Source organism: Sandarakinorhabdus cyanobacteriorum (genome assembly GCF_002251755.1).
GTDB lineage: Bacteria > Pseudomonadota > Alphaproteobacteria > Sphingomonadales > Sphingomonadaceae > Sandarakinorhabdus > Sandarakinorhabdus cyanobacteriorum.
Map to the genome: position 1 here is coordinate 55,110 of NZ_NOXT01000123.1, position 55,018 is coordinate 110,127.

The window sequence follows — 55,018 nt, forward strand, 5'->3', positions numbered from 1 at the left end:
GATCAGGTCCAGCACGCCGTGGATATTGGTGGTTTCGTCGGCCGGCAGGCGGTGGCCGGCGTGGGCGATATCGGTGAGATATTGTTCCGACAGGGCAACGGCCATGCCAGTCTTGCGGGCCATTGCGGCTTCGGCGGCGGCAGTGGCGGCGAAATAGGCGCAGGTGTTGCGGTCGCCCTGGTTCCTTACCGGTCCGAACAGGGCAGAAATGTCGACCATCGGTGGCAACGGCGCTGCCGACAGGGCCGCGCTGGCCCGGCCGGCAGTGGCCAGCGAGAGGCCATTGGCAAGGAGCTGGCGGCGGGAGAGAGGCGCGATCAGGTGCAATTCCCTTGGACGAGACGGGCCAGCGTGGCAGCAGCGTGGCCGCTGTTCAAGCCTGGTCATTGCCTGTTCACATCGGGCAGGTAAGACATGGAAGCAAAGGAGAAACGCTGTTGCCGATCGTGACCTGCGCTGCTCTGGCCCTGGCCCTGGCCAGTCCGGCCACAAGCGGCAATTTCACCCTGACCGAGGATTGCGTGGCCGGCCGCAGCGCCTCTGGCGAGGCCCAGCCGGCGCTGCTGGTGTCGGCGCGTTTTGCCGAACCGGTGGTGGTGGAGGCAACCGGGCGGCGTGTGGAAGGGTTGGTGGTGGAAAATGCCGGCAACTTTACATGGATTGGCGGGCAGATCGTGGCGCCGGGAGGCCGGCCGGGCCGGGATGCCGCGGGGCGCCAATATTATGCGGTGCTGGTTGCCGGTTCCGACATGGTGACGCTGGACGGCGTGCACGTGACCGATGCCCGAAAGGCGGTGGCGGTGCGGCAATCCAGCGGCGTCACGCTGCGCAATTCGCGCTGTGACGGGCTGGTGGAAGATTGCATGATCGTTGCCAACAGCCAGCTGATCCGGTTTCTCGACAATCAGATCGGGCCGTTCAGCCGTTATCTGCCGCTGTGTGACCGCGCCGGGGTGACCAGCGAGGGCGTTGGCCGCAAGCTGTGCGAAGCCAATGCCGGTCGCTGGACCGATGGCTGGCACAGCGACGCCTTGCAACTGCGCAACGGCGTGATGGATGTGCTGGCCAGTGGCAATCGCATCAACTCCACCGGCCAGGGCCTTACCCAGATGGACGCGCCGGGTGATCGGCCGCTGGCCAATGTGCGGTTTGAAAACAATGTGATCGCCAGCGGCCGCAACGGCATCACCCTGACCGAATGTGATGGCTGCCGGATCAGCGGCAACCGGCTGACGTCGTCGGTGCCGGGTTGGAAAAGCGTGGTCAGGCCCGGCAAGGCGATGGCGTGCGGCAACGATGTGCCCGATGGCGGTCCGGGGCGGGACAAGTGCCCGGTTTGAGGCCATGGCTGCGCTGAACTGCGCCTTTGTGGAAGCGCGCTGGCCGCATAGGGTGGTGGCATGATTCGTCGCCATCTGCTCGCCGCCGCCCTGATGCTGGCCCTGCCTGTTGCTGCCCAGGAGGTGGCACCCGCCGCACCGCCGCCGGCCCCGGAAAAGCCGGCGCCGGCCACCGTGGCCATCGTGGTGACCACCGAACTGGGGCCGATCACCATCGCGCTGGAAACCGAACGCGCGCCGATCACGGCGAATTATATCCTTCGCCACGTTGACGAGGCGCGGCTGGATGGCGCGGCCTTTTACCGGGCGATGAAGCTGACGCCGGATGGCAATTATGGCCTGGTGCAGGGCGGCATCCAGGATGGCCGCAAGCTGTTGCCGCCGGTGGCACATGAACCGACGAGCGTGACCGGCCTGACCCACAATGAAGGCGCCGTGAGCCTGGCGCGCGGCGCACCGGGCACGGCGCAGGCGCAGTTCTTCATCATCCTGGGCGATCTTTCCAGCCTGGATGCCAAGCCGGGTGGACCCGGTGACAATCTTGGCTATGCCGTGTTCGGCCGGGTGACGGACGGCATGGACGTGGTGAAGAAAATCCAGAACGCGCCCGTCTCGGCCACCAAGGGCGAGGGCGCCATGAAGGGCCAGATGATCGAGACGCCGGTGAAGATCATCAGCGTGAAGCGGGTGATCCCGTTGCCGGTCAAGCCCAAGCCGGCGGTGCGCCCGGTCGCGAAGAAGCTGCTGCCGAAAAAGCGCTGATCAATTATAGGGTGGCGCGAACCAGCCCTTGGGGCTCTGCGTGAAGATCTCGCAGCCGGCCTCGTTANTCGGTGATCCCGATGCTGTGTTCGAACTGGGCCGACAGGCTGCGATCGCGCGTCACCGCCGTCCAGCCATCGTCCAGCACCTTCACGGCCGGGCCGCCGGCGTTGATCATCGGTTCGATGGTGAAGAACATCCCCGGCCGCAGCAGCACGCCGCGCCCCGGCTTGCCGATGTGCACCACGTTGGGGGCGGTGTGGAAATCCTGGCCCAGGCCATGGCCGCAGAAATCGCGCACCACGCTCATCCGGTTCTTTTCGGCATGGGTCTGGATGGCGTAGCCGACATCGCCCAGCGTGTTGCCCGGCTTGGCCTGTTCGATGCCCAGCATCAGGCATTCATAGGTGACATCCACCAGCCGCCGCGCCTTGATCGGCACATCGCCCACAAAGAACATGCGGCTGGTGTCGCCATACCAGCCATCCACCACCACGGTCACATCGATGTTGACGATATCGCCGGCCTTGAGCTTTTTCGGCCCCGGAATGCCGTGGCACACGACATGGTTCACCGAAATGCACAGCGAATGGGAAAAGCCGCGATAGAAGACGGTGGCCGAAGCAGCGCCAGCGGCGCGGACAAACTCCCACGCCATCGTGTCGAGATCGATGGTCGCAACCTCCGGCTGCACGAAGGGGGTGATGTGATCCAGCACCTCGGCCGCGAGCCGCCCGGCCTTGCGCATGCCTTCGAACGCAGCCGGCCCGTGCAGGCGCAACTGGCCTTCCTGCGGGTCCATCACGGTGGTGTAGAGCGCCTGTGTCATCATGATGCACATAGGCGTTCGGGGCCGCCAAGTCCATGCGGCTAACAATCTGGGCATGGCCAGCCACTTCATGCTGGGGTAAGACGGCGGCCATGAGCGACGAACGCATCTACACCGCCGCCCTGGTGATCATCGGGGATGAAATCCTGTCGGGCCGCACCCAGGATGCCAACCTGGCCTATCTGGCGAAATGGCTGGGCGTGCAGGGCATCCGCCTGAAGGAAGTGCGCGTGGTGTCGGATGATATGGACGCGATTGCCGACGCCGTGAACGCCCTGCGCGTTCGCCATGACTATCTGTTCACCACCGGCGGCATCGGCCCCACCCATGATGACATCACCGTGGATGCGATTGCCGCGGCGCTGGGGCGGGAAGTGATCGTGCACCCGGATGCGCGGGCAATATTGGCCGACCATTATGGTGACCAGTTGACCGACGCGCGGCTGCGCATGGCCCGCACCCCGGCCGGTGCCAGCCTGATCGAAAATCCGCGCACCAAGGCGCCGGGCATAAGGGTGGAGAATATCTTCATCATGGCCGGGGTGCCGATGATCACCCAGGGCATGCTGGCGGCGCTGGACGGCACGCTGGAAGGCGGCGCACCGGTGTTGAGCCGCACGGTCGCGGCCTGGACGCAGGAGAGCAAGGTCGCCGACGTGCTGAAGCGCACCGAGCGGGACAATCCCGGCGTGCAGATCGGGTCCTACCCCTTCTGGCGGGAGGGCAAGACCGGCGCCAACTTCGTGCTGCGCTCCACCAGCACCGCCCAATTGGCCGAGGTGGCGGAAAAGCTGATGGCAGGCCTCATGGAAATTGGTATCACGCCCGTAGACGGTGAGCTGTGAGGGTCAACATGGCGATCATCCGATATGCGCTGCTGGCGCTGATGGGGTTTGCATTTCTGCTGCTGGCGGTGTCGAACTGGACATTCGTGCCCTTCACCCTGCCCAATGGCGGGGTGGCGCGGGCGCCGTTGCCGCTGCTGCTGGCCGGGGCCTTTCTGGCCGGCATGATCCCGACCTGGTTGTGGATGGCCTTTGTGCGGCCGCTGGTGGAAGGCCGGCGGTTGCGGCCGAACACGGCCCGCACCGAGCGCGCCGAAGTGGCGCCGCCGCTGGCGCAAACGGGCATCTGACGTGACCGCCAATCGCGTGTTTGTGGCCATTGATGTGGCCGATGTGGTCGCGGCGCGCGCGCTGGTGGCCGCCGTCGCGCCGCATGTGGGCGGCATCAAGCTGGGGCTGGAATTTTTCTGTGCGCACGGGCCGGCCGGCATCGCCGCCGTGATGGCGGGGCAGGATCTGCCGCTGTTTCTTGATTTGAAGCTGCACGATATTCCCAACACCGTGGCCGGCGCCATTCACAGCCTGGCCCCGCTGGCGCCCAGCATCCTGACCGTGCATGCCGCCGGTGGCCATGCCATGCTGGCCGCCGCCCGCGCCGCCGCGCTGCCGCACACCCGGGTGGTGGCGGTGACGGTGTTGACCAGCCTGGATGATGGCGATCTGCTCGCCGCCGGTGTGGCCGATGGCACCGGGGCCCAGGCGCAGCGGCTGGCTGGGGTGGCGCGCGCCGCCGGGCTGGATGGCATTGTCTGTTCCCCGCATGAGGTGGCGGCGGTGAAGGCGGCGTGGGATGATGGCCTGTTCGTCGTGCCCGGCTTGCGCCCGGCCGGCAGCGACGTGGGCGACCAGAAGCGGGTGATGACCCCGGCCGATGCGCAGGCGCTGGGCGCCGGCGTGCTGGTGATTGGCCGGCCGATCACGGCGGCGGCCGATCCGGCGGCGGCTGCGGCTGCGATTGCTGCCAGCCTGGCATGACGTCGTTCAAGATTTGCGGGGTGAAAACCCCCGAGGTTGTGCACGCGGCCGTGGCCAGCGGCGCGGCGCATATCGGCTTCAACTTCTTCCCGCCCAGCCCGCGTTTTTTGAGTCCCGCCGATGCCGCGCCGCTGATCGCGCTGGTGCCGGCCGGGGTTGGCCGGGTGGCGGTGCTGGTTGATCCCGATGATGATCTGGTCGCTGCCGTGATCGCCGCCGGCATCGATATCCTGCAGTTCCACAATGTGCCGCCCGGGCGGCTGGCGGCGCTGGCGCAGCGCCATGGCCGGCCGGTGTGGCTGGCCGCCGGCGTCAAGACCCGCGCCGATATCGAGGCTGCGACAAAGGCGGCAGGCCCGGCTGATCTGTTGCTGTTGGATGCCAAAGCGCCTAACGACGCGCCATTGCCGGGTGGCAATGGCTTGGCCTTTGATTGGCGCCTGCTGGCCGAAACACGGCCGCAGCGCCGCTTTGGCCTGGCCGGCGGGCTTGGCATCCACAATGTCGCCGATGCGATCCGGCAGGTCGCCCCGGCGCTGGTGGACGTGGCATCAGGGGTGGAAGAAGGGGCAGGGGTGAAATCGGTGGAGAAGATCATGGCCTTTGCGAGCGCGGTGAGGGACGCATGAACGCTGAAATTGGCACCCTGCGGGCCGGGCCGGATTCGAACGGCCATTTCGGCCAGTTTGGCGGGCGTTATGTTGCCGAAACCCTGATGCCGCTGATCCTCGAGCTGGAACAGGCCTATACCGCCGCCAAGGCCGATCCAGCCTTCCATGCCGAGCTGAATGATCTGCTCACCCATTATGTCGGCCGGCCGAGCCCGCTCTATTTCGCGCCGCGCCTGACGGAAGAGCTGGGCGGTGCGAAGATTTATCTGAAGCGCGACGAGCTCAATCACACCGGCGCGCACAAGATCAACAATTGCATCGGCCAGATCCTGCTCGCCCGCCGCATGGGCAAGACGCGCATCATCGCCGAAACCGGTGCCGGCCAGCATGGCGTGGCCACCGCCACCGTGGCGGCACGCTTTGGCCTGCCTTGCACCATCTACATGGGCGCGCGCGACATCGAGCGGCAGGCGCCCAACGTGTTCCGCATGAAGCTGCTGGGCGCCGAGGTGAAGGCGGTGGAAAGTGGCAGCAAGACGCTGAAGGATGCGATGAACGAGGCGCTGCGCGATTGGGTGACCAACGTGCACGACACCTTCTACATCATCGGCACAGCGGCCGGCCCGCACCCCTATCCCGAACTCGTCCGCGATTTCCAGACGGTCATCGGCAAGGAAGCCCGCGCCCAGATATTGGAGCGCGAAGGCCGGCTGCCCGATCTGCTGGTCGCGGCCATTGGTGGCGGTTCCAACGCCATCGGCCTGTTCCACCCGTTCCTGGATGACAAGAGCGTCCGCATCGTCGGCATCGAGGCATCGGGCAAGGGGCTGGACACGCACGAGCATGCCGCGTCGCTGGCCGGTGGCCGCGCCGGGGTGCTGCACGGCAACAAGACCATGCTGCTGCAGGATGAGGATGGCCAGATCACCGAGGCGCACAGCATTTCGGCCGGCCTTGATTATCCCGGCATTGGCCCGGAACATGCCTGGCTTCATGCCATCGGCCGGGTGGAATATCAGAGCGCGACCGACACCGAAGCGCTGGAAGGCTTCCAGCTGCTCTGCCGCACCGAAGGCATCATTCCGGCGCTGGAGCCGAGCCATGCATTGGCCGCTGTCGCGCGCATCGCGCCGACCATGGGCAAGGACCAGATCATCATCGCCAATCTGTGCGGGCGCGGGGACAAGGATATCTTCACCGTGGCCGCCGCGCTGGGAGTGGCGATGTGAGCGGCGACCGGCTTTCCGCCCGCTTTGCCGCCTGCGCCAGCGAAGGCCGCGCCGCGCTGGTGACGTTCGTGACCGCCGGTGATCCTGATCTGGCGACCTCGGCCGGCATCCTTGCCGCGCTGCCGGGGGCAGGGGCGGACATCATCGAACTGGGCATGCCGTTCACCGATCCGATGGCCGATGGCCCCGCGATCCAGCGCGGCAATCTGCGCAGCCTGGGGGGCGGCACCACGCTGAAGGCGCTGCTGGCCATGGTGCGGGATTTTCGTGCCACGGATGATGCGACGCCGATCGTGCTGATGGGCTATTTCAACCCGATCCTCGCCTTTGGGCCGGAGCGGTTTGCCGCCGAGGCCAAGGCCGCCGGCATCGATGGCTGCATCGTCGTTGACCTGCCGCCCGAGGAGGCCGCCGAGCTGACCCCGGCGCTGGCCGCCCATGGCCTGCACCTGGTGCGGCTGGCGACACCGACCACCGATGCCCAGCGGCTGCCGGCGGTGCTGAACGGCGCGTCGGGTTTCCTTTATTATGTCGCCGTGGCCGGGGTGACCGGGGCCAATTCGGCCGCCGCCGCCGATATCGCCGCCGCCGTTGCCCGCCTGAAGGCCGCGACGCCGTTGCCGATCGCAGTCGGCTTTGGCGTGCGCACACCGGATCAGGCCGCCGCCATTGCCGCCCATGCCGATGCCGTGGTGGTGGGCAGCGCCATCGTGGATGCCATCGGCGATGCCGCCGAGGCCCGCGCCAATGATATTCCCGCCCGCGTTGCTGCCCAGGTGGCGGCGCTGGCCCAGGCGGTCCGCACCGCCCGCAAGGAGCAAGCCGCATGAGCTGGATCACCCGCACCCGCCAGCAGTTGACCGGGTTTCTCGCCCGTCGCGACACGCCGGACAATTTGTGGACCAAGTGCAAAAATTGTGGCGCCATGGTCTATACCAAGGAGTGGGAGGACAATGCCTCCGTCTGCCCGCGCTGTGACCATCATGACCGCATCGGGCCGAAGGCGCGCTTTGCCCAGTTGTTTGACGGCGATTACCGCGTGCTGCCGGCCGCGAAGGTTGCCGAGGATCCGTTGAAGTTCAAGGACCAGAAGAAATATACGGATCGCCTGAAGGCCGCCCGCGCCGCCACCGGCGAGCCGGAGGCGATGATGGTCGCCGATGGCCAGATCATGGGCCGGCGCGCCATCGTGGGTGTGCAGGATTTCGCCTTCATGGGCGGTTCCATGGGCATGGGCGTGGGTGAGGCCTTTCTGGCCGGCGTGGATGCGGCGCTGGCGGCCAGTGCGCCCTATATCGTGTTCACCGCCGCCGGCGGCGCGCGCATGCAGGAAGGCATCCTCTCGCTGATGCAGATGCCGCGCACCACGGTGGGCATCCAGCAACTGCATGATGCCGGCCTGCCCTATATCGTCGTGCTCACCGATCCCACCACCGGTGGGGTGACCGCCAGCTATGCCATGCTGGGCGATGTGCAGATTGCCGAACCCAATGCCCTGATCGGCTTTGCCGGCCAGCGCGTGATCGAGCAGACGATCCGGGAGAAGCTTCCCGAAGGCTTCCAGCGCGCCGAATATCTGCTGGAGCATGGCATGCTCGACATGGTGGTGCACCGCCGCGACCTGAAGGACACGCTGGGCCGCCTGATCGGCCTGTTGATGGCGCGGCGCATCGCTGCATGAGCCAGGGCGGGGGCGCATCACCTGGCGCGCGCATGCCGCCGGCCCGGTCTGACAATCCGGTGCTGGATGCGCTGCTGCGCGATGCCTATGCCCTGCACCCGACCGAGATTGACTTGTCTTTGGGCCGATTGGAACGGCTGCTGGAGCGGCTGGGCAACCCGCACCACCGGCTGCCGCCGGTGTTCCACGTGGCCGGCACCAACGGCAAGGGCAGCACCTGTGCCATGCTGCGCGCCTGCCTGGAGGCGCAAGGGCACCGCGTCCATGTCTATTCCAGCCCGCACCTGGTGCGCTTCAACGAGCGGATCCGGCTGGCTGGCCAGCTGATCGCCGATGATGCGCTGATCGTTCTGTTGAAGGATGTGATCCGCCTGAACGGCGAGGCGCCGATCACCTTTTTCGAACTGACCACGGCGGCGGCCTTCCTGGCCTTTGCCACGGTGGAGGCCGATGCCTGCGTGATCGAGGTGGGGCTGGGCGGCCGCATGGACGCGACCAATGTGCTGCCATCCGCGCTGGTCTCGGGCATTGCCCAATTGGGGCTGGACCACACGCAATGGCTGGGGCCGACCATTCTTGATATCGCCCGGGAAAAGACCGGCATCGCCAAGCGCGGCGTGCCGCTGGTGACCGGTCGCCACCCGGCGGCGGTGACGGCGCGCATTGCCGAAATCGCCGGGCTGGCCGGGGCACGGCTGGTGATCCGCGGCCAGGATTGGGATGCGGCGGTGTATGAGAATCAGCTGCATTACCGCGATGGGGAGGGCAAGCTGGCACTGCCGCTGCCCCGCCTCGCCGGCGCCCACCAGCACGACAATGCCGCGCTGGCGGTGGCGATGTTGCGGGTGCAGACGGCGCTGCCGCTGAAGGAAGCGGCACTGCGCGCCGGCATGGGCTGGGCCGAATGGCCGGCGCGGCTGCAGCGGCTGGAACGCGGCCCGCTGCCCGAATTGCTGCCCGCCGGCAGCAGCCTGTGGGTGGATGGCGGCCACAACCCGGCCGCCGGCCGTGCCCTTGCTGAAGCCATCCGGCCGCTGCTGCAGCCCGGCCAGCGGCTTTTGCTGGTGGCCGGCATGCTGGCCAACAAGGATGCCGAAGGCTTTCTGAAGCCGTTCGCCGGCATGGCGAGCGCGATTTACACCGTGCCGGTGCCGGGCCATGCCGGGCATGATCCGCAGGCGCTGGCCGCCACCGCCTCTGCAATGGGGATGGCGACCGCCAGCGCCCCCAATATCCGCCAGGCGCTGAAGGCGATTGCCCGCACCGGCGACGCGCCGCCGCTGGTGCTGATCACCGGCAGCCTGCACCTGGCCGGCGCGGCGCTGGAGCTGAACGGGCAGGTGCCGGCGTAAAGAACAGGTCCTCCCCAAACAAGTTTGGGGAGGATCCTGGTTACAGTCGCCGCACCAGCGTGGTCACCATGGCCACCCACGGCACATCCAGCACCAGCTGCCGCGCGCCGGGCGTGGTGGGCAGCAGCTGGATGCGGCCGCCTTCGGTGGCGATCAGGCGGCCGAAGGCAAAGCGGCCGGCGGGGCGGGGGGCGAGCACGTCGCGGTTGAGGGCGCGGCCGAATTGCGCCGGTTCCAGCCGCTGCGCCCACAATTCATCGCCGCTGCGATAATCGCCCTGCGCGGTTTCCACCACCAGCCCCAGCATGTCGCCCTGCGGGCTGGGCGGCACCAGCGTGCGCGGCCGTTCCGGGGCATCGGCGCCATTCAGGCCGATCAATGCCGCCACTGGCACATCGGGGCGATCCGGCATGGCGACCAGCGCGGAGGACGGCACGCCCATGGCGGCGGCAATCCGTTCCAGCCAATCGATCGACACGGTGCGCATCCCGGTTTCCAGCCGCCCGATGGTTTGCGGCGTCGTCGGCGGATCGCAGGCCGCCGCCACATCGGCCAGGGTGAGGCCACGGCTTTTGCGCACATCACGGATGCGGGTGATCATGTTGCCCCAATCAAATAACCTGATTGGTTAATCCTGTCCTACAACCCCTGCCTCATGCAAGCATGAATTCGCCCATTTCGTGCCAAACAGGAGAATCGCATGCCGAACACCGCCGAAACCGCCGATGTACCCCCGGCCACCGCCAACCGCCTGATCGGCACCCGCACCCTGCCGCCGGGCGACCGGATCGACCGGGCGCAGGTCGCGGTGAACCTGGCCGAGGCGCCGCTGGCCTGGCTGGCGCGGCGCGGCCATATCAGCGCGGCGCAGCTGGCGGCCGGGATGCGGCTGCGCGATGATTATCACGCCGCCAGCCTGGGCCCGTGCGTGACCATGCGCTGGGACCCGCTGCCATCCAGCCGCCGGCCGGGCAGCGCGCCGGAGCCGGGGGGCAGCCAGATCGCCGCCCGCCGCCGCTTTGATGCCGCGGTGGCCGCCTGCGGGCCGGGGCTGGCCGATGTGCTGTGGCGGGTGGTGTGCGCCGGCGAAGGGCTGGAGGCGGCCGAGCGTGGCCTGGGCTGGCCGGCGCGGGCCGGGAAACTGTTGCTTTCGCTGGCGCTGGACCGGCTGGTCAGCCATTATGGGGTGAAGGAGTGACCATGCGCCAAGTCTTGCTGTTGTTGCCGCTGATGCTGGCGGCCTGTGGGCCGAAGGCCGAATCGCTGGGCCGCGTGGGCGGTGCGCCCCCGTCGCTGATGCTGTCAGCCAAATTGCTCACCGCCGAGGGCAATGCGCTGGGCGATGCCGAGCTGTTGCAGCTGGCCGAGGGCACGCAGCTGATCGTGGCGGTGAAGGGCCTGCCGCCCGGCCAATATGGCCTGCACATCCATGCCATTGGCCGTTGTGTGGGCCCGGATTTCGCCAGCGCCGGCCCGCATTTCAACCCGGCCGGCCGCCAGCATGGCCGCGACAATCCGATGGGCAGCCATGCCGGCGATCTGCCCAACATCACGGTGGACGCCAAGGGCGTGGGCAATCTCAATGAGATGATCCCCGGCCTGCGCCTGGCCGATGGCGCCACCCCAGTGCTGGATGATGATGGCGCCGCCATCGTGCTGCACGGCAAGCCCGATGATTATCGCAGCGATCCGGCCGGCAACGCCGGGCCGCGCTTTGCCTGCGCGGAGTTTCGGAAAGGCTGAAAGGGTGGGGCGACTGACGGGGCTTGAACCCGCGACCTCCGGTACCACAAACCGGCGCTCTAACCAACTGAGCTACAGTCGCCACAGCAAGAGGAGAGGCCGGATAAACGAGCCGGGGGCGGCTGGCAAGCGGCTTTGTGTTTCGGGCGCTGCGGCAGGGAAGATTGCTGGACGTTGGAATATTGTTGCGTTAAGGCGCAATTTTTCCTTGGTGGAGCTTGAGTCATGACCGTTGCCGCCCCCCTCGCCACCTCTTTGCAGACCCTACAGCTGGCCCGCCTGCCGGCCGAGGCGGCTCCCGGTTTTGACGCGCACGAACAGGTGATGCTGGTGAAGGATGCGGCCACCGGCTTGCATGCCATCATTGCCATCCATTCCACTCACCTTGGCCCGGCGGCCGGCGGTGTGCGGCGCTGGGCCTATGGCAGCGAGGCCGAAGCGCTGACCGATGCGCTGCGCCTGTCGCGCGGCATGAGTTACAAGAATGCCATCGCCGGCCTGAAGGCGGGCGGCGGCAAGGCGGTGGTGCTGGCTGATGCGCCGAAAACCGAAGCGCTGCTGGAAGCCTTTGGCGAGGCAGTGGCGGCGCTGGGCGGCCGTTATGTGACGGCCGAGGATGTGGGCATGACCGATGCCGACATGGTGGTGCTGGCGCGGCGCACGGCACATGTTGCCGGCCTGCCGGTGGCAGCGGGCCGTGTGGGCGGCAATCCCGGCCCGTTCACGGCGCGCGGCGTGGCTGTCGGCCTGAAGGCGGCGGTGGCCCACAAGCTGGGCCGGGCAGAGGTGCGCGGCCTGCATGTGGCGATCCAGGGCGTCGGCAGTGTGGGCGGTGCGCTGGCCCGCGCGCTGGGCGCCGAAGGTGCGAAGCTGACGCTGGCCGATGCCGATGCGGCCCGTGCCGCGCGGCTGGCCACCGAACTGGGTGCCGCGCATGTGGGTGTGGACCAGATCATGGGCGTTGCCGCCGATGTGTTCAGCCCCAACGCGCTGGGCGCCATCCTGAACGAGGCCAGCATCGCCGCGCTCGATGTGGCGGTGGTGGCCGGTGCCGCCAACAACCAGCTGGCAACGGCCGCCGATGGCGCCCGGCTGGCGGCGCGCGGTATCCTTTATGCCCCCGATTATGTGATCAACGCCGGCGGCATCATCAGCGTGATTGCCGAATATCTGGGCGAGACCAGCCTGGATGCCGTGAACGCCCAGGTGGACGAAATCGGCCCGCGCCTCGCTGGCCTGTTCGATCTGGCCCAGGCCAGCGGCGAGGCGACCGACGTGGTGGCGGACCGGATGGCGCGGCGGCTGATCGGGCGTCAATAATCCTTCGTCCACTGGAGGCCGGCCGAGGTGCCGCCAAGGGTGGCGACGCTGCTGAGCAGTGACAGCGAGCGGGTGAGGCCAATCTCGATGCTGGTGGCGGTATAGCCCTGGGCGTCGGTGGCGAGTTCGACATAGACATTGCGGCCGAGATATTGTCCGGCGGCGACCGAGGTCTTGCGGCCCAGCGTGGTGTCGGCCGGCAGGATGCGCAGGCGATCGATGCCCAACCCCTTTGAAACCGCGCCAATGGGGTTGAAGCCGCCGCCGCGCAAGGATGTGAGCGCGCCGGCCAGCTGGATGGCTTCGGGCGCGGACAGATCGGTGACGCGGGCGCCGAACAGCACGCGGCTCAGCACCTCGTCTTCCGGCAGGGACGGCACCGAGCTGAAGCGGATCTGCGGGCGCTGCGCCGTGCCTTCGATGCTGAGCAGCGCGGTGAAGCCGTTGCTGGCATTTTCGGCGGCGACATTGATGATGGGATCGGGCGGATAACCGCCCTGGAAACGGATGTCGCCGCGGGTGAGCTGGAAGCGCTTGCCGGCAAAATCATAATCGCCGCGCACCAGTTGCACGCGGCCGAACAGTTCGGGTGCGGTGGCGGCGCCGCGCAGCCGCACATCGGCCTGCCATTCCGATTTGATGCCCATGCCGGTGACGCGCAGATCGCGCGGCGCGGTGATGGAAAGATTGTAGAGCCAGCGGGTGGGCGGCACATATTGCGCCACGCGCCGGCCGAGCACGCGGGTGTTGCGTTCCGTCACCGCCAGCACCGGGACATCGGCCACGGCGGTGCGCCCCACCCGATATTCGGCGCGCGACAATTTCAGTGTGCCCGAAACGACGCCGCCATATTCGTCGGTCGCGACCCGGATATTGCCGCTGCCCACCGCCGACAGATCATCGCGGCCCAGGATGGCGGCATCGCTGACCGCCATGCGGATATCCATGGGGAAACCGCGTTCCAGGCTGAGATCGATGCTGCCCGAACCGGTGATGCGGCCGCTGCCCGAGGTGCCGGCAAAGCGGGTCAGCTCCAGGCGGGAGGCGTTGAAGCGGGCATCAAGGCTGGTGCCGGTGGCGACCGCACCCAGCAACGGCGCTTCCACCCGGGCGTCGCGGGCGATGATGCGACCGGCAATCTGGGGATCGCCCAGCGTGCCCGACAGATCGGCTGCCACCTGCACGCCCCCGCGCAGATCAAGCGCGGTCAGGCCGGACAGGCCCCACAGATCCTGCGCCGGCCCGGCATAGCGCAACTGGCCGGTGATGGGTGCGGCGGCATAGGCGGCGATCAGGCTTTCCGCCCCTTCGGCCGCCGGGCCGAGCCGCGCCTGCGCCCGGCCTTCGACCTTGCCGGCGCGCAGGATGACGGCGCGCACCAGCGTGCCATCGGCGCCCAGCACGGCGTTGAGGCCGAGATCAATGGGGGTGGAGGTGCTGGTGATGGCGCTGCGCGACAGGCCGTTCAGCCTGAGATTTGCCTTGCCGCGCGGCACGGCCCCGCGCGGCAGATCAAGATCGACATCGCCCGAGACGCGGCCGGCCAGGTTGATCGAGGGATAGGCGAGGCCCACCACCGCCAGCGACACCCGGTCGAGCCTGGCCTGCACCCGGCGCTGGCGCGGGCCCCAATCGCCGGACAGTTCGGCATTGCCGAAATCGCTGCTGATCCGCATCGGTGTGAGATGCCAGCCGGCATCATCCTGGCTGATCCGCGCCGGGCCGGTGAGGCGGGCGGCGCGGCCATCATAGCTGCCATCGCCCGACAATTGCACGCCGTCACCGGCGATGGCGGCGGCCAGCGTGATCGCAAAGGGGGCGCCGCTGTCGCCCGACAGGGTGAGGCTGGCCTTGCCGCTGCCATCGGTGAGATCGATGCTGCCGCTGGCGCTATCGATCACCAGATTGCCGCGCTCCAGCCCCTTGAGGCTGAGGCTGCCGCGCAGCAGCGGGCCGGTGACCGGCAGGCGGAGCAGTGCCTTCAGCCGCAGCTGATCAATGCCCACCGGGGTTTCGATGCTGGCATCGGGCGCGATGCGGATATTGTCCCCCGACAGATCGAGATCGGCCTGCTGCACGTCGCCATTGGCCGACAGTTGCGCCGCGCCCGACAGGCCAGCGCCGGCCAGCGCCAGCCGCCCGACCAGCGGCCCGGCCGGGGACTGGCTGGCGCTGCCGCTGGCGACAAAGCCGGCCAGCGTCAGCCGCTCCACATCAAGGCGCAGCACCGGTTCGACATCAAAGCCTGCCGCCAGCGTGGCCGGGCCGGCGGCGGTCTTTGCGGTGGCGGCCAGTTGCCAGCGGGCGTTGCGGGCGGCCAGCCGCGCCTCCACATCGGTGAGGCCATAGCCGGGGCGGGGCAGGCGCAGGGTGAGGGCGAGGGCATCCAGAGGCCCGCCGCCATCGGCGCGGAAGGCGCCGAATTCGGCACTGCGGCCGCTGAGCGCGAAATTGACCCGGCCAGCCTGCCAGCCGAGCGTGCCGCCGGCGGAGAGCCTGGGGCTGCCCAGCGACAGGCCGCTGGCGCTGATCACCAGGCCGGGTTGCAGCGTGAAGCGGCCGGCAAGCGCGATGCTGCTGCCAGCGAGGCGGGTGAGGGCGCTGGCCGGCGGGCGCGCGGCGGTGAGCCGGAAATCGCCGCTGCCCGCCACGCCGGGTTTCAGATCGGCGGTGAAGGCGATGTCGCTGCCGCCCAGCAGCGGCAGGGCCCAGCCCCGGGCCTCTCCCACCAGGCGCAGGCCCCAGGCGGCGGTGGCCGGGCGCCAGCTGAAGCCGGCGCGGCCGGTGACCGGCCCGGATTTGACCGCCAGTTCGCTGCCCGAAAGCTGGCCGGCGCGCCAGATCAGCGGCCCGCTGGCCTGCCAGCGCCCGGCCAGTGGTGCAAGGTTGGCCGGCAGGCCGCGCACGGCGGTGACACTGGCCGCAGCCGGGATCGCGGCGCTGCCATCATTGGCATCGATGATGGCCGTGGCAGTCACCCCGTCCAGCCACCAGCCGCCGGGCAGGCCCAGGCTGGCGGCGTTGGCCTTGGCCTCCGCCGCCGGGGCCAGCCACGGGCCAGACAAGCGTGCGGTGGTGCTGAGGCCCTTCAGGGTGAGGCCGGCGGGCAGCGGTGCGCCATCCACAAGCTTCAAGGCAAGGGTGCCGGCCTCGATTCGTTCGGCGGCGCGGTCCACCCGGCCCGACAGGCTGGCGTTGAACCAGCGGCCGGTGGCGGTGGTGGTGACTTGCAGCGCATCATCGCGCGGGCTGGCGCGCAGGTTGATCGCCAGCCCGCCCGCCAGCAGCCGCGACAGGGCAGATGCGGGCAGCAGGGCGGCTGGATCGATGCGGCCGGCCAAGCCGAATTCTCCGTCGGTCAGGGTCAGCGCCGCATCGGCCAGCCGGGCAGCACCGCTGCTGGCGCGCAGCGTGCCGTTCCACGACCGCCAGCGGCCCTGGCCGTTGGCCGTGAGGTCCAGCCCGGCCGCGATACCGGTAAGGCCGGCGACGAGCCCGCCGGGCGGCGCCTGCAGCCGGGCCGAAAGCGCGAAGCGGTCATCATCAGGCCGGGCATCGAGATCGATCAGCAGCCGGTCGGCGCTGCCGGCTGCGGCCGTGACCTTGACCAGCGCGCGGCCGGCGGCGATGTCGATCCGGCCCGACAGACTGGCCTGATGCGCCCTGGCGCCGGCGACACCGGGGGCGAGCCGGATGCGCGGCGCCTCCAGCCGGGCGATGCTGATGTCAATGGCGGGCAGCAGGCGGGGATCGCTGCTCGGCCGCAGCCGGGGCAACCGGTCGATCTGGATGGTGCCGGCCGCCAGCCGCCGGGCGGCAAAGCGGTTGGCGAGGAGGTCAAGCGGCTGCCAGTCCACCGCCAATTGGTCGATCCGGGCAAAGCGGCCGGCGGGATCATGCAGTTCCACCCCCACCAATGTGCCACGCCCCCAAAGGCTGCCCTTGATGGCGCGCACCCGGAACGACAGGCCGCTTTGCAGTTCCAGCGCCGGCAGGTTGCGCGCGACAAAGGCACGGCCGGGTTCGGTGTCGAGCGCAAAGGGCAGGGCGGCCAGTGCTGCCACCAGCAGCAGAAGGCCGACAAGCAGCGCCTTGAAACTGCGCCGCATCAGCCCGAGGCGGAGCCGTTCCGTCATCAGAACGCCTGCCCGATCGAGACATAGAAGACCAGCCGCGGATCGCCCCGCTGCGGGTTGATCGGGGTGGCGATATCGATGCGCACCGGGCCAAAGCCGGTGTAGAGCCGCGCCCCGATGCCGGCACCCAGCGACAGCCGGTCAAAGGCCGGGGTGGTGCCGGTGGAAACCTCCCCGCCGTCGACAAAGGCGACCAGGCCGACATCCTGGCCAAAGGCCTGGAAGCGATAGCGCGCCTCCACCGCCATTTCGGTGAGGCTGTTGCCGCCGGTGGGCACATTGTCGGCATTGCGCGGGCCGACGCCCTGGAAAACATAGCCGCGCACCGAGCCGCCGCCGCCGGCATAGAAGCGGCGATCCGGCGCGATCACGCCGCGGCTGGCGCCGACGATGCTGCCGATGTGGAAGCGGCCAGCCAGCACCAGATCGCCAATCGGCTGATAGGCGGTGGTTTCAAATTGCGCCTTCAAATAATTGAAATTGCTCTGGTTTCTGAGCGTGAATTCCGGGCTGAGCCGCGCCGTGAGCCGGAACCCGCGCGACGGGTTCAACAGATCGCCGGACTGGTCCCACGTCAGGCTGGCGGGCAGGGCGAACACTGTGAAGGTGCGGCGCGGATCGCCGGGGGCGGAACGGTCGCGCTGGCTGGTGACCAGCGCCTGGGCGCCGATGCTCCATGTCCAGTCCTTTTGCCAGATGATGTTGCTTTCGCGCGCCAGCGCCGCGCTCACCCCCAGGGTTTCGGCGGCGAAGGCGAATTGCTGGCTGGCCGAAAAGCCGCCCGACAGCAGCAGGGAACGGTCGCGCGCGCGGAAATTGCGGCGGCGCAGCTCCACCTGGGCCAGCTGTTCACGCTCGGCGGCGACGGCGCGGGCGGTGAAGGCGCCTTCGGGCGGGAACAGGTTGCGGTGGGTCCAGCTGCCTTCGGCGCGCAGGCCCTGGCCGGTGGAAAAGCCGCCCGACAGGGCGATGGTGCGCAAGGGCGCGGGATCGGTGCTGACCTTCAGGTCCACCGTCTGGCGGCCATCCTCGGCGATGGCGCCTTCGACCGGCGTGACCGACACGCCGCCGAACAGGCCGGTCTGCACCAGCGCACGCCGCAGATCATCGCGGCCGGCCTCGCTATAGCGGTCCCCCGGCTTGAAGCGGGCCAGCATGGTGACATGGTTGTTGCCGAACCCCTTCGCCGTGGTCTCGATGCTGATGGCGCCGAACATGCCGCGCCGGCCCAGATCGATCGCTTGCCGGAACTGGGCATCGCGGCCGGCGTGATCCACCACGATGTCGGGCGGCAGGATGCGCGGGAAGGGATAGCCGGCATCGGCCAGCCGGGTGGGCAGGCTGGTTTGCGCCGCCTGCACCCGCGCCGCATCGAGCGGATCGCCGATGCGGATCGGCAACAGGCGCGAGATAATGCGCCCTGGATCGGCCGGGCCCACGGCGCCTTCGGGCGCGCTGATCACCAGATCGCTGATGCGATAGAGCGGGCCGGGTTCCACCGCCACCTCGACCAGGCTGGCGCGGCGGCTGGCGCTGGGCGGCTGGGTGGTGATGCGCACCGTGCCGCCATAATGGCCGATGGAGCGCAGCAGCAGATCGATGAGATCGCGATCCTCGGCGATGCGGCGGCCAAGCTGGGCGAGGTTGGTATCCTCCCCCCGGTGCAGCCACAGCGAAGACAGGCCGCGGAATTCATCATCAAGGCCAAGTTCGTTCAGGCCCTTCAGTTCCACCTGGTAACGGATGGCGGCCGCGCCCGGTTCGGGATCGGCGGCGGTTTCGGGCGTGATGTCGGGCCAGGGCAGGGCTTCCATCCCCGGCAGTTCGGGCAGAGGCGCATCTGGCCCGGGCAGGGGCGGTTCGGAATTCGGCTCGGCCGGGGCGGGCGCTGGCACCGGCTGGGCCAGCGCCGGCACGGCAAGGCCAGCGGCCAGCAAGGCAAGGATCAGGCGCACCACAGTCTTCCGTTTACCGGATGGGACGGCGCTGGCAACGGTCCCGCGTGACCCCACTGGCCAATATCGGCCGGCTGGTGCATGGGAAGCGCCATGGACAGCCAATCGCCCCGTTCCTCTGCCCGCCCGCCCCAGCGTGGTGGCGGCATCCTGATCGCGCTGGGCCTGGTGCTGGGCGCCGGGATCGGCACGGCGCTGGGCCAGCCATCGCAGGGGCTGATCATCGGCTTTGCGGTGGGGGGCGCGCTGGCCATCGCCCTGTTGTTTGCCGATCGGCGCTGAACCGCTCCTGACTTTTCGGGGTTAAGCCGCCGCATTGCACAGAGGCAGGTTTTTTGCCAAGCGCAACACCGCATTGGGCTTTGGGGGACGATAAGCATGGCGGGCGGCTTGTTTGCGCTGCTGGACGATGTGGCGGCGATCGCCAAGGTGGCGGCCGCGTCGCTGGATGACACGGCGGCGGCGGCGGCCAAGGCATCGGCCAAGGCGGCCGGGGTGGTGGTGGATGATGCCGCCGTCACGCCGCGTTATGTGGTGGGCTTTGCCGCTGATCGCGAGATCCCGATTGTCGCCAAGATCGCGCGCGGCAGCCTGAAGAACAAGCTGGTGTTCCTGCTGCCCGGCGCCATCGCATTGTCCTATTTCCTGCCGCTGGCGATCACCCCGCTGCTGATGGCCGGCGGCGCCTTCCTGTGTTTTGAGGGCGCGGAAAAATTGTGGGAAAAGCTGACGCCCGAGGACGAGGCGGCAGAGGATGCCGCCGAGATGGACCCGGTATCGCGCGAGAACAGCATGGTGGCCGGCGCGGTGCGGACCGACATGATCCTCTCTGCCGAGATCATGGCCATCGCGCTGGGCACGGTGGAAGACAAGCCGATCGGCGAACAGGCCGTGGCGCTGGCGGTGGTGGCGCTGGGCATCACGGCGCTGGTCTATGGCGCGGTGGCGCTGATCGTGAAGGCCGATGATGCCGGTGTGCGGCTGGCGCGGATGAACAATGGCGCGGTGGCGGCGCTGGGCCGGGGTCTGGTTTCGGGCATGCCGCCCTTCCTGGGCCTGCTGGCCTGGGTTGGCCTGGCCGCCATGCTGTGGGTGGGCGGCCATATCGTGATCGATGGCCTGAACAAGTTTGGCGTGCACCAGCCGCACGAATGGCTGCACGGGGCAATGCACATGGTGGAAGCCGGCGGCGGCTTTGCCACCTGGGCTGCCGAAGCCGGTGGTTCGGGCCTGTTTGGCCTGGCGCTGGGCGGGGTGATTGCCGCCGTGCTGCACCGGTTTCACGGGAAGCCGCATTGATTGACGATGGGTCGCGTCACGGTGTAGTGGAATTGCAACACAGTGGAGCGTGTTGATGAAGATTGCCCTGGTTGCCATCCTGTTGTGCGGCGTTGCGGTGGTGTGGTTCGCCCGCGACGATGAAGAGCCCAAGCGTCTGACCAGCGAGACAAGCTGGAATCTCGAGCGGTTCGACAAGCGCGGGGGGAAGGCCGGGGACGATTCCGCCGGCGACAAGGTGGAGTTTCGCGCCAACACCGAATCACGCGAGATGGAACTGCGCCTGCCCGGCGGCATCCAGGGCAAGATGCGCATGCCCGATGGCCTTGGCACCGAAACGAAATTCGATCTGGACGGCATTGGCCGCTATCCGGGCGCCAGGCTGCTGAGTGTCGACATGTCGGGCGGTGGCAGCCGCATCGGCCGGGTGATGCTGGGCTTTTTGGCGCCGGGCAGCGCCGATGCGGTGGCCGACTGGTATGAAAAGGCGCTGATCGCCAAGGGCCGCACCGTGGCGCGCACCGGCAACACCATCACCGGGGCGACCAAGGATGGCGAACCGATGGTGATCGCGGTGGAAGACGGGCCGGGCGACATCGCGCGCGGCCGCGTCATCATCACCGATACGGATTGATCGCCTCGGGCTTGATCGTCACAGGCTTTGGGCCGCGAACGTGTCGCAGGCGCGCACCTCGCCCGTGTCCAGCCCGCGCCGCAGCCAGCGCATGAGCTGCGCCGACGTGCCGTGGGTGAAGGCTTCGGGCTGGATGCCTTGCCCGGCTTCGGCCTGCAGCCGGTCGTCACCGATGGCCTCGGCGGCGCGCAGCCCTTCCTCGATGTCGCCCGGTTCCAGCAGATCCCGGTTGTGGTGCGCCCACACGCCGGCAAGGCAATCGGCCTGCAATTCTTGCCGCACCGACAGGGCGTTGGCCCCGGCCTTGTCCATCGAACGGCTGGCGCGGTTCACCTGATCCGAAATGCCCAGCACGGTCTGCACATGATGGCCCACCTCGTGCGCGATGACATAGGCGGCGGCAAAATCGCCCGGCGCGCCGAAGCGGCGTGACAATTCGTCGAAGAAGCTGGTGTCGAGATAAACCTGCCGGTCGGCCGGGCAGTAAAATGGCCCCATGCCGCTGTTGGCCGGGCCGCAGCCGGAGCGGACGCGGCCTTCGAACAGGTTGAGCTTGGGCGCGGGATAGGGCTGGCCAAGCTGGGCCGGGAAAATCTCGCCCCAGGTGCGCTCGGTGGTGCCGAGCACGCGGGCGACAAAGCGGTCGTGATCGCCGGTCAGGGCCGCGCGTTCCTGTGCCGGTTGCGGCTGGCCAATGCCGGGGCCACCCACAGTGCCGCCGGCGCCGCCAAGCAGAGAGAGCGGGTTGACGCCAAACACCACGCCCACCACCATCAGGATGGCGATGGTGCCCAGGCTCATGCCGCCACCGATCGGAATTGGCAGGCCAAAGCCCCCACCCCCGCCCGCGCCGCCTTCGCCGCGCCGGTCGATGATGTTGCCGCTTTCCTCTTCGTCGTCGAGGTTCATGGTGAGCAGCCCGCCCGTGATTGCGTTCCGGTCCAATTCCAAACCCGCTCATGCCGGGCTTGTCGAGGCACGCTCCAGGTGCCGTGCGTGCCTCGACAAGCTCGGCATGAGCGGTTCGATCATTGGATCCGCATGTTTATCCTTTCGGAGCGGGCGCCGCCAGCGCCTGTTCGACCAGGCTCGCGATGCGCGTGCCGGCCTTGGCAACCTGGGTCCGCACCGCCGGGGTGGCCGCGGCGACATAGGCCGGGGTGACCGTGCCGCGCGGCAGGGCGCGGCGGCCGGATTCCGGGATCGGGCAGCTGTCGGGATAGTCCTTCAGCTCCGGGTACACGGTGGTGCGGGCAATATCCCAGGCCTCGCGCGCCCACAGCGCCACCTTGGCCTTGGTGCCGGCCGGGCCGGCGGCAAAGGCGGCGCGCATGGCCGGGGTGATGCGGCGGGGGGCGATGGCCGGCGGCTCGGTCAAGGCGCGTTCGGCCAGATCACCATCCCAGATCCAGTGCAAATTCATCCGGTCGGGCGCCTTGAAGCCGAAGGCGGCGCGCACATCATTGCCGCCGCGATCGGCCTTGTCGCCCATGTGCAGCGGCTGGTGCATGTCGCCAACCATGTGAACCAGAAAGGCAAGGGCCTGCAGCCGTTCGGCGGCCGGGCGCGACCGATCGGCCAGGATCGCCTGCTGGCGCGGGATCTGCGCGGTCACGCAATCGCCGTTCCAGCATTTGGCCGTGATGTCGAACGGCTCGCACACGCTGATGTTCTGATAATGCCAGGGGGCGGAAAAGGCGAAGCGGTCGCGATAGCGGCCCCGCACGCAATCGGGCCAGACCGAGGCATCCTCGATGCTGGCCAGCCGGCATTCCGGCGTGTCGAGCCCAGGCGCGGCGCGGATCAGCGCCTTCACCTGGGCGCGTGCGGCCGGTGACAGCTGCGACCAGGCGATGCTGGCGGTGAGGCGATGGGCATAATCGCCCCAGGCCAGTGCCGGGGCGGGGAGGAGCAGCAGCAGGAGGGCGAGGATGCGGATCATGATCGGTCCTTATGCCAACATGGTTACGCTGGCGAGATGGCGCCCGCGTCGCTATGGTCGCGGCCACTTGATGGGCGGCACCTGTCCGCCCATCTCAACACCACGGCCTATTTTCGATCTGGAACCAGAATGCGCGATCCATACACGGTGCTGGGAGTCAGCCGGACGGCGAGCGAAGCGGAGATCAAGAAGGCGTTCCGCACGCTGGCCAAGGAAAATCACCCGGACACCAACGCCAACAATCCCAAGGCGGCCGAGCGCTTCAAGGAAGCCAATGCCGCCTATGAAATGCTGTCCGACAAGGAAAAGCGCGGCCAGTATGACCGGGGCGAGATTGGCGCCGATGGCCAGCCGATCAACCCCTTTGCCGGCGGATTTGGCCGTGACGCTGGCGGTGGCTTTGGCCGGGGCGGCGCAGGCGGCGGCCCAGGTGCCGGCGCTGGGCGCGGCGGCTTTGATTTTGCCCAGGGCGCCGATGATCTGTTTGCCGAGCTTTTTGGCGGACGCAGCCCGTTCGGTACCGGCCGTGGCGGCTTTCGCACCGAGGTGCGCGGGCCCGATGTCGCCTATCGGCTGACCGTGCCCTTTGTGGAGGCGGTGCGGCTGACGCCGCAGCGGGTGACGCTGCGCAGCGGCCAGACCATCGAGATCAAGCTGCCGGCGGGCCTCGAATCGGGCAAGCAGATGCGGCTTTCGGGCAAGGGCGAGCCTGGCCCCGGTGGCCCTGGCGATGCCATTGTCACCATCGAGATCGGCCCCCACCGCCTGTTCACCCGCGACGGCGACGATATCCGCCTGACCATGCCGCTGCGGCTGGACGAGGCGGTGCTGGGCGCCAAGGTGCGCCTGCCAACGCCGGAAGGCGATGTGACCTTCACGGTGCCGGCCGGCACCACATCGGGCAAGATGTTCCGCCTGAAGGGCCGGGGCTTCCGCCGCCTGGATGCCACCCGTGGCGACATGCTGGTGACGGTGATGATCGACATTCCGCCCGATCATGCTGCCCTGAAGGCCTTTGCCGAGAATTTCATCGACGGGCGTGAAATCCGCGCCGGGTTCGAAGCCTGACACGCATGCCGCTGGCCGCGCGCCTGCGCCGCGTTCTGGCCGACACGCTGGCCGGCACCTTCGAACATGGCTTCACCCATGCCGGGAACCTCGCCTATCTCAGCCTGGTTACCCTGTTTCCGTTCGTGATCCTGCTGGCGTTCGTGGCCGGCCGCATGGGCCGCACCACCGAAGGCATGGCGGCGGTGAGCGGGTTCCTGAAGGCGCTGCCCGACAATGTCGCCAGCCTGATTGCCCCGGCGCTGGGCGATGTGATCGCGGCCGAAGCCAGTGGCGGTGTCGTCACCTTCTCGCTGCTCGTCGCGCTGTGGACATCATCCGGCGTGCTGGTCACGCTGCGCATGATCGTCACGCAAGCCTATGGCCGGCAATCGGAAATGCCCTATCTGCGCTGGCGTCTTCTGGGCATCATCGAGGTGCTGGGCCTGGTGCTGCTGCTGCTGATCGCCTTTGCCGCGCAGGTGGTGGTGACGGGGGCGGAAACCTTCGTCTATCGCCTGATGCCGCTGGCGGCCGACATTTTCCCGGCGCTGGGCCTGCAGCGGGTGCTGCCCGCCGTGCTGCTGTTCCTGGCGCTGTGGGGCCTGTTTGCCCTGCTCTGTCCGCGCCGGTTCCGCATCGCGCCGGTGTGGCCGGGCGCGCTTGCCACGGCAACGGCGTGGACGGCGACCACGCTGGCTCTGCCGCGCGCGCTCACCCTGTTTGGCGGCTATGCCCTCACCTATGGCGGCCTGGCCGGCGTGATCATCGCGCTGCTCTATTTCTACATCATCGGCCTCGGGCTCGTGGTGGGGGCGCAGCTGAATGCAGCCGTGGCGCGCAGCCGGCTGGAAATTGCCGCAATTGCCCGTTAAGGCGCGCCGCACGTGAAGGAGATTGACATGGGTATCATGGCTGGCAAGCGCGGCCTCATCATGGGCCTGGCCAACGACAAGAGCCTGGCCTGGGGCATTGCCAAGGCGCTGGCGGAGCAGGGCGCCGAACTGGCGTTCAGCTATCAGGGCCCGATGATGGAAAAGCGGGCGCGCCCGCTGGCCGAGCAGCTGGGCGTTGCCCGCCTGTTTGAATGCGATGTGGCGTCGATGGAGAGCATCGATGCCTGCTTCTCCGGCCTGGCCGCGGAATGGCCGACCATTGATTTCGTCGTCCACGCCATCGGCTTTTCCGACAAGAACGAGCTGCGCGGCCGTTATGTCGACACCAGCCTCGACAATTTCCTGCTGACCATGAATGTCTCGGTCTACAGCTTCACCGCCGTGGCCCAGCGCGCCGCCGCGATGATGCCCGAAGGCGGTTCGCTGCTCACCCTGTCCTACTATGGCGCCGAAAAGGTGATCCCGCATTACAATGTGATGGGCGTGGCCAAATCGGCGCTGGAATGCAGCGTGAAATATCTCGCGATGGATCTGGGCCCGCAGGGCGTGCGGGTGAACTGCATCTCCGCCGGCCCGATCAAGACGCTGGCCGCCAGTGGCATCGGCGATTTCCGCTACATCATGAAGTGGAACGAATATAACAGCCCGCTGCGCCGCAATGTCACCATCGAGGATGTCGGCGGCGCCGGCCTCTATCTCCTGTCCGACCTTGCCAGCGGCGTGACCGGCGAGATCCACCATGTCGACGCCGGTTACAATGTGATCGGCATGAAGGCCGAAGACGCGCCGGACATGAGCCTGTCGTGAGCCTCAACAGCTTCGGCCATCTGCTGCGCTTTACCACCTGGGGCGAAAGCCACGGGTCGGCAATTGGCGCGGTGGTGGATGGCTGCCCGCCGGGGCTGGCGCTGTCGGAAGCCGATATCCAGCCGTTTCTCGACAAGCGGCGGCCGGGGCAGAACAAGTTCACCACCCAGCGGCAGGAGCCGGACGAAGTCCGCATCCTGTCGGGCGTCTATGAAGGGCGCACCACCGGCACGCCGATTTCGCTGTTCATCGAGAATATTGACCAGCGGTCGAAGGATTATTCGGACGTGGCGGCCAAATATCGGCCCGGCCATGCCGATTATGCCTATGATGCCAAATATGGCCTGCGCGATCCGCGCGGCGGCGGGCGCTCCTCGGCGCGGGAAACCGCCAGCCGGGTCGCGGCCGGCGCGGTGGCACGGAAGATCATTCCGGGCGTGACCATCACCGCCTATCTCGTCAACATCGGCGGCATCGCCATCGATCGCAGCCGATTTGACCTGGCAGAGATCAACCGCAACCCCTTCTGGTGCCCCGATGCCGTGACCGCCGGCCTGTGGGCCGAGCATCTGGATGCCGCCCGCAAATCGGGATCATCGCTGGGCGCCATCGTCGAATGCGTGGCCACGGGCGTGCCGGCTGGCTGGGGCAGCCCGCTCTATCACAAGCTCGACGCCCAACTGGCCAGCGCCGCGATGAGCATCAACGCCGTGAAGGCGGTGGAAATCGGTGACGGCTTTGCCGTGGCTGCCCTGCGCGGCGAGGAAAATGCCGACCGCATGCGCCCCGGCGCCGATGGCAACCCGGAATTTCTCTCCAACCACGCCGGCGGCATTGCCGGCGGCATTTCCACCGGCCAGCCGATCGTGCTGCGCATGGCGCTGAAACCCACCAGCTCGATCCTGACGCCGGTGGAAACCATCACCCGCGACGGCGAAGCGGCCGAAATCGTCACCAAGGGCCGGCACGACCCGTGCGTCGGTATCCGCGCCGCGCCGGTGCTGGAAGCGATGGTGGCGCTGGTGCTGGCTGATGCGATGCTGCTGCATCGGGGCCAGACCGGGCGCTGAAGCGATTGTTCCTTGGGAACACTCGCAGAGCGGCTGGCGCAGATCAGCCCGGCTGCGGTTGTTTTCCTGCCGGTTCCGTCCCCGATTTTTCCTGCAACGTCTTGTCCAGCCAGTTCTGGTCCAGCCGCGGGCTGTCCTCCATTGGCGGGGGTTCGCCCTCCACCGGAGGGGCTTCGCCCATGTCGATGCCATAGGATTGTGCGTCGGGTTCCAGCATGGCGCCGTCTTCCACCACGTCGGTCACCAGCGGTTCGGGCGGGGTGCCGCCCACGGCGCGGGCCATGAACTGGGCAAAGGCCCGCGCCGGGGCGCGGCCACCGGCCAGGCCGCGCACGGCGGCATTGTCGTCACGGCCCATCCACACGCCGGTCGTCACGCCGCTGGAAAAGCCGATGAACCAGCCATCCTTGTTGCTGCTGGTCGTGCCGGTCTTGCCCGCCAGCGGCCGGCCGATGCGGGCGGCGCGCGCGGTGCCTTCCTCCACTGCGGCCTGCATCAACTGGGTCATCTGCGCCGCCACCACCGGGGCCACCACCTGCCGCGTGTCACCGGCGGCGCGGTTGAACAGCACCCGGCCCGAACCGGTCGATATGCGGGTGATGGCATAGGGCGCGTTTTCCAGCCCGCCATTGGCGACGGTGGCATAGGCGTTGGTCATTTCAAACAGCGTCACCACCGAAGACCCCAGCGCCATCGCCGGCTGCCGGTCCACCGGGGTGGTGATGCCAAAGCGGCGCGCCATCTCGGCCACCGTGTCAAAGCCGACCTGCTGCGCAATCTCCACCGCCACCGTGTTGATCGATTGGGCAAAGGCCTGGCGAACCGTCACCGGGCCGGCAAAGCTGTTGTTGTTGTTTTTGGGGCTCCAGTTGCCAATGGTGATCGGCTTGTCCTCATAGATATCGTCCAGCTTCACGCCCTGTTCCAGCGCGGCGGCATAAACGAAGAATTTGAACGCCGAACCGGGCTGGCGCCGCGCCGTCATCGCGCGGTTATAATTGGATCGCACATAATCGGTGCCGCCCACCATCGCCTTCACTCCGCCATCGCGGGCCAGCGCCACCAGCGCGCCTTGGGCGCCCTTCGGCGTTTCGGCGCGGATCGCCGCTTCGGCAAAGGCCTGCGCCTTGGCGTTCAGCGTGGTTTCCACCAGCAGCGGCTCATTGGTCTCGTCGGTCAGACTTTCCAGCTCGGCCAGCACCCAATCGGTGAAATAACGCACGCCAGCCGGCCGCGCCTGCGGGGCGAACTGCACCAGCCGGGGATCGGCGGCGGCGGCCTCTTCGGGCGTGATGCTGCCGGCATCGACCATCACGTCGATCACCGTCGCCGCCCGCTTCCGCGCCGCCTCGGCATCGGCCGATGGTGAAAAGCGCGACGGCGCCTTCACCAGCCCGGCGATGATGGCGGCTTCCTCGATGCTCATCCGGCGGGCGCTGTGGCCATAGAATTTGCGCGCGGCGGCATCGATGCCATAGGCGCCGCCACCGAAATAGACGCGGTTCAGATACAGCTCCAGGATCGCCTCCTTGCTGTATTTGCGCTCGATCGCCAGCGCCAGCACCACTTCGCGCAGCTTGCGCGTGTATTCCTTGGATGCGGTCAGGAACAGGTTGCGGGCCAGCTGTTGGGTGATGGTCGATGCGCCTTGCGCCTTGTTGCCGCGCATGGCGTTCACGACAAAGGATCGCGCGATGCCGATGGGATCGATGCCGGGGTGATACCAGTAACGCCGGTCCTCCACCGCGATCATGGCGTTCTTCATGGTGGCGGGGATTTCGGGATAGCTCAGCCATTCGCCATAGCTGGGGCCGAAGCTGGCCAGCACCGTGCCATCATCGCCGCGGATTTCCACCGATTGCCCGTTGGGGCTGCGCTTCATCTCGTCAAAGCCGGGCAGCGACTGATAGGCAATCGCCACGGCAACGGCGAGCGCGATGATGCCGGCCAGCCCGATCACCAGCCCTGCCTTCAGCAGGGTGGCAAGCCAGGTTCCGGATTTGCGGGCAGGGGGGCGTTTTTTCGCGGGCACGTTGGTGTGTTATCTTTCGAATACGGCAGCTATTGGGCGGAGCAGGCTGGACAGGCCGGGTCCTTGGGCAGGCTGATGCTGCGGAACCGGCCCTGGCGCGCGTCATACAGGGTCAGCCGCCCGGCGGAAGAGGGGGCAAAGCCCGACAGCTCGCGGATCGCCTCCATCGCCATCAGGTTGCCGACAATCCCGGTCAACGCGCCCAGCACGCCGGTGGCGGCGCAGTTGCGATCCGGCGCATCGGTGGGGGAACCGACAAAACAGCGATAGCAGGGCCGGTCCGGCAAGTGCCCGGCAAACACCGCCACCTGGCCATCCCAGGGCCCGACTGCGCCCGACACCAGCGGCACCCCCATCGCCAGCGCCAGATCTGCCACGGCGAGGCGGGTGGCAAAACTGTCGCTGCCGTCGATCACCAGATCATGCCCGGCCAGCAGCGCGTCGCCATTGTCGCCATCCAGCCGCAGCGGCACCGCGACCGTGTCGATCTCCGGGTTCAGCGCATGCAGCCGCGTGCAGGCGGCCTCGGCCTTCATCGCGCCAAGATCGGCGGTGGTGAACAGCACCTGCCGCTGCAGGTTGGAAAGCGCCACCACATCATCATCGATGATGGTCAGCCGGCCCACCCCGGCGGCGGCCAGCATCAACAGGCAAGGGCTGCCCAGCCCGCCGGCCCCGATCACCGCCACCCGCGCCGATTTCAGCGCAGCTTGCCCGCGCCCGCCAAATTCCGGCAGCACGAGATGGCGGGCATAACGCTCCAGCTCATCGTCGGAGAAGTCCATCAGATCCTCCCCCGCTGGGGAAGGTGCTGAGCGCAGCGAAGCGGAGGGGGCGCACAAGCACCGTCCGTGCCAGCCCCCTCCGCCCTGCGGGCACCTCCCCCAGAGGGGGAGGATTGCCCCTCCGCCTCGCTGCGCTCAGCACCTTCCCCAGAGGGGGAGGATCGGTCATGCCGCACCCGCATCCTCACCCAACCCCGGTCGATCCGAACCCGCCCGCCCCGCGCGCCGTGTCGTCCAGCGACTCCACCACCGCAAAGCCCGCCCGCGTCACCGCCGCCGGCACCAGCTGGCAGATGCGCATGCCACGCTCCACCACGAAGGGCTCGCTGCCCAGGTTGATCAGCAGCGCCTTGACCTCGCCGCGATAATCGCTGTCGATGGTGCCGGGGCTGTTCGGCACGGTGATGCCGGATTTCAGCGCCAGCCCCGATCTCGGGCGCAGCTGCACCTCATAACCGTCGGGGATGGCCATGCAGAGGCCGAGCGGCACCGGATAGCGCTCGCCGGGCTGGATCGTCACCGGTTCGGTCACGGCGGCCACCGCGTCCATGCCGGCGGCGCCGGGCGTGGCATAGGCGGGCAGGGGCAGGCCCTCGCCATGGGGCAGGATGGTGATGGCAATGCTGATCATGGGGTTCCGTCAAAATGGCGGGCGATGCGGCCGGCCAACCGCTCGGCCACGGCCTGCTTGGGCGTGGGGCCCCAATCTTCGGGGCCAGCGGCGGTGATCAGCTGCACATGGGTGTGATCGCTGCCGAACACGCCTTCGCTGACATCATTGGCCACGATCCAGTCCGCGCCCTTTTTCAGGCGCTTGGCGCTGGCATGGGCGATCAGATCGCCTGTTTCGGCGGCAAAGCCCACCACCAGCGCCGGACGCCGGGCATGATGGCCGATGCCGGCCAATATGTCGGGATTTTCCGTAAGGCTCAGCGGCGGCGGCCCGCTGCCATCCTTCTTCAGCTTGGCTGGCGCTGCCTCCGCCCGCCAATCGGCAACCGCGGCCACCATCACGGCGATATCGGCGGGCAGGGCGGCCTCGCAGGCGGCCTGCATCTGGCGGGCGGTCATCACGTCGATCCGGGTGACACCGGCCGGGGTGGCCAGATGCACCGGCCCGGCCACCAGGGTGACGCGCGCGCCGGCGGCAGCCAGCGCAGCGGCAATGGCAAAGCCCTGCTTGCCCGATGAATGATTGCCGATGAAGCGCACCGGATCGATCGGTTCGTGGGTTGGCCCGGCCGTGACCAGCGCATGCCGGCCGGCCAGCGGCTTCGGGCCAAACTGCGCCGCGATGGCCGCCATGATGGCCGGCACTTCGGGCAGGCGGCCGGGGCCATATTCGCCGCAGGCCATCTCGCCGTCATCGGGCGTCATCACCGTCACGCCATCGCCGCGCAGGCGTTCGATATTGCGCTGGGCGGCGGGGTGCAGCCACATGCGCACATTCATCGCCGGCACCATCAGCACCGGCTTGTCGGTGGCGAGCAGCAGCGTGGCGGCCAAATCATTCGCCTGGCCGGTGGCCGCCCGCGCCATCAGATCGGCCGTGGCCGGGCACAGGACAATCAGATCGGCCGCGCGACTGAGCTGGATATGGCCCATGCTGGCCTCATCCTCCAGGTCCCAAAGGCTGGTGCGCACCTTCTCCCCGGCCAGGGCCGACAGCGACAGCGGGGTGACGAAACGGGCGCCATTTTCGGTGAGCACCGGCAGCACGCGCGCACCGGCGCGGCGCAGCTCGCGCACCAGCTCCAGCGCCTTGAAGGCGGCGATGCCGCCGCCCACGATCAACAATATGGTCTTGCCCAACACGGCTGCCGGCATAGCGCAGCCGGCGGCCCGCCGCCAGTCACAGCCGCTTGCTGTAATAGGTCGTCGGCGCCATCGCGCCATCGGGCATCAGGGCATAGGCCGGGATCTCGCCCACCCGCTCCCAGCCGCCGCGCTCATACAGGCGGGCGGCGGCCGATCCGCTGATCGTGTCGAGCACCAGGGTCGTCCGGCCCATGCGGCGGGCAAGATCCTCCACAGCGCTGAGCAGCGCGGCGCCCACACCCCTGCGCTGCGCGTGCGGCGCGACCATCATTTTCGCCACATCGGCGCGGTGCAGCTGGTTGGGCATGGTGGCGGGCACCAGCGACACGGTTCCGGTCACAACCTCACCATCTGCGGCCACCAATATGGCCAGTTCGGCCACGCGCGCGGCACCAAAGCGCGCCCGCCACCAGGCTTCGGCCTCGGCTTGGCTGAACCCGGCCATGAAACCGATGGAGGCACCGCCGGCCACCGCCGCGACCATCATCGCCGCCAGCTGCGGGATCAGATGGGCATCGGCCTCCGGATCAATCAGGCGAACCATGCCGGCATCATGGCCGGCCTGTTGACGGCGCGCACCCCCGAAGCCACTGTGCCGCCGGGGAGAATTTCATGCTGTCTCGACCGCTCCGCTGGGCGATCATCCTGATCGGCGCCGCCATCGCCTTGAATTATATCGACCGGGGCGCTGTTTCCGTCGCGGCCCCACTGATTAAGGATGAATTCGGCCTCACCAACGAACGCTATGGCGTCATCGTGTCCAGCTTTTACTGGACCTATGTGCCTGCGCTGGCGCTGGCCGGCTGGCTGGCCGACCGGATGAGCGTGCGGTTGCTGATGGCGCTGGGCGTGGCGACCTGGGCGCTGGCCACCATCGGCATGGGCTTCATCGGCGGCATGGCCAGCGGGGTGACCTTGCTCATCATTCTCAGGCTTTTCATGGGCTTGGGCGAAGGTGTCGCCTTTCCGTGCGGATCAAAACTCATCGCGCGGGTGCCGGAAGGCGCGCGCGGACTGGCCAATATCTCGTTGTCGGGCGGGCTCGCGCTGGGGCCGCTGATCGGCACGCTGGCCGGCGGCTGGATCATGAACATCTGGGGGTGGGAGATGATGTTCATCGTCTTCGGCCTCGTCACCCTGGTCTGGTTGCTGCCCTGGTGGCTGGCGCGCAAGGGCATCGAGGAGGGCGAAGGAAAACATGAGGTTGCGCCCGAACCCTCGGCGCCCATGGCAGCCGTTATGCGCCAACGCTCCTTCTGGGCGATCACGCTGCTCCACCTCGCCGGCACCTTCCCGCTCTATTTCATCGTGGGCTGGCTGCCGCTGTGGCTGGTCAAGGCGCGCGGCTATTCAATCATCGACATGAGCCTGCTCACCTCGGTGTTCTATGTCGCGCAGATCCTGGGCGGCACCGTCAGCGCCTGGGCGATCGACCGGGCGATCCGGGCCGGTGGTGACGGTTCGGCCTGGCGGCGCGGCATGCTGTTCGCCGCGGTCGCCACCTGCGTGGTCGGCCTGCTGCTGCTGCCCGATATCCAGGGCTGGCCACTGTTGATCACGGTGATCGCGCTCACCGGCTTCGGCTATGGCCCGATGCCCAACCTGCTGTTTGTCATGGGCCAGACCATGGCGGGTCCGGCCACCGCCGGCCGCTGGGTGGGGGTGCAAACCAGCCTGGGCAATTTGTCGGGCATCATCGGCCCGGTGATGACCGGCATCATCGTCGATGCAGCCGGCTATCGCCCGGCCTTCATCGTGACGGCCGCCATCGTGGCGACCGGCACGCTGATCTTTGGCCTGGTGGTGCGCCGGGTCGAACCGGTGCGCTGGTAAGGCTCAGCCCTCGGCGGGCTTGTCCTTCCCGCGCGCCTTGCGATGCTCCTCCAGGTCGAGCACGGCCGATTCATCCTCGGTCAGCAGGCCAAGGCGGCGCGCAACTTCCTGATAGGCTTCAACTTCGCCGCCCAGATCGCGGCGGAACCGGTCCTTGTCCATCTTGTCGCCGGTCTTCATGTCCCACAGGCGGCAGCCATCGGGGCTGATCTCGTCGGCCAGGATCACCCGGCTATAGTCACCGTCAAACAGGCGGCCGAACTCCAGCTTGAAATCAATCAGGCGGATGCCGACGCCGGCAAACATGCCGGCCATGAAATCATTCACCCGGATCGCCATGTCGGCGATGTCGTGCATCTCTTCCTGGCTGGCCCAGCCAAAGGCAGCGATATGCTCGTCCGTCACCAGCGGATCGCCCAGCGAATCATCCTTGTAATAATACTCGATGATCGTGCGCGGCAGCATCGTGCCTTCCTCGATGCCGAACCGCTTGGAAATGCTGCCGGCGGCGACGTTGCGCACCACCACCTCAATGGGAATGATCTCAACCTGGCGAACCAGTTGTTCGCGCATGTTCAGGCGGCGGATGAAATGGGTCGGGATGCCGATGGTCGAAAGCATGGTGAACACATGCTCCGAAATCCGGTTGTTCAGCACGCCCTTGCCGCTGATCGTGCCCTTCTTCTGGGCGTTGAAGGCGGTGGCATCATCCTTGAAATACTGGATCAGCGTGCCGGGCTCCGGGCCTTCATAGAGGATCTTGGCCTTGCCTTCATAAATCTGGCGGCGGCGGGTCATGGCAAGTCTCCGGGCGGGAAATGCAAATCGGCCGGCAGGCTAACATGCCCCCGGCGCGTGGGGGAGTGCCCATAGCGGCAAAGCCCCGGCGAGACAATGATTGAACCTGCGGCCCGGCTTCACTATCTCAAGGGCCAATCCAGCCAGGGAAAAGCAGATGAGCAGCTTTGACGATCGCGAGAAGGCCTTTGAAACCAAGTTCGCCCATGATGAGGAACTGAAGTTCCGCATCCTGGCCCGGCGCGGCAAGCTGATCGGCCTGTGGGCGGCGGAAAAGCTCGGCAAGTCCGGCGAGGCGGCGGACGAATATGCCAAGTCGGTGCTGCTCTCCGATCTCGAGATCCCGGGCGACGCCGACATCATCGCCAAGCTGCTGGGTGATCTGGCGCCGCTGGGCGTTGGCGAGAATGACATCAAGGCGATGCTGGCCGAAAAGCTGGCGCAGGCCGAAGTCCAGGTGACGGGAGCCGCCTGATGCCGATGGCCGCTGCCGATATCGAATCGGCGATTGTTGCCGCCTTGCCCGGCGCCCGGGTCGAGATCACCGATCTGGCCGGCGATGGCGATCATTATGCTGCGGTGGTGACCGCGCCGCAGTTCGCCGGCCTGTCGCGGGTTGCGCAGCAGCGGCTGGTGTATAATGCTCTGGGTGGGCGCATGGGGGGCGTCCTCCATGCCTTGAAGCTCACGACGATCCCGGCCTGAACCGGCCCAACCAAGGATTTCCCCCGATGACCAATCCTGTCCACGAACGCATTGCCGGCATTGTTGGCAGCAACGATGTCGTGCTGTTCATGAAGGGCACGCCCTTCTTCCCGCAGTGCGGCTTTTCCTCCACGGCCGTCGCCATCCTCGAACGGCTGAACGTTGCCTTTGAAAGTGTTGACGTGCTGGCCGACATGGAAATCCGCCAGGGCATCAAGGAGTTTAGCGACTGGCCGACCATCCCGCAGCTCTATGTGAAGGGCGAATTCGTCGGCGGCAGCGACATCATGATGGAAATGTTCCAGGCCGGCGAGCTTCAGGCCCTCATGACGGAAACCGGCGTCAAGCCGGCCGCCTGAACCCGGGGGCCCGGCACCGCGTGCCTCGCCTGACGGCTTTTGCCCTGTGGGATGCGATGGGGTCGGCCATGATGGCCGATCTCAACCGGCTGTTCTTCCTAGTCGCGCCCTTCACCCTGCTGGTCAGCGTGGCGATCGGCCTGTTCGGCCCGCCACCGCCTGACAGTTTCAGGCAGATGAGCGGGGCGCAGCTGTTCTGGCAGCTGGCTGTGCCCAGCCTCGTGGGCGCCGTGGGCCAGTTGGCCGCTGCCGCCATGGTGGTGCAGCCCGGCACCACCCCGCGCGCGGCGCTTGCCACCGCCTTTGCCGTGTGGCCCGCCTTCGTGGTGGCGCAGCTGCTGGTCTCGGTGCCGGTCGGCCTGGGCTTTCTGGTGCTGATTCTGCCGGGCATCTGGCTGTTTGCCCGCCTCGCCTTCCTGCCGGGCGCCTTGCTGGCGGCGCAGCGCGGCAGCCCCATCGATGCCGTGCGTGACAGCTGGCGGATGACCGAAGCCGACGGCTTGCAGCTGGCGATCTTTGTGGTGATCGGCGTGTTTGCCATCATCGGCATCGGCCTGATGGCGGAAATTGCCGGTTCGGCGCTCGATTCGGTGCTGAAACTCGCCGGCCTTGCCAGCCTCGGCCGTTTTGTTCACCTGCTGCTGCCGGGCATCGGCACCTGTTTCACCACCATCGGCTTTGGCGTCGCCTCGGCCATCGCCTGCCAGCGGCTCCTCAGATAACCGGCACCTGCGGTGCCGGATTGTCGGCATAGGTGCCGTCAACGCGCGGATCGGGATAGGTTTCGACCCAGCGTTCGTAGGGCGTGAATCCCGCCCGCTGATAAAAGGCCAACGCCGCCGGATGATCGAGATCGCAGGTGTGCAGCCACACACGCTCGATCCCATCGCGCCAGGCCAGCCGCAGCGCATGGTCCATCAACCAGCGGCCATGGCCACGCCCGGTCATGCCGGGTTCCAGCCCGAAATAGACGATCTCGCACACGCGGGGTGCCGAAAAATCCAGCTCGATCAAGCCCATGGCCGTGCCATCGCGGCGGGCGGCGACATGCACCTCGCACGTCTCGGCATTCAGCGCCGCGCTCAGCCCGGCATCATCCAGCACCAGCCGCCCGCGCCACAGCCAGGGCGCGCCGATGCGGCGGAACAGGGCGCGATACAGCGCCAGATCAACCGGCGCCGGCCAACGGACCAGTTTCAGCGCCGATCGTGCCGGCAGCGCCGGGGCCGGCCGCACCCGCATCTCAAGGCAGGTGACGATGGTCGCCAACTGCCCCTTGGGCACAATCGTGATGCTCATTCCCAGATGGCGAGCGGCGGCAGGCTCATCAGGATGGCATCGGTGTTGCCGCCGGTTTTCAGGCCAAAGGTCGTGCCCCGGTCATAGACCAGGTTGAACTCGGCATAGAGGCCGCGATATTTCAGCTGGGCGATGCGCTCCGCCTCGCTGAACGGCCGGTGCATCTTCTCGCGCACCAGCCTGGGATAGGTTTCCAGGAAACAGCGGCCCACATCCTGGGTGTAGGCGAAATCGGCCGCCCAATCGCCGCTGTTGAGATGGTCATAGAAAATGCCACCCACGCCGCGGTGGCGGTTGCGGTGCGGCACCCAGAAATATTCCTCCGCCCACTTGGAATGGGCCGGATAATATTCGGGATTGTGCCGGTCGCAGGTGGCCTTCACGGCGGCGTGGAAGGTCGCGGTTTCGGCTGCATCGGGCAGGGCCGGGTTCAGATCGACGCCGCCTCCAAACCAGCGCTTGGTGGTGACCAGCATGCGGGTATTCATGTGCACGGCCGGCACCAGCGGGTTGGCCGGGTGGATCACCAGGCTGATGCCGGTGGCAAAGAAGCGCGGATCTTCGGCAGCACCGTTGATCTGCTTGGCGAAATCCGGGTTGAACTGGCCATAGACGGTGGAGATGTTCACCCCGGCCTTTTCAAACAACCGGCCGGTCATGATGCCCATCTCGCCGCCACCGCCATCGCCGCCGCCATGATCGGTGCGCTGCCAGACCCGCTTTTCAAAGCGGCCGGCGCTGCCGGGCAGGGTCGATTCATCCTCCAGCTGTTCCAGCATCGCCCAGATGCTGTCACGCAGGGACCGGAACCAGGCCTGAGCGGCCCTTTGCTGTTCATCAAGCTCGATCATGCACTGCCTCTAGACCGGCTTTGGCGACGACGAAACCCCCCAGAAGCAGGCGCTCCCGGCACCAAATATTACCGTCATGTCATGTCCGCGCCAAAATGTCCGGGGGGATAGGCCGTTTTGTCCGTTGCGTTGCGGCATAGGCTTGTCTATCCCGTGGCCCGCTGCGGGCAGGCTGGTGCGTGCCCGCCTTGCACCCATTTTCGGAAGGGACGAAATGGCTAGCGAAGTGCGGCAGGCCTCTGCCGATGATCTCACCCCCGGTGGCGAGCGCCGCCGCGACTTTCTTTATGTGGCCACGGCAGCCTTTGCCGGTGCCGGCGTGGTGCCGGTGGCGTGGAGCCTGGTCAACCAGATGAACCCGTCGGCCGACGTGCTGGCGCTGGCGTCGGTTGATCTGGATCTGTCTGCCGTGCAGGAAGGCCAGGCCATCAAGGCCAGCTGGCGCGGCAAGCCCATCTTCGCCCGTCACCTGACGGCGGCGGAAATCGCCGATGCCAAGAAGGTCGATGTCGCCACCCTGCGCGATCCGCAGAAGCTGGAAGACCGCACCAAGCCGGGCAGCGAACAGTGGCTGATCACGCTGGGCGTGTGCACCCACCTGGGTTGTGTGCCGTTGGGCGCCGCCGAAGGCGAAAGCCGCGGTGACTTTGGCGGCTATTTCTGCCCCTGCCACGGTTCGCACTACGACACGGCGGCCCGTATCCGCAAAGGCCCGGCGCCCAAGAATCTGGAAGTGCCGCCCTACACCTTCAAGTCGCCCACGTCGGTGACGATCGGCTGAGGACAAGGACCATGAGCTTTCCCTGGGCCAAGCAATATCAGCCGACTTCGGCCGTCGGCAAATGGATGGACGAGCGGCTGCCGCTGCCGCGTTTCATCTTCGGCGCATTGGGGCCGGGCTATCCCACGCCCAAGAACCTCAATGCCTTCTACAACTTCGGCGTGCTCGCCGGCGTGGCGCTGGTGATCCAGATCATCACCGGCGTGGTGCTGGCCATGCACTTTGCCGCCGATACCCGCGTGGCGTTCGACTCGGTTGAGCACATCATGCGCGACGTCAACGGCGGCTGGATGATCCGCTACATGCACGCCGTCGGCGCCAGCTTCTTCTTCGGCGTCGTCTATATCCACATCTTCCGCGGCCTCTATTACGGCTCCTACAAGCCGCCGCGCGAAATGATCTGGATGCTCGGCCTCGTGATCTTCCTGCTGATGATGGCCACCGCCTTCATGGGCTATGTGCTGGTCTGGGGTCAGATGAGCTTCTGGGGCGCCCAGGTCATCACCGGCCTGTTCTCGGCCTTCCCGGTTGTCGGCACCCATATCCAGACGCTGCTGCTCGGCGGCTACTCGCCGGACAACGCGACGCTCAACCGCTTCTTCTCGCTGCACTATCTGCTGCCGTTCGTGATCTTCGGCGTGATCGTGCTGCACGTGTGGGCGCTGCACATCCCGGGTTCGAACAACCCGACCGGCCTTGATGTGAAGACCGAAGCGGACACCGTGCCCTTCCACCCCTATTACACCGCGAAGGATTTCGTCGGCCTGGGCATCTATCTGATCGTCTTCTCGGCCTTCGTCTTCTTCATGCCGAACAGCCTGGGCGAGCCGGACAATTATATCCCGGCCAACCCGCTGTCGACGCCGGCCCACATCGTGCCCGAATGGTATTTCTGGCCCTTCTACGCCATCCTGCGCGCCTTCACGACCGACTTCCTCGGCGTGCCGGCCAAGCTGTGGGGCGTGCTGGCGATGTTCGCTTCCATCCTGCTGCTGTTCCTGCTGCCCTGGCTTGATCAGTCGCCGGTGCGGTCGAACAATTATCGCCCGGTCAGCCGCATCCTGTTCTGGGTGTTCGTCGCGGTGGGCCTGCTGCTCGGCGTGTGCGGCGGCAAGCCGGCCGAAGAGCCCTGGGTGCGCCTGTCGCAGATCCTGACGGCCTATTATTTCGCCCACTTCCTGATCATCCTGCCGATCGTCTCCAAGCTGGAGAAGACCAAGCCGCTGCCGGGCTCCATTTCGGAAGCGGTGCTGGCCAAATACGGCAAGGGCGGCGCGGCCCCCGTGGCCCAGCCGGCCGAATAAGGAGACACAAAGATGATCCGTCTCGGCGCACTTGCCGTCGGCCTGCTGTTCGTCATCAACGTCCTGTGGGGGGCGATTGCCCCCCGCGAAGACGCGGCGCCCGACATGGCCAAGCAACTCCACAAGCATCCCAAGCATGTGGAATGGACCCACAACGGCCCCGGCAACCTCGGGATCTTTGGCACCTTCGATCGCGGCCAGCTGCAGCGCGGCTTCCAGGTCTACAAGGAAGTCTGCTCGGCCTGCCACTCGATCAACCGTGTCGCCTTCCGCAACCTGGCTGATCTTGGCTTCAGCGAAGCCCAGATCAAGGCCATCGCGGCGGAATATGAAGTGGCCGCCATTGATGCCAACGGCGAGCCAACCACCCGCAAGGCCACCCCGGCCGACAAGTTCCCGCTGGTCTATGCCAACGAAGCGGCCGCCCGCGCCGCCCAGAATGGCGCCAACCCGCCGGACCTGTCGCTGATGACCAAGGCCCGCCCGGATGGCACCAACTATGTCTATTCGCTGCTCACCGGTTATTCCGATGACGTGCCGAAGGGTTGGACCAAGCCGGACACCTCCTACTACAACCCCTATTTCCACAGCATCAACATCGCCATGCCGCCGCCGCTCTCGGCCGACGGCCAGGTGACGTACAGCGATGGCACCCCGGCCACCGTTGACCAATATGCCAAGGACGTGGCGGTGTTCCTGACCTGGACGGCCGAGCCCAAGCTGGAAAACCGCAAGGAAACCGGCGTTGCCGCGATCCTGTTCCTGATCATCATGACCGGTCTTGGTTATCTGTCCTACCGCAAGGTCTGGGCCGACATCAAAAAGCCGGCCTGATTTTCAGCGCCAATCAACGGGAAGGGCGGTCATCCGGCAGGATGGCCGCCCTTTTCGTTTGGCGTTAGGTTGCGGCGGTGATTGTCGTCCCCACCGATCCCCTGTGGCACCATGTTGGCGATGCGGCCGCGTGGATGGCAGCGGCCATCGGCGGGCGCTGGGTCTATCGTCGCCGCCGCCCGGCGGTGGAGGCGCTCGCCGCCCGCACCACGCCCGGCTATTTCCTCAGCCTGGCGCTGGGCGCGGTTGCCGGCGCCTGGCTGTTCGGCTCGCTCAATCTCAGGGCGCCATCGCACAGCATTGCCGGGGCGCTGGCCGGGGCGATTGCCGGGGTGGAGCTGTGGAAATGGCGGCATGGCGTGCGCGGCTCCACCGGCGGCCCGTTCGTGGTGCCCTTGTGCCTCGGCATCATCGTCGGCCGCTGGGGCTGCCTGTTTGCCGGCCTGCCCGATGCCACCTTCGGCATTCCCACCGGCCTGCCATGGGGCGTTGATCTGGGCGACGGCATCGCCCGGCAGCCGGTGCAGATCTATGAATCGCTGGCCATGCTGCTGTTCCTGTTGGCCTATCGTTCGGCCCTGCGCCAGGAACGGCCATGGGCGGTGCAGCATGGCTTCCACGCCTTCGTGCTGGCCTATGCCGTGCAGCGCTTTGTCTGGGAGTTTCTCAAGCCCTATCCAAGCCTGGTCTTCTCGCTTAACCTCTTCCATCTCTTGATGATCGGGCTTGCCGCCTATGCTCTTGTCTGGATTGCCCGCAGCCGACGTCTCTGAGCGCAAGGCCGCGCCCTATATCTTCCACAGCCAGACCAGCAGCCTGTGCGAAACCTGCCTCGCCGTGGTGCCGGCCAAGGTGATCATCGAGGATGATCAGGTCTATTATCTTAAGCGCTGCCGCGAGCATGGCGTGCAGAAAACCCTGATCAGCGATGATCTGGCCTATTGGCGCGCCCAGAAGGACTGGCTGAAACCCGGCGACCGGCCGCTGACAGCGCAGACCCGAACCGAAGCCGGCTGCCCCTTTGATTGCGGCCTGTGCCCGGATCATGAACAGCACAGCTGCCTCGCCATCATGGAGATCAACCAGGCCTGCAACCTCGCCTGCCCGGTGTGCTTTGCCGATGCCGCCGATGTGCACGGCAGCCACCGCCCGCTGGCCGAGATCGAGGCGATGCTCGACGCGCTGGTCGCCAGCGAGGGCGAGCCCGATCTGCTGCAGATTTCGGGCGGCGAACCCACCATCCACCCGCAATTCTTTGAAATCCTTGACGCGGTGAAGCGCCGGCCGATCCGCCATGTGATGATCAACACCAACGGTGTGCGCATCGCGCAGGACCCGGCCTTCGTGGCGCGGCTGGCCAGCTATGCGCCGCGGCTGGAGGTGTATCTGCAGTTCGACAGCCTGAACGATGAGGCGCTGATCAATCTGCGCGGTGCCCGGCTCGCCCGCATCCGGCAGGCAGCGCTGGAGGCGCTGGAGCGGGTCGGCCTGTCAACCACGCTCGTCGCGGTGGTGAAGCGCGGCGTGAATGACGGGGAGGTGGCCGCCATTGTGCGCCACGCGCTCAAATGGCGTTGCGTGCGCGGCGTCACCTTCCAGCCGGTGCAGGATGCCGGGCGCAACGAGGGCTTTGATGCCAAGGCCAACCGCGTGCTGCTCAGCCAGATCCGGCGGGAGGTGGTGAAGGCCGGGGTGTTCGCCGCCGATGACATGATCCCGCTGCCCTGCAACCCCGATCAGATCTGCATCGGCTATGGCCTGCGCGATGGCGAGCGCGTGACGCCGATCACCAGCCTCTTGCCGCGCGAGCTGATCCTCAACGGCCCCAACACCATCAGTTACGAAGCCTATCCGGCGCTGCGCGAGGCGATCTTCAACCTGCTCAGCCTCGCCACCAGCCAGTGCAACACCGAAGAAAAGCTGGCGAGTGTGCTGTGCTGCCTGCCGCAGGGGCTGGTGCCGCAGGACCTGGGCTATGCCAACAGCTTCCGGGTGGTGATCCTGCAGTTCCTTGATCGCTACAACTTCGATCTGGGCACGGTGAAGCGCAGCTGCGTGCATTTCCTCACGCCCAGCGGGGAAATCATCCCGTTCGATACCTACAACAGCTTCTATCGCCCCGGCGCCGAAGGTGCGGAGCAACTCAAGACGGCAAGGGCTGGAATGGAGACCGGGCGATGAGAAACATGTTTGCCGGTCTCCTGATGGCGCTGGGGCTGATGATCTGCGGCACCAGCGGCCTCTGCTCGGCCTGGTTCCTGGGCATGACGCTGTTCGACTCTAACCAGAACGGCGCCCAGGCTGTGCTGGGCACGATTGGCATGGTCAGCGTGTTTGGCGGTGTGCCATTCGGCGTTGGCGTGTTGCTGTATCTGCTGGGTCGGCGCCTGGCCCGCGAGCGGTAACGCCTTACTTCACGCGGGCCTTGCGGGCGGCATAGCGCGCGTCGCGGGCGGCCTTCTGGGCGGCTTCGCGGGCGATGGCTTCCAGGCGCTGTTGTTCGGCCTGCTTTTCGCGCTGGGCTTCCTTCAGCTTCTTTTCCTCGGCCAGCTGGCGGGCGCGCTCGGCGCGGGCGGCCTTGGCTTCGGCTTCCTTCTGGGCGCGCTTTTCGGCGCGGGCCTTGGCGGCGGCCAGGGCTTCCTCGCTGGGCGGGGCGGCCTGCTTGAACTTGTCGAGCTTGGCCTTGCGGGCTTCGGCGGCGGTCTTGGCGCGATCGTTGAAATCGGGGAGTTTGAACATAGGCGGCTGCTTTAGCCGCTCGCGGCTGTTGTCGCAACTGGCAAGGCAGTGGTTGGGGCAGGCGCAATGCTGACCGGCGTGCCCACCAGTGCCGCCGTGCCCGACAGCACATCGATGCGCGCCCGCGATGTCAGGTCGTTGTGGCTCACCCCCGGCCGCTGCCCGGCCACGCCCAGCCGCACGCCCGGCCGGCCATGGCCAAAGCCGTGGGGCAGGGAGACGACACCGGCCATGATCTCGTCCGTCACCCGCGCCGGGGCCTCCACCGCGCCGGCATCGCTGCTGATGCGCACCAGGTCGCCATCACTGATGCCATGGGCGGCGGCGTCGGCCGGGTTGATCAGCAATATGCACTTGTCCGGCCCCTTGGCCAGGCGCGGGGCGTTGCCCAGCCAGCTGTTGTTGCTGCGGATATGGCGCCGGCCGATGAGGGTGAGGCCGGTTTCGGGTTGGCGGGCCAGCCAGGCGGCAAAGCGGCCGTTGAGATCGGCAATCAACGGCTCGGGGGCGCAGCGGATGGTCTTGCCCGGCGTGGCCAGCCGGTCCGGCAGGCGCGGGCTGTGGGCGCCCAGATCAAGCCCGTGCGGGTGGGCGGCCACCGCGGCCAGGCTGAGGCCGTGCGGGCCTTTCTGCAGCATGCGGTCCAGCTGCTCGCGCGGGTTGACCGGCGGCGGCATGTTCAGCCCCTGCGCCGCGCCGATGGCCTGGGCCAGTGCCGCCACCACCTGCCAATCCTGTTTCTGGCCCGGCAGCGGTTCCCACAGCGCGGGCGAGAATTTGGCGAAGTTGCGAAACGCGATGGGCGCCAGCAGCAGCGGATAATGATCCTTGGCCAGGGCTGCGCAGGGCGGCAGGATATAGTGGGCGTGGGCCGAGGTGGCGGTTATGTGGGGATCGACCGACACCATCAACTCCAGCCCGGCCAGCGCCGCATCAAGCGCGCCGCCATCGGGGACGGACAGCACCGGATTGCCGGCGATCACCACCAGCGCCTTCACCTGACCCTCGCCGGGCGTCGCAATCTCCTCGGCCAGGCTGATGGCGGGGAATTCGCCCATCACTTCGGGATGGCCGCTGACCCGGCTGTGGAAGCGACCGTGGCTGCCAGGGCCGGAACTGCCGGCGACATCGACGGCCGGGGTGGAGAACATCACGCCGCCTGGCCGATCAAGATTTCCGCAAGCGATGTTGATCAGGTTGATCAGCCAATGCGCCAGCGTGCCGAACGGCGCGGTGGAAACGCCGATGCGGCCATAAACGGCGGTGGGCACGCCATTGCCGATTTCGGCCGCCAGCGCGCGGATTTCGGCCACCGACCAGCCACAGGCGCGGGCCAGATCGGCCACGGAAAAGCGCCGCAGCGCCGCCCATGCCACATCCCAGCCATCAAGCATGGGCGCCAGCCGGCCAGGGTTGACCAGGCCCGCCTCGTCCAACGCCAGCAACAGGCCGATCAGCAGCGCCGGGTCGCTGCCCGGCCGGATGAAATGATGGGCATCGGCCACGCCCGCCGTTTCGCTGCGCCGGGGATCGATCACCGTCAGCCGGCCGCCGCGGGCCTGCATCTCGGCAATGCGGCGCTTCACGTCGGGCACCGTCCACACGCTGCCGTTCGATGCCAGCGGATTGCCGCCCAGGATCACCAGATGCTGCGTGCGCTCGATATCCGGAATCGGGAACAAGGCATTGTGACCATAGAGGAAATATTGCGCCAGCTGGTGGGGCATCTGGTCCACGGTGGAGGCGGAATAGACCCCGCGCACCCCCAGCGCCTTCTTCAGCGCGCCGGTCTGCATGCCCAGCGCGAAATCATGGGCGGTGGGGTTGCCAACATAAAGCGCCCCGGCGCCGCCGGCCGCCTTGATGGCCGCAAAACGCGCGCCGATTTCGGCCAGCGCCGTCTCCCAATCCAGCGCAACCCATTGATTGCCAACGCGCTTCATCGGGCTGGTCAGCCGGTCGGGATCCGCCTCCAGATCGGCAATGGCATTGCCCTTGGGGCAGATATGGCCGCGGCTGATCGGATCATCCGGATCGCCCTTGATCGACAATACCTGCCGGCCGCTGGTTTCGATCAGCAGGCCGCAATTGGCTTCGCAGATGTGGCAGGTGCGCGTGTGAACCGGCATGATGCTGCTTCTCCCCGGTGGGAGCCTATCAGGGCCACCCCCCAATGGCGACAGGCTTTGCGCCGGCGCAACCATGGAGTAGCAACAGGCGCGATGGAAGATTGGCTGGAACCCAAGGCAAGGGCGGCAGCGGCGGGCATCGCCATGCTGACCGGCGGGGCGTTGTTTGGCCAGATCGCGCTCGACATGATCGAAAAGGGCCGTGGGCCGTTCGAGGCCTTTGGCGGCCTGTTCGGCTATTTCACCATCTGGTCCAACGGCATCGTTGCGATGGTGGCGGGCTGGTGCGGGTTGATCGGCCGGGCGCGCGGGCCGGGCCATCCGGCCTTGCTGGCGGCCAGCACCGTGTTCATCCTGGTGGTGGGCGGGGTGTACAACACGCTGCTGGCCGGGCTGAACCATCCGCCGACCCTGCTGCGCGAACTGATCGACCATGTGTTCCACATCGCAGCGCCGGTCCTGTGGCCACTGTGGTGGCTCACCCTGCGCCCCCGCCGGCGCCTGGGCTGGGGGCATGTCTGGGCGGTGCTGCCGGTGCCGCTGCTCTATTGCGGCTGGTCGCTGTGGCGCGGCGGCGTCACCGGGAAATATGCCTATTTCTTCATCGATGTCAGCCTGTTGGGCTGGAACCAGGTGATATTGAACATTGCCGGGTTTGCCGCGCTGTTTGCCGTGCTGATGGCCGCCGCCATCGCATGGGACCAGCGCGGCCGACCGCGCAGCCGTTGAGGGGAGACCAGATGCATCCGTTCCACCACGCCACCGCCCAGCCTGACACGCCGGCGATCATCATGGCCGGCAGCGGCGAGGTGCTGACCTATGCCGGGCTGGAGGCGGAATCCAACCGCATTGCCCATCTGCTGCGCGGCCTTGGCCTGCAGCGCGGTGACAGTATCGCCATCCTGATGCTGAACGAGATGGCATTTCTTCCCATCTGCTGGGCCGCCCAGCGCGCCGGCCTCATCTTTGTCGCCATGTCCACCAAGCTGACGGCGGACGAAGCCGGCTATATCGTCACCGATTCCGGCGCCAAGGCGATCTTCTGCTCCCCGGCGCTGGCCGAGGTGGCGGTGGCGGCGACTCCCGGTCTGGCCCCGGCCGCGCGCCTGTGCACCGGCGCCGGCGCACCGGGCTGCACCGCGCTGAAGGACGCGCTTGCCGGCCTGCCCACCACCCGCATTGCCGATGAAAGCAGCGGCCGCGACATGCTCTATTCCAGCGGCACCACCGGCCGGCCCAAGGGCGTGCGCGGTGCGCTGCCGGAAGGGCCGATCGATCAGGTGGATGCGCTGAGCGGCATGGTCGCCATGCTCTACCAGTTCGGGCCGGGGATGATGTATCTGTCGCCCGCACCGCTCTATCACGCCGCGCCGCTGCGCTATTGCATGAGCGTGCACAAATTTGGCGGTACCGTCGTGGTGATGGAGAAGTTCGATCCGGAAACCTATCTGCGGCTGGTCGAGCAGTATCGCATCACCCACAGCCAGCTTGTCCCGACCATGTTCGTGCGCATGCTGAAGCTGCCCGACGATGTGCGCAGCCGTTACAATCTGTCGTCAATGAAGGTCGCCATCCATGCCGCGGCGCCCTGCCCGGTGGATGTGAAGCACGCCATGATCGCCTGGTGGGGGCCGGTGATCTATGAATATTACAGCGCCACCGAAGGGGCCGGCTTCACCGCCATTTCCCCGCAGGAATGGCTGGCGCGGCCGGGCAGCGTGGGCAAATCCATCCTGGGCGAAATCCGCATCCTCGATGACGACGGCAACCGGTTGGGGCCCAACCAGGTTGGCCGCATTTTCTTCCACGGTGGCAGCAGCTTTTCCTACCACAATGATCCCGAAAAGACCGCGAGCGTGATGACCGAGCACGGCGCCACGTTCGGCGATATCGGCCGGGTGGACGAGGATGGCTATCTGTTCCTCACCGATCGCCAGGCCTTCATGATCATTTCGGGCGGCGTGAACGTCTATCCGCAAGAGGCTGAGAATACGCTGATTTCGCATCCGGATGTGGCCGACGTCGCGGTGTTCGGCATTCCCGACGAGGTGATGGGGGAGGCTGTGCATGCAGTGGTGCAACCGCGCGACATGGCCAAGGCTGGCCCCGATCTGGAGGCCGAACTGCTCGATTATGTGCGCAGCCGGCTGAGCCATGTGAAATGCCCCAAGCGCATCGATTTCCGCGCCGAACTGCCCCGCCATGACACCGGCAAGCTCTACAAGCGGCTGCTCAAGGACGAATATTGGGCAAAGGCGGGATGAGGCGCAACGTCGCCGTTGCGGTGCCTCTGCTGCCTGCTAAGGGGGCAGCATGAACCTGTTGCGCCGGCTCTTTCTTGCTGTTGCCTTGCTGTTGGCGGCGCCAGCATTTGCCGTGCCGGCGATGTGGCAGGTTGGCGAAGGCGACCGGATGGTGACCATTTACGGCACCATCCATGCCCTGCCCACGCCAGAACCCGGCAAAGACTGGTTGACGCCTGCTGCCGCTGCTGCCTTTGCCAAGGCCGATGCGTTGGTGGTGGAGGCGGTGTTTCCGGAAAACCCGGCAACCATGCAGGCCAGCGTGATGCGGCTTGGCCTGCTGCCCGCTCCCAGCCCGATCCTGGACCGGGTGCCCGCCGATCTGCGGCCCAAGCTTGCCAGTCTGATCCAGCAATCCGGCCTGCCGGCGTCGGTGTTTGACCGGATGAAAAGCTGGTTTGCCGCGATCACGCTGGTGCAGATGGAATTGGCCCGCGCCGGGCTTGATCCATCCAAGGGGGTGGATGTGAGCCTGGTGGCCAAGGCGCGTGCCGCCGGGCGCACGCTGATCGGGCTTGAAACGCCCGAGGGGCAATTGGGCCTGTTCGATGCGCTGTCCGAGGCGGATCAGCGCTTGCTGCTCGCATCGGCGGTGGTGGAGGCTGGTGACACGGCCGGCCAGATGCAGGCGCTGGTGGCTGCCTGGCAGGCTGGCGATGTGGAGCGCATCCTGAAGGATTTCGACGATTCCAGCCTGTCGCCGTCGGTGTATGCCGCGCTGTTCAAGCGACGCAACACCGCCTGGGCGGATTGGGTAGAGGCCCGGTTGAAACAGCCGGGCCGGAATTTCATGGCGGTGGGTGCGGCCCATATGGCCGGGCCTGACAGCCTGATCGCCATCTTGTCCGCCCGCGGCCTCAAGGTGCGGCGGGTGGAATGAGACGCTGGCTCGCCCCTGTTGCGCTGGTTGCGCTGCTATCGGCCTGTTCGGGTGTGGACGAGCCGGCGGCGCATGCCGTGGTTGATCGCTTTCACGCGGCGTTGAACGCCGGCGATTGGGGGGCGATTGATACCATGCTCACCCAGGATGCCAGGGCGCTGCGCCCTGGCATCGGCACGGCGCGGGCATTCGGCAATCTGATCGAACGGCATGGCCGCTATCTGGGTGGCGAACTGGCGGGCATCACCGCCGAAGATGGTCGCACCACACTGGCCTGGGCCGCCAAATATGAGAAGGGCCCGGTTTCGGAGCTGTTCGTGCTGCGCGAAGAGGCCGGCGCGCTGAAGATCGAAAGCTTCACCGACAATCCAGAACCCTGAGGCCAGAACCCTGATGGCCGCTTGCCAAAGCGGGCCTGATCGCCTATGCGCGCCGCTTCACACGGCCACCGCCATTTTCGCATCCCTGGAGGCGGGGGTGACCGGGTGATTTCATAACCATCAGGAGCGAGCAATGAGCGAAACCTTCAAGCTCGCGGCTGAACTTCGCGCCAAGGCAGGCAAGGGAGCCTCCCGCGCGATCCGCCGCGAAGGCCGTGTCCCGGCCGTGATCTATGGCGCTGGCGAAGCCGCGACCACCATCCACGTCGAGGAAAAGATCCTCGTCCGCCAGCTGCACACTGGCCATTTCATGAACGCCATCGTCGAGCTGGAGCTGGACGGCACCACCATCCGCACCCTGCCGCGCGATGTCGCCTTCCATCCGGTCACCGATCGGCCGATCCATGTCGATTTCCTGCGCCTGACCGGCAACGCCGTCGTCACCGTGACGGTGCCGGTGCACTTCGTCGATCAGGAACTGTCGGCCATCAAGCAGGGCGCCATGCTGAACATCGTCGCCCACGAGCTGAAGCTGGATTGCCCCGGCGATGCCATCCCGGATGACATCACCATCAGCCTGGCTGGCCTGCAGGTCGGCGCGTCGATCCACATCGGCGACGTGAAGCTGCCCGAAGGCGTGAAGCCGCACGGCCGCGAGACCGGCCTGACCATCGCCACCATCGTGGCGCCGAAGGGCATGATCAGCGACGCGGGCGACAACAACGCCTGATCCACGGGCATTGATGCTGCGTTTTGCGGGGCAGGGGAGCAATCCCTTGCCCCGTTTGCGTGTTTGGGGGTAGCGGCGCGCCATGCACATCCTGGTTGGCCTCGGCAATCCGGGGGCGCAATACGCGCTCCACCGCCACAATGTCGGCTTCATGGCGATTGATGCCATGGCCGCGCGCTGGTCCATCGGGCCGTTTCGCCCACGTTTTCAGGGCCTGGCCGCCGAAGGGCGGATCGGTTCGGCGCGCGTGCTGCTGCTGAAACCGGCGACCTTCATGAACGAAAGCGGCCGCAGCGTGGCTGAGGCGGTGCGCTTTTTCAAAGTTGATCCGGCAGCCGCCTTGAGCGTGTTCTACGACGAGCTCGACCTGGCGCCGTTCAAGGTGAAGATCAAGCACGGCGGCGGTGCGGCTGGGCACAACGGCATCCGGTCCATCGATGCTCATCTCGGCCCGGATTGGCGGCGGGTGCGCATCGGCATCGGCCATCCCGGCCACAAGGATCGGGTGACCGGCCATGTGCTGGGCAATTTTGCCAAGGCAGAAATGGGCCCGCTGGCCGATCTGCTGGGCGTGCTGGCCGATGAACTGCCCACGCTGCTGGCCGGCGACGAGCCGCGCTATCTGTCAGACCTCGCGCTCAGGTTGCAGGCTTGAGGCCGGCGCTTTAAAGGCCGCGCCAACCATCTTTCATCGGAAAAGACCTTATGCCCATCCGCGTCGGTATCGTCGGCCTGCCCAATGTCGGCAAATCCACCCTGTTCAATGCGCTCACCGAAACCGCGGCGGCGCAGGCGGCCAATTATCCTTTCTGCACGATCGAGCCGAACGTCGGCAATGTCGCGGTGCCCGATCCGCGGCTGAACCGGCTGGCGGCGCTGGCAAAAAGCCAGAAGATCATCGAGACGCAGCTGGGCTTCACCGATATCGCCGGCCTGGTGAAGGGCGCGTCGAAGGGCGAAGGCCTGGGCAACCAGTTTCTGGCCAACATCCGCGAGACCGATGCCATTGCCCATGTGCTGCGCTGTTTCGAGGATGATGATGTCACCCACGTCGCCGGCCGGGTGAACCCGGTGGAGGATGCCGAAACGGTCGAGACAGAGCTGATGCTGGCCGATCTGGAAAGCCTGGAAAAGCGGCTGCCGGCCCTCACCAAGAAGGCGGCGCAGGGCGACAAGGACGCCAAGGTGCAGGTGGCGGCGCTGACGCCGGTGCTGGAGCTGTTGCGCGCTGGCAAGCCGGCCCGCCTGGCAGAACCGAAGGACGAGGAGGAGGCCCGCGCGCTGAAGAATGCGCAGCTGCTGACCACCAAGCCGGTGCTCTATGTCTGCAATGTCGAGGAGGCCAGCGCCGCCACCGGCAATGCCCACAGCGAGGCCGTGGTGAAGATGGCGGCCGGCATCGGCGCCAAGGCGGTGGTGGTTTCGGCCGCGATCGAGGCGGAAATCGCCACGATGGAGCCGGCCGACCGGCAGGAATATCTGGAAAGCCTGGGGCTCGCCGAAACCGGCCTCGCCCGCGTGGTGCGCGCCGCCTATGAATTGCTGGGCCTGATCACCTTCTTCACGGTGGGGCCCAAGGAGGCCCGTGCGTGGACGGTGAAGAAGGGCGCCCGCGCGCCGCAGGCGGCCGGGGAAATCCACGGTGATTTCGAAAAGAAATTCATCCGCGCCGAAACCATCGCCTTTGATGATTATGTCACGCTGGGCGGCGAAACGGCCGCCAAGGAAGCCGGCAAGCTGCGCGCCGAAGGCAAGGATTATGTCGTCGCCGATGGTGATGTGATGCATATATTGCACGGTGCGTGATCCCGAAATCCTCCCCCTCTGGGGGAGGTGCCGACCGCAGGGCGGCGGAGGGGGCAGGCGTGCGCCAATCCCATCGCTGATGGGGTTCTTGCGGGCCCCCTCCGCCCTGCGGGCACCTCCCCCAGAGGGGGAGGATTTGGGGGGACAGGATTGCACGCGGAGCACAACAGACCAAAATGGAATTGGTGGCGCTGGTGCCATCAAGGCGCTAAACCAGCCCCATGCTCACCCGCCGCACCCTGATCGCCTCTGCCTTGGCCGCTCCGGCCGCCGCTCAGGTCGATCTGGGCTTTGCCGACAATGGCATGCGGCCGACCACCCGCGCCTTTCCGCAAAAGGGCGAGATGATCCTGCAGCGCTCCACCCCGCCGCTGCTGGAAACGCCCTTGTCCGTTTTCGACGCCAATGATTTCACGCCGAATGACCGGTTTTTCGTGCGTTGGCATTATCCGTTCCCGCTCCAAATCGATCCGGCAAAGCATCGCCTGCGCATCGCCGGCCATGTCGCCAAGCCGCTGTCGCTGTCCCTCGCCGATCTCGCGCGGCTGCCGCGCGTTGCCATTGCGGCGGTGAACCAGTGTGCCGGCAATGGCCGTGGGCTGTTCAGCCCCCGTGTGGCCGGTGCGCAATGGGCCAATGGCGCCATGGGCAATGCCCTGTGGGAAGGCGTGCGGCTGAAGGATGTGCTGGCCCTGGCTGGCGTGAAGGCCGGGGCGGTGGCGGTGCGCTGCGGCGGGCTCGACACGCCGCTGGTGGACAATGCGCCCGACTTTGAAAAGTCACTGCCGATCGACCACGCCCTTTCGGATGACGTGCTGATCGCCTGGAGCATGAACGGCACCGCCCTGCCGCTGCTCAACGGCTTTCCGCTGCGGCTGGTGGTGCCCGGCTGGTATTCGACCTATTGGGTCAAGATGCTGGACGCCATCGAGGTGCTGGCCAAGCCCGACGATGGCTATTGGATGGCCAAGGCCTATCTGCAGCCGGCCAATGCCCTGGCCGATATTGCGCCCGGCGCGCCCGCCGGCCCGCGTGTGCCGGTCACCACCATGCGGCCGCGCGCCCTTGTCACCAACATCGCCAGCGGCACCAAGCTGCCGGCCCGGGCGTTGACCCCCATTCAGGGGGTCGCGCTCGGCGGGGATCATGGCGTGACCAGCGTGGAACTGTCGGCCGATGCCGGGCGCAGCTGGGTGCCGGCGCAGCTGGGTCCGGACCATGGCCGCTACAGCTTCCGCCGCTTCCGGGGCGCATTGGCACTGGCACCGGGCCGCCATCTCATCCTCGCCCGGGCGAAGAATGCCGCCGGGGTGGAGCAGCCGTTGGGCCAGAACTGGAACCCCAGCGGATACAACCGCGCCGGCATCGAGCCGGTCGCCGTGGAGATCATCTGATGCGCCTCGCTGTCGCGCTCGCCGCCATAGCCCTGATCGCCGCCGCGCCGCCCACGCGCCGGGTCGCGGTGGCGCTGCCTGATGCGGAGGGGCTGCTGCCCGAACGCTATAGCGTGTCGTCCGAAGCCGCCAACAACAACTGCCTCGCCTGCCATTCGGCCGCGATGATCACCGCCCAGCCGCGTCTGACCCGGGTGCAATGGGGCGAAACCATCGCCAAGATGCGCAATGTCTATGGCGCGCCGATCGATCCGGCTGATGACAAGGCGATCCTGGATTGGCTTGTCGCTGATTGACCTTGCCATGCTGCGGCCGCTAAGGCGCGTGCCGTGAGCAAGCCACTTTCCTTCCAGTCGATGATCCTTGCGCTCCAGCAATATTGGGGCGCGCAAGGCTGCGTGATCCTGCAGCCTTATGACCTTGAGGTCGGCGCCGGCACGTTCCACCCGGCCACCACCTTGCGCAGCCTGGGGCCGCAACACTGGAACGCCTGCTATGTGCAGCCCAGCCGCCGGCCATCGGATGGCCGTTATGGCGAGAATCCCAACCGGCTGCAGCATTATTATCAGTTCCAGGTCATCCTGAAGCCCAGCCCGCCCGATCTCATTGGCCTTTATCTCGGCAGCCTCGATGCCATCGGCATCGACCGGCATCGCCACGATATCCGCTTTGTCGAGGATGACTGGGAAAGCCCCACGCTGGGCGCCTGGGGCCTGGGCTGGGAGGTGTGGTGCGACGGCATGGAAGTCTCGCAATTCACCTATTTCCAGCAGGTGGCGGGCCATGATTGCGCGCCGGTGGCGGGGGAACTCACCTATGGGCTGGAACGCCTCGCCATGTATATCCAGGGCGTCGAGAGCATTTACGATCTCGCTTACAACGATGCCGGCGTGACCTATGGCGATGTGTTCCTGAAGAACGAACAGCAGTTCAGCGCCTATAATTTCGAGGCGGCCAACACCGAGCGGCTGTTCCAGCATTTCAAGGATGTCAGCGAGGAGTGCCGGGCGCTTGCCAGCCGGGGCCTGCCGCTGCCGGCCTATGACCAGGCCATCAAGGCCAGCCACATCTTCAACCTGTTGAATGCCCGCGGCGTGATCAGTGTCGCCGAACGCCAGGCCTATATCGGCCGGGTGCGCGATCTGGTGAAGGCGGTGGCCGACGTGTGGGTGGAGCAGGTGAAGTGAAGTTCCTCCTCGAGCTGCAATCCGAAGAAATCCCGGCCCGCATGCAGGCGGCGGCGGCCGAGCAGCTGAAGACCCGCTTTGTCGAGGCGATGAAGGCCGCCGGTCTTGCCCATGGCACGGTGACGGCCGATGCAACGCCGCGCCGGTTGTGGCTGCTGGCCGATGATGTGGCCGCCGCCTCCGCAGGAAGTGCCGAAGAGGTGAAGGGCCCGGCCGCCACCGCCCCGGCGCAGGCCATCGAGGGCTTCCTGAAAAAGACCGGCCTGACCCGCGAGCAGCTGGAAGAGCGCGAGACGCCGAAGGGCGTGGTGCTGTTTGCCGTGATCCGCCGCGAAGGCCGGACGGCGGCCGAGATATTGGCCGAGGCCATTCCGCAGATCGTCACCGGCTTTGCCTGGCCCAAGTCGATGCGCTGGGGCGCTGCCAGTGCCTCCACGGCAAGCCCACGTTGGGTGCGGCCATTGACCGGCATTTTGGCGCTGCTGGATCATGATGTGGTGCCGTGCAGCGTGTTCGGCCTCACCTCTGGCCGGGAAACGCGCGGCCATCGCATCCATGCGCCGGGCGTCCTCAGCATCACCAGCGCCGAAACCTGGGCCGACCAGCTGCGCGCCGCCCATGTGCTGGTGGCGAGCGCCGAGCGCCAGCAGATCATCGCCACCCGCGCCGAGGCCTTGGCGGCAGACGCTGGCCTGACGCTGATCCCCGATGCCGGGCTGGTGGCGGAAAATGCCGGGCTGACCGAATGGCCGGTGCCGCTGCTGGGCCGCTTTGATCCCGATTTCCTGAGTGTGCCGCGCGAGGTGATCGTGCTGACCATGCGCACCAACCAGAAATATTTTGCGCTGGCCGACAGCGCGGGCGCGCTCGCCCCGGCCTTCATCTGTGTCGCCAATCTGGAGGCGAACGACGGCGGCGCCGCCATCATCAATGGCAACCAGCGCGTGCTTTCCGCCCGCCTGTCCGATGCGCGCTTCTTCTGGGAACAGGATCTGGCCGCCGTGAAGGCCAATGGGTTGGAGGGTTTCCTGCCCAAATTGTCCGACATCGTGTTCCACGAGAGGCTGGGCACGCTGGCCGAGAAGGTGGAGCGGGTGGCGGCGCTGGCACGCTGGCTGTGCGAAAGCGGCGCGCTGCCGGCCGATCCGGCGCTGGCGGAACGGGCAGCGCGGCTGGCCAAGGCCGATCTCGTCTCGGCCACGGTGGGCGAATTTCCGGAAGTGCAGGGCCTGATCGGCCGCTATCTCGCGCTGGCCGTGGGCATCGATCCCGCCATCGCTGATGCTATCCGTGATCATTACAAGCCAGCTGGCCAGGGCGATGATGTGCCGACCCAGCCTGTCAGTGTGGCGGTGGCGCTGGCGGACAAGCTGGATACGCTGTTTGGCTTCTTCAGCGCCGACATGCCGCCGACGGGGTCCAAGGATCCGTTTGCGCTGCGTCGTCAAGCGCTGGGCGTGCTGTCGATTCTGTCCGCATCGGAAACCCGCCTGCCGCTTCGTGCTGTCATGCGCCAGTATATTGTCCTTCAGAAACTGTCTGGATTTGAAGCTGGCTGGATGAGCCAGTTGATGGACTTCTTCGCCGACCGCCTGAAGGTTCAGCAACGCGAAGCCGGC

General features: G+C 67.1%; 58 protein-coding genes, 1 tRNA gene and 1 pseudogene (2 of these 60 only partly in view). 42 read left to right on the plus strand and 18 right to left on the minus strand.

Annotated features, from left to right (window positions below; genetic code table 11):
• On the minus strand, positions 1-327 hold the 5' portion of the coding sequence (locus CHU93_RS14245; protein ID WP_165768756.1) for a C1 family peptidase. 510 nt of this gene lie to the left of the window's left edge; the window shows 327 of its 837 coding nt (coding positions 1-327); it begins with the start codon at positions 325-327; the stop codon falls past the left edge of the window.
• Positions 328-446: 119 nt separating this feature from the next.
• Here CHU93_RS14245 and CHU93_RS14250 point away from each other — a divergent pair, with 119 nt between their 5' ends.
• Together CHU93_RS14250 and CHU93_RS14255 are read left to right on the plus strand one after the other, a co-directional pair.
• A complete protein-coding gene (locus tag CHU93_RS14250) occupies positions 447-1,340 on the plus strand; it encodes a DUF1565 domain-containing protein (RefSeq protein ID WP_243375708.1) in 894 nt (297 codons plus the stop codon).
• Positions 1,341-1,400: 60 nt separating this feature from the next.
• On the plus strand, positions 1,401-2,102 hold the full coding sequence (locus CHU93_RS14255; protein WP_094474829.1) for a peptidylprolyl isomerase: 702 nt from the start codon (positions 1,401-1,403) through the stop codon (positions 2,100-2,102).
• Here CHU93_RS14255 and map read toward each other — a convergent pair.
• Positions 2,103-2,931 (minus strand): annotated as a pseudogene (gene map / locus CHU93_RS14260) (type I methionyl aminopeptidase).
• A gap of 92 nt (positions 2,932-3,023) precedes the next feature.
• Here map and CHU93_RS14265 point away from each other — a divergent pair.
• The 8 genes from CHU93_RS14265 to CHU93_RS14300 are packed head-to-tail and all read left to right on the plus strand — an operon-like array spanning position 3,024 to position 9,624.
• Positions 3,024-3,776 (plus strand): competence/damage-inducible protein A, encoded by a 753-nt coding sequence (locus CHU93_RS14265; protein WP_094474830.1) that lies wholly within the window; start codon positions 3,024-3,026, stop codon positions 3,774-3,776.
• 8 nt (positions 3,777-3,784) lie between these two features.
• Entirely contained in the window at positions 3,785-4,066 is a 282-nt protein-coding gene (locus CHU93_RS14270; RefSeq protein WP_133064417.1) for a hypothetical protein, read from the plus strand.
• A gap of 1 nt (position 4,067) precedes the next feature.
• Positions 4,068-4,751, plus strand: a complete 684-nt coding sequence (gene pyrF / locus CHU93_RS14275) for an orotidine-5'-phosphate decarboxylase (RefSeq protein ID WP_094474832.1) — start codon at positions 4,068-4,070, stop codon at positions 4,749-4,751.
• Positions 4,748-5,380: a phosphoribosylanthranilate isomerase gene (locus tag CHU93_RS14280; RefSeq protein WP_094474833.1), complete on the plus strand. Its 633-nt coding sequence runs from the start codon at positions 4,748-4,750 to the stop codon at positions 5,378-5,380. Before pyrF ends, CHU93_RS14280 begins: the two co-directional genes overlap by 4 nt.
• Positions 5,377-6,591: a tryptophan synthase subunit beta gene (gene trpB / locus CHU93_RS14285; protein WP_094474834.1), complete on the plus strand. Its 1,215-nt coding sequence runs from the start codon at positions 5,377-5,379 to the stop codon at positions 6,589-6,591. The genes CHU93_RS14280 and trpB overlap by 4 nt, the downstream gene beginning before the upstream one ends.
• Positions 6,588-7,421 (plus strand): tryptophan synthase subunit alpha, encoded by an 834-nt coding sequence (gene trpA, locus CHU93_RS14290; protein ID WP_094474835.1) that lies wholly within the window; start codon positions 6,588-6,590, stop codon positions 7,419-7,421. The genes trpB and trpA overlap by 4 nt, the downstream gene beginning before the upstream one ends.
• Positions 7,418-8,272, plus strand: coding sequence for an acetyl-CoA carboxylase, carboxyltransferase subunit beta (accD, locus tag CHU93_RS14295; RefSeq protein WP_094474836.1), 855 nt, complete (start codon positions 7,418-7,420; stop codon positions 8,270-8,272). Before trpA ends, accD begins: the two co-directional genes overlap by 4 nt.
• A gap of 32 nt (positions 8,273-8,304) precedes the next feature.
• Positions 8,305-9,624 carry a bifunctional folylpolyglutamate synthase/dihydrofolate synthase gene (locus CHU93_RS14300; protein ID WP_094474837.1) on the plus strand — a complete coding sequence of 440 codons (1,320 nt, stop codon included), beginning with the start codon at positions 8,305-8,307 and terminating at the stop codon, positions 9,622-9,624.
• 40 nt (positions 9,625-9,664) lie between these two features.
• On the opposite strand, the gene CHU93_RS14305 is transcribed toward CHU93_RS14300, so the two are convergent.
• Positions 9,665-10,225, minus strand: coding sequence for a helix-turn-helix domain-containing protein (locus tag CHU93_RS14305; protein WP_094474838.1), 561 nt, complete (start codon positions 10,223-10,225; stop codon positions 9,665-9,667).
• Between the two features lie 99 nt (positions 10,226-10,324).
• On the opposite strand from CHU93_RS14305, the gene CHU93_RS14310 reads away from it, so the two are divergent.
• Positions 10,325-10,822: a DUF6456 domain-containing protein gene (locus tag CHU93_RS14310; protein ID WP_243375698.1), complete on the plus strand. Its 498-nt coding sequence runs from the start codon at positions 10,325-10,327 to the stop codon at positions 10,820-10,822.
• 2 nt (positions 10,823-10,824) lie between these two features.
• Positions 10,825-11,367, plus strand: a complete 543-nt coding sequence (locus CHU93_RS14315; RefSeq protein ID WP_094474839.1) for a superoxide dismutase family protein — start codon at positions 10,825-10,827, stop codon at positions 11,365-11,367.
• Between the two features lie 5 nt (positions 11,368-11,372).
• Here CHU93_RS14315 and CHU93_RS14320 read toward each other — a convergent pair.
• A tRNA-His gene (locus CHU93_RS14320) sits at positions 11,373-11,449 on the minus strand.
• 242 nt (positions 11,450-11,691) lie between these two features.
• Here CHU93_RS14320 and CHU93_RS14325 point away from each other — a divergent pair.
• Positions 11,692-12,687 (plus strand): Leu/Phe/Val dehydrogenase, encoded by a 996-nt coding sequence (locus CHU93_RS14325; protein WP_243375709.1) that lies wholly within the window; start codon positions 11,692-11,694, stop codon positions 12,685-12,687.
• Here the strand turns inward: CHU93_RS14325 and CHU93_RS14330 are convergent.
• Both CHU93_RS14330 and CHU93_RS14335 read right to left on the minus strand, forming a co-directional pair.
• Positions 12,681-16,823 carry a translocation/assembly module TamB domain-containing protein gene (locus tag CHU93_RS14330; RefSeq protein ID WP_094474841.1) on the minus strand — a complete coding sequence of 1,381 codons (4,143 nt, stop codon included), beginning with the start codon at positions 16,821-16,823 and terminating at the stop codon, positions 12,681-12,683. The genes CHU93_RS14325 and CHU93_RS14330 overlap by 7 nt on opposite strands.
• Positions 16,823-18,778: an autotransporter assembly complex protein TamA gene (locus CHU93_RS14335; RefSeq protein WP_133064418.1), complete on the minus strand. Its 1,956-nt coding sequence runs from the start codon at positions 18,776-18,778 to the stop codon at positions 16,823-16,825. Before CHU93_RS14335 ends, CHU93_RS14330 begins: the two co-directional genes overlap by 1 nt.
• Before the next feature lie 93 nt (positions 18,779-18,871).
• Here CHU93_RS14335 and CHU93_RS14340 point away from each other — a divergent pair, with 93 nt between their 5' ends.
• From CHU93_RS14340 to CHU93_RS14350, 3 genes are all read left to right on the plus strand, one after another.
• Entirely contained in the window at positions 18,872-19,060 is a 189-nt protein-coding gene (locus CHU93_RS14340; RefSeq protein ID WP_094474843.1) for a hypothetical protein, read from the plus strand.
• Positions 19,061-19,156: 96 nt separating this feature from the next.
• Positions 19,157-20,077: a DUF808 domain-containing protein gene (locus CHU93_RS14345; protein WP_094474844.1), complete on the plus strand. Its 921-nt coding sequence runs from the start codon at positions 19,157-19,159 to the stop codon at positions 20,075-20,077.
• Between the two features lie 55 nt (positions 20,078-20,132).
• Entirely contained in the window at positions 20,133-20,690 is a 558-nt protein-coding gene (locus CHU93_RS14350; RefSeq protein ID WP_094474845.1) for a hypothetical protein, read from the plus strand.
• A gap of 18 nt (positions 20,691-20,708) precedes the next feature.
• On the opposite strand, the gene ypfJ is transcribed toward CHU93_RS14350, so the two are convergent.
• Both ypfJ and CHU93_RS14360 read right to left on the minus strand, forming a co-directional pair.
• Positions 20,709-21,599, minus strand: coding sequence for a KPN_02809 family neutral zinc metallopeptidase (gene ypfJ / locus CHU93_RS14355; RefSeq protein WP_094474846.1), 891 nt, complete (start codon positions 21,597-21,599; stop codon positions 20,709-20,711).
• 136 nt (positions 21,600-21,735) lie between these two features.
• The gene (locus CHU93_RS14360) at positions 21,736-22,632 is read right to left on the minus strand and encodes a S1/P1 nuclease (protein WP_094474847.1); all 897 of its coding nucleotides are present in this window, start codon (positions 22,630-22,632) and stop codon (positions 21,736-21,738) included.
• 129 nt (positions 22,633-22,761) lie between these two features.
• Here CHU93_RS14360 and CHU93_RS14365 point away from each other — a divergent pair, with 129 nt between their 5' ends.
• From CHU93_RS14365 to aroC, 4 genes are read left to right on the plus strand one after another with little or no spacing between them, the layout of a single operon-like run.
• Entirely contained in the window at positions 22,762-23,700 is a 939-nt protein-coding gene (locus CHU93_RS14365) for a DnaJ C-terminal domain-containing protein (RefSeq protein WP_094474848.1), read from the plus strand.
• Positions 23,701-23,705: 5 nt separating this feature from the next.
• On the plus strand, positions 23,706-24,554 hold the full coding sequence (locus CHU93_RS14370) for a YihY/virulence factor BrkB family protein (protein WP_094474849.1): 849 nt from the start codon (positions 23,706-23,708) through the stop codon (positions 24,552-24,554).
• 36 nt (positions 24,555-24,590) lie between these two features.
• On the plus strand, positions 24,591-25,382 hold the full coding sequence (gene fabI / locus CHU93_RS14375; protein WP_094474946.1) for an enoyl-ACP reductase FabI: 792 nt from the start codon (positions 24,591-24,593) through the stop codon (positions 25,380-25,382).
• Positions 25,379-26,452 (plus strand): chorismate synthase, encoded by a 1,074-nt coding sequence (gene aroC / locus CHU93_RS14380; protein WP_094474850.1) that lies wholly within the window; start codon positions 25,379-25,381, stop codon positions 26,450-26,452. Before fabI ends, aroC begins: the two co-directional genes overlap by 4 nt.
• Before the next feature lie 43 nt (positions 26,453-26,495).
• Here the strand turns inward: aroC and CHU93_RS14385 are convergent, their stop codons facing one another.
• From CHU93_RS14385 to CHU93_RS14405, 5 genes are all read right to left on the minus strand, one after another.
• Positions 26,496-28,412, minus strand: coding sequence for a transglycosylase domain-containing protein (locus CHU93_RS14385; RefSeq protein ID WP_243375699.1), 1,917 nt, complete (start codon positions 28,410-28,412; stop codon positions 26,496-26,498).
• Positions 28,413-28,513: 101 nt separating this feature from the next.
• On the minus strand, positions 28,514-29,269 hold the full coding sequence (locus CHU93_RS14390) for a HesA/MoeB/ThiF family protein (RefSeq protein WP_094474851.1): 756 nt from the start codon (positions 29,267-29,269) through the stop codon (positions 28,514-28,516).
• 184 nt (positions 29,270-29,453) lie between these two features.
• A complete protein-coding gene (gene dut / locus CHU93_RS14395) occupies positions 29,454-29,900 on the minus strand; it encodes a dUTP diphosphatase (RefSeq protein ID WP_094474852.1) in 447 nt (148 codons plus the stop codon).
• The gene (gene coaBC / locus CHU93_RS14400; protein WP_207759289.1) at positions 29,897-31,096 is read right to left on the minus strand and encodes a bifunctional phosphopantothenoylcysteine decarboxylase/phosphopantothenate--cysteine ligase CoaBC; all 1,200 of its coding nucleotides are present in this window, start codon (positions 31,094-31,096) and stop codon (positions 29,897-29,899) included. Before coaBC ends, dut begins: the two co-directional genes overlap by 4 nt.
• Before the next feature lie 25 nt (positions 31,097-31,121).
• A complete protein-coding gene (locus tag CHU93_RS14405) occupies positions 31,122-31,631 on the minus strand; it encodes a GNAT family N-acetyltransferase (RefSeq protein ID WP_094474853.1) in 510 nt (169 codons plus the stop codon).
• A 68-nt stretch (positions 31,632-31,699) separates the two neighbouring features.
• Between CHU93_RS14405 and CHU93_RS14410 the strand changes: the two genes are divergently transcribed.
• Positions 31,700-32,920 (plus strand): MFS transporter, encoded by a 1,221-nt coding sequence (locus CHU93_RS14410; RefSeq protein ID WP_094474854.1) that lies wholly within the window; start codon positions 31,700-31,702, stop codon positions 32,918-32,920.
• 3 nt (positions 32,921-32,923) lie between these two features.
• On the opposite strand, the gene purC is transcribed toward CHU93_RS14410, so the two are convergent.
• Complete coding sequence (purC, locus tag CHU93_RS14415) at positions 32,924-33,718, minus strand: phosphoribosylaminoimidazolesuccinocarboxamide synthase (RefSeq protein ID WP_086116524.1); 795 nt, start codon at positions 33,716-33,718, stop codon at positions 32,924-32,926.
• Between the two features lie 157 nt (positions 33,719-33,875).
• On the opposite strand from purC, the gene CHU93_RS14420 reads away from it, so the two are divergent.
• The 4 genes from CHU93_RS14420 (at position 33,876) to CHU93_RS14435 (ending at position 35,504) form a co-directional block, all read left to right on the plus strand.
• Positions 33,876-34,193, plus strand: a complete 318-nt coding sequence (locus CHU93_RS14420) for a DUF1476 domain-containing protein (protein WP_086116523.1) — start codon at positions 33,876-33,878, stop codon at positions 34,191-34,193.
• Positions 34,193-34,423, plus strand: a complete 231-nt coding sequence (locus CHU93_RS14425; protein WP_086116522.1) for a BolA/IbaG family iron-sulfur metabolism protein — start codon at positions 34,193-34,195, stop codon at positions 34,421-34,423. The genes CHU93_RS14420 and CHU93_RS14425 overlap by 1 nt, the downstream gene beginning before the upstream one ends.
• 26 nt (positions 34,424-34,449) lie before the next feature.
• A complete protein-coding gene (gene grxD / locus CHU93_RS14430) occupies positions 34,450-34,782 on the plus strand; it encodes a Grx4 family monothiol glutaredoxin (RefSeq protein ID WP_094474855.1) in 333 nt (110 codons plus the stop codon).
• A 68-nt stretch (positions 34,783-34,850) separates the two neighbouring features.
• The gene (locus CHU93_RS14435) at positions 34,851-35,504 is read left to right on the plus strand and encodes a hypothetical protein (RefSeq protein ID WP_133064419.1); all 654 of its coding nucleotides are present in this window, start codon (positions 34,851-34,853) and stop codon (positions 35,502-35,504) included.
• Here CHU93_RS14435 and CHU93_RS14440 read toward each other — a convergent pair.
• Positions 35,497-36,081: a GNAT family N-acetyltransferase gene (locus CHU93_RS14440; protein WP_094474857.1), complete on the minus strand. Its 585-nt coding sequence runs from the start codon at positions 36,079-36,081 to the stop codon at positions 35,497-35,499. The two genes, CHU93_RS14435 and CHU93_RS14440, sit on opposite strands and share 8 nt — an antisense overlap.
• Positions 36,078-36,932 carry an oxygen-dependent coproporphyrinogen oxidase gene (hemF, locus tag CHU93_RS14445; RefSeq protein ID WP_094474858.1) on the minus strand — a complete coding sequence of 285 codons (855 nt, stop codon included), beginning with the start codon at positions 36,930-36,932 and terminating at the stop codon, positions 36,078-36,080. The genes CHU93_RS14440 and hemF overlap by 4 nt, the downstream gene beginning before the upstream one ends.
• Before the next feature lie 214 nt (positions 36,933-37,146).
• Here hemF and petA point away from each other — a divergent pair, with 214 nt between their 5' ends.
• From petA to CHU93_RS14475, 6 genes are all read left to right on the plus strand, one after another.
• Positions 37,147-37,713 carry a ubiquinol-cytochrome c reductase iron-sulfur subunit gene (gene petA / locus CHU93_RS14450; RefSeq protein WP_094474859.1) on the plus strand — a complete coding sequence of 189 codons (567 nt, stop codon included), beginning with the start codon at positions 37,147-37,149 and terminating at the stop codon, positions 37,711-37,713.
• Between the two features lie 11 nt (positions 37,714-37,724).
• A complete protein-coding gene (locus CHU93_RS14455; RefSeq protein ID WP_094474860.1) occupies positions 37,725-39,017 on the plus strand; it encodes a cytochrome b in 1,293 nt (430 codons plus the stop codon).
• 12 nt (positions 39,018-39,029) lie between these two features.
• Complete coding sequence (locus CHU93_RS14460) at positions 39,030-39,851, plus strand: cytochrome c1 (RefSeq protein ID WP_094474861.1); 822 nt, start codon at positions 39,030-39,032, stop codon at positions 39,849-39,851.
• 77 nt (positions 39,852-39,928) lie between these two features.
• Positions 39,929-40,624, plus strand: a complete 696-nt coding sequence (locus CHU93_RS14465; protein WP_094474862.1) for a prolipoprotein diacylglyceryl transferase family protein — start codon at positions 39,929-39,931, stop codon at positions 40,622-40,624.
• Positions 40,602-42,032 carry a radical SAM protein gene (locus tag CHU93_RS14470; protein ID WP_243375700.1) on the plus strand — a complete coding sequence of 477 codons (1,431 nt, stop codon included), beginning with the start codon at positions 40,602-40,604 and terminating at the stop codon, positions 42,030-42,032. The genes CHU93_RS14465 and CHU93_RS14470 overlap by 23 nt, the downstream gene beginning before the upstream one ends.
• Before the next feature lie 5 nt (positions 42,033-42,037).
• Positions 42,038-42,256 (plus strand): hypothetical protein, encoded by a 219-nt coding sequence (locus CHU93_RS14475; protein ID WP_094474864.1) that lies wholly within the window; start codon positions 42,038-42,040, stop codon positions 42,254-42,256.
• 4 nt (positions 42,257-42,260) lie between these two features.
• Here CHU93_RS14475 and CHU93_RS14480 read toward each other — a convergent pair whose 3' ends face one another.
• Entirely contained in the window at positions 42,261-42,590 is a 330-nt protein-coding gene (locus CHU93_RS14480; protein ID WP_094474865.1) for a DUF6481 family protein, read from the minus strand.
• Positions 42,591-42,601: 11 nt separating this feature from the next.
• A complete protein-coding gene (locus CHU93_RS14485; RefSeq protein ID WP_094474866.1) occupies positions 42,602-44,719 on the minus strand; it encodes a molybdopterin dinucleotide binding domain-containing protein in 2,118 nt (705 codons plus the stop codon).
• A 93-nt stretch (positions 44,720-44,812) separates the two neighbouring features.
• Here CHU93_RS14485 and CHU93_RS14490 point away from each other — a divergent pair, with 93 nt between their 5' ends.
• The 11 genes from CHU93_RS14490 to glyS form a co-directional block, all read left to right on the plus strand.
• The gene (locus CHU93_RS14490) at positions 44,813-45,448 is read left to right on the plus strand and encodes a Pr6Pr family membrane protein (protein WP_094474867.1); all 636 of its coding nucleotides are present in this window, start codon (positions 44,813-44,815) and stop codon (positions 45,446-45,448) included.
• 11 nt (positions 45,449-45,459) lie between these two features.
• Positions 45,460-46,983, plus strand: coding sequence for an acyl-CoA synthetase (locus CHU93_RS14495; protein WP_094474868.1), 1,524 nt, complete (start codon positions 45,460-45,462; stop codon positions 46,981-46,983).
• Positions 46,984-47,032: 49 nt separating this feature from the next.
• The gene (locus CHU93_RS14500) at positions 47,033-47,902 is read left to right on the plus strand and encodes a TraB/GumN family protein (protein ID WP_094474869.1); all 870 of its coding nucleotides are present in this window, start codon (positions 47,033-47,035) and stop codon (positions 47,900-47,902) included.
• Entirely contained in the window at positions 47,899-48,282 is a 384-nt protein-coding gene (locus tag CHU93_RS14505) for a hypothetical protein (RefSeq protein ID WP_094474870.1), read from the plus strand. Before CHU93_RS14500 ends, CHU93_RS14505 begins: the two co-directional genes overlap by 4 nt.
• A 133-nt stretch (positions 48,283-48,415) precedes the next feature.
• Positions 48,416-49,012: a 50S ribosomal protein L25/general stress protein Ctc gene (locus tag CHU93_RS14510; protein WP_094474871.1), complete on the plus strand. Its 597-nt coding sequence runs from the start codon at positions 48,416-48,418 to the stop codon at positions 49,010-49,012.
• Between the two features lie 82 nt (positions 49,013-49,094).
• Positions 49,095-49,667, plus strand: a complete 573-nt coding sequence (pth, locus tag CHU93_RS14515; RefSeq protein ID WP_094474872.1) for an aminoacyl-tRNA hydrolase — start codon at positions 49,095-49,097, stop codon at positions 49,665-49,667.
• A gap of 50 nt (positions 49,668-49,717) precedes the next feature.
• Complete coding sequence (gene ychF, locus CHU93_RS14520; RefSeq protein WP_094474873.1) at positions 49,718-50,818, plus strand: redox-regulated ATPase YchF; 1,101 nt, start codon at positions 49,718-49,720, stop codon at positions 50,816-50,818.
• 221 nt (positions 50,819-51,039) lie between these two features.
• Complete coding sequence (locus tag CHU93_RS14525) at positions 51,040-52,212, plus strand: molybdopterin-dependent oxidoreductase (RefSeq protein WP_094474874.1); 1,173 nt, start codon at positions 51,040-51,042, stop codon at positions 52,210-52,212.
• Positions 52,212-52,508, plus strand: coding sequence for a hypothetical protein (locus CHU93_RS14530; RefSeq protein WP_094474875.1), 297 nt, complete (start codon positions 52,212-52,214; stop codon positions 52,506-52,508). Before CHU93_RS14525 ends, CHU93_RS14530 begins: the two co-directional genes overlap by 1 nt.
• Positions 52,509-52,541: 33 nt before the next feature.
• Positions 52,542-53,399, plus strand: a complete 858-nt coding sequence (locus CHU93_RS14535) for a glycine--tRNA ligase subunit alpha (RefSeq protein WP_094474876.1) — start codon at positions 52,542-52,544, stop codon at positions 53,397-53,399.
• Positions 53,396-55,018, plus strand: the 5' portion of a protein-coding gene (gene glyS, locus CHU93_RS14540; protein WP_094474877.1) for a glycine--tRNA ligase subunit beta. The gene runs 456 nt beyond the window's last position; the window shows 1,623 of its 2,079 coding nt (coding positions 1-1,623); the start codon lies at positions 53,396-53,398; its stop codon lies off the right edge, out of view. The genes CHU93_RS14535 and glyS overlap by 4 nt, the downstream gene beginning before the upstream one ends.

Excerpts from the sequence above, each read along its gene's own strand:
- CHU93_RS14340 (WP_094474843.1), top strand. The coding sequence starts at position 18,872 with ATGGACAGCCAATCGCCCCGTTCCTCTGCCCGCCCGCCCCAGCGTGGT.
- CHU93_RS14305 (WP_094474838.1), bottom strand. The coding sequence starts at position 10,225 with ATGATCACCCGCATCCGTGATGTGCGCAAAAGCCGTGGCCTCACCCTG.
- CHU93_RS14435 (WP_133064419.1), top strand. The coding sequence starts at position 34,851 with ATGATGGCCGATCTCAACCGGCTGTTCTTCCTAGTCGCGCCCTTCACC.
- CHU93_RS14480 (WP_094474865.1), bottom strand. The coding sequence starts at position 42,590 with ATGTTCAAACTCCCCGATTTCAACGATCGCGCCAAGACCGCCGCCGAA.
- CHU93_RS14410 (WP_094474854.1), top strand. The coding sequence starts at position 31,700 with ATGCTGTCTCGACCGCTCCGCTGGGCGATCATCCTGATCGGCGCCGCC.
- dut (WP_094474852.1), bottom strand. The coding sequence starts at position 29,900 with ATGATCAGCATTGCCATCACCATCCTGCCCCATGGCGAGGGCCTGCCC.
- CHU93_RS14440 (WP_094474857.1), bottom strand. The coding sequence starts at position 36,081 with ATGAGCATCACGATTGTGCCCAAGGGGCAGTTGGCGACCATCGTCACC.
- CHU93_RS14360 (WP_094474847.1), bottom strand. The coding sequence starts at position 22,632 with ATGATCCGCATCCTCGCCCTCCTGCTGCTGCTCCTCCCCGCCCCGGCA.
- CHU93_RS14255 (WP_094474829.1), top strand. The coding sequence starts at position 1,401 with ATGATTCGTCGCCATCTGCTCGCCGCCGCCCTGATGCTGGCCCTGCCT.
- coaBC (WP_207759289.1), bottom strand. The coding sequence starts at position 31,096 with ATGCCGGCAGCCGTGTTGGGCAAGACCATATTGTTGATCGTGGGCGGC.
- CHU93_RS14455 (WP_094474860.1), top strand. The coding sequence starts at position 37,725 with ATGAGCTTTCCCTGGGCCAAGCAATATCAGCCGACTTCGGCCGTCGGC.
- CHU93_RS14330 (WP_094474841.1), bottom strand. The coding sequence starts at position 16,823 with ATGACGGAACGGCTCCGCCTCGGGCTGATGCGGCGCAGTTTCAAGGCG.
- hemF (WP_094474858.1), bottom strand. The coding sequence starts at position 36,932 with ATGATCGAGCTTGATGAACAGCAAAGGGCCGCTCAGGCCTGGTTCCGG.
- CHU93_RS14315 (WP_094474839.1), top strand. The coding sequence starts at position 10,825 with ATGCGCCAAGTCTTGCTGTTGTTGCCGCTGATGCTGGCGGCCTGTGGG.
- CHU93_RS14265 (WP_094474830.1), top strand. The coding sequence starts at position 3,024 with ATGAGCGACGAACGCATCTACACCGCCGCCCTGGTGATCATCGGGGAT.
- CHU93_RS14365 (WP_094474848.1), top strand. The coding sequence starts at position 22,762 with ATGCGCGATCCATACACGGTGCTGGGAGTCAGCCGGACGGCGAGCGAA.
- CHU93_RS14425 (WP_086116522.1), top strand. The coding sequence starts at position 34,193 with ATGCCGATGGCCGCTGCCGATATCGAATCGGCGATTGTTGCCGCCTTG.
- CHU93_RS14310 (WP_243375698.1), top strand. The coding sequence starts at position 10,325 with ATGCCGAACACCGCCGAAACCGCCGATGTACCCCCGGCCACCGCCAAC.
- CHU93_RS14500 (WP_094474869.1), top strand. The coding sequence starts at position 47,033 with ATGAACCTGTTGCGCCGGCTCTTTCTTGCTGTTGCCTTGCTGTTGGCG.
- CHU93_RS14370 (WP_094474849.1), top strand. The coding sequence starts at position 23,706 with ATGCCGCTGGCCGCGCGCCTGCGCCGCGTTCTGGCCGACACGCTGGCC.
- pth (WP_094474872.1), top strand. The coding sequence starts at position 49,095 with ATGCACATCCTGGTTGGCCTCGGCAATCCGGGGGCGCAATACGCGCTC.
- purC (WP_086116524.1), bottom strand. The coding sequence starts at position 33,718 with ATGACCCGCCGCCGCCAGATTTATGAAGGCAAGGCCAAGATCCTCTAT.
- CHU93_RS14420 (WP_086116523.1), top strand. The coding sequence starts at position 33,876 with ATGAGCAGCTTTGACGATCGCGAGAAGGCCTTTGAAACCAAGTTCGCC.
- CHU93_RS14475 (WP_094474864.1), top strand. The coding sequence starts at position 42,038 with ATGTTTGCCGGTCTCCTGATGGCGCTGGGGCTGATGATCTGCGGCACC.
- CHU93_RS14530 (WP_094474875.1), top strand. The coding sequence starts at position 52,212 with ATGCGCCTCGCTGTCGCGCTCGCCGCCATAGCCCTGATCGCCGCCGCG.
- trpB (WP_094474834.1), top strand. The coding sequence starts at position 5,377 with ATGAACGCTGAAATTGGCACCCTGCGGGCCGGGCCGGATTCGAACGGC.
- CHU93_RS14490 (WP_094474867.1), top strand. The coding sequence starts at position 44,813 with ATGGAAGATTGGCTGGAACCCAAGGCAAGGGCGGCAGCGGCGGGCATC.
- CHU93_RS14405 (WP_094474853.1), bottom strand. The coding sequence starts at position 31,631 with ATGGTTCGCCTGATTGATCCGGAGGCCGATGCCCATCTGATCCCGCAG.
- fabI (WP_094474946.1), top strand. The coding sequence starts at position 24,591 with ATGGCTGGCAAGCGCGGCCTCATCATGGGCCTGGCCAACGACAAGAGC.
- CHU93_RS14525 (WP_094474874.1), top strand. The coding sequence starts at position 51,040 with ATGCTCACCCGCCGCACCCTGATCGCCTCTGCCTTGGCCGCTCCGGCC.
- ychF (WP_094474873.1), top strand. The coding sequence starts at position 49,718 with ATGCCCATCCGCGTCGGTATCGTCGGCCTGCCCAATGTCGGCAAATCC.
- CHU93_RS14345 (WP_094474844.1), top strand. The coding sequence starts at position 19,157 with ATGGCGGGCGGCTTGTTTGCGCTGCTGGACGATGTGGCGGCGATCGCC.
- CHU93_RS14280 (WP_094474833.1), top strand. The coding sequence starts at position 4,748 with ATGACGTCGTTCAAGATTTGCGGGGTGAAAACCCCCGAGGTTGTGCAC.
- accD (WP_094474836.1), top strand. The coding sequence starts at position 7,418 with ATGAGCTGGATCACCCGCACCCGCCAGCAGTTGACCGGGTTTCTCGCC.
- CHU93_RS14510 (WP_094474871.1), top strand. The coding sequence starts at position 48,416 with ATGAGCGAAACCTTCAAGCTCGCGGCTGAACTTCGCGCCAAGGCAGGC.
- CHU93_RS14505 (WP_094474870.1), top strand. The coding sequence starts at position 47,899 with ATGAGACGCTGGCTCGCCCCTGTTGCGCTGGTTGCGCTGCTATCGGCC.
- petA (WP_094474859.1), top strand. The coding sequence starts at position 37,147 with ATGGCTAGCGAAGTGCGGCAGGCCTCTGCCGATGATCTCACCCCCGGT.
- CHU93_RS14270 (WP_133064417.1), top strand. The coding sequence starts at position 3,785 with ATGGCGATCATCCGATATGCGCTGCTGGCGCTGATGGGGTTTGCATTT.
- grxD (WP_094474855.1), top strand. The coding sequence starts at position 34,450 with ATGACCAATCCTGTCCACGAACGCATTGCCGGCATTGTTGGCAGCAAC.
- CHU93_RS14485 (WP_094474866.1), bottom strand. The coding sequence starts at position 44,719 with ATGCCGGTTCACACGCGCACCTGCCACATCTGCGAAGCCAATTGCGGC.
- CHU93_RS14495 (WP_094474868.1), top strand. The coding sequence starts at position 45,460 with ATGCATCCGTTCCACCACGCCACCGCCCAGCCTGACACGCCGGCGATC.
- CHU93_RS14460 (WP_094474861.1), top strand. The coding sequence starts at position 39,030 with ATGATCCGTCTCGGCGCACTTGCCGTCGGCCTGCTGTTCGTCATCAAC.
- ypfJ (WP_094474846.1), bottom strand. The coding sequence starts at position 21,599 with ATGAACCTCGACGACGAAGAGGAAAGCGGCAACATCATCGACCGGCGC.
- CHU93_RS14390 (WP_094474851.1), bottom strand. The coding sequence starts at position 29,269 with ATGGACTTCTCCGACGATGAGCTGGAGCGTTATGCCCGCCATCTCGTG.
- CHU93_RS14300 (WP_094474837.1), top strand. The coding sequence starts at position 8,305 with ATGCCGCCGGCCCGGTCTGACAATCCGGTGCTGGATGCGCTGCTGCGC.
- CHU93_RS14350 (WP_094474845.1), top strand. The coding sequence starts at position 20,133 with ATGAAGATTGCCCTGGTTGCCATCCTGTTGTGCGGCGTTGCGGTGGTG.
- CHU93_RS14325 (WP_243375709.1), top strand. The coding sequence starts at position 11,692 with ATGCTGGTGAAGGATGCGGCCACCGGCTTGCATGCCATCATTGCCATC.